The 53998-nt window shown below is 59.5% G+C and carries 64 protein-coding genes and 1 tRNA gene (1 of these 65 cut by a window edge); 64 read left to right on the top strand and 1 reads right to left on the bottom strand.

The window, feature by feature from the left end; all coding sequences use genetic code 11:
* The 56 genes from ACFO3S_RS12710 to ACFO3S_RS12435 all read left to right on the top strand — a co-directional run.
* Nucleotides 1-445 carry the 3' portion of a flagellar brake protein gene (locus ACFO3S_RS12710; protein WP_378096263.1) on the top strand. Its footprint begins 200 nt before the window's first position, so 445 of the gene's 645 nt are visible here — the last part of the coding sequence; its start codon lies off the left edge, out of view; its stop codon occupies nucleotides 443-445.
* A 52-nt stretch (nucleotides 446-497) separates the two neighbouring features.
* Nucleotides 498-701, top strand: a complete 204-nt coding sequence (locus ACFO3S_RS12705; protein WP_378096260.1) for a hypothetical protein — start codon at nucleotides 498-500, stop codon at nucleotides 699-701.
* Between the two features lie 129 nt (nucleotides 702-830).
* Nucleotides 831-1535 carry a (d)CMP kinase gene (cmk, locus tag ACFO3S_RS12700; protein WP_378096257.1) on the top strand — a complete coding sequence of 235 codons (705 nt, stop codon included), beginning with the start codon at nucleotides 831-833 and terminating at the stop codon, nucleotides 1533-1535.
* Nucleotides 1536-1538: 3 nt separating this feature from the next.
* Complete coding sequence (locus tag ACFO3S_RS12695; protein WP_378096254.1) at nucleotides 1539-2126, top strand: lysophospholipid acyltransferase family protein; 588 nt, start codon at nucleotides 1539-1541, stop codon at nucleotides 2124-2126.
* Nucleotides 2127-2286: 160 nt separating this feature from the next.
* A complete protein-coding gene (gene rpsA / locus ACFO3S_RS12690; RefSeq protein ID WP_378096251.1) occupies nucleotides 2287-3510 on the top strand; it encodes a 30S ribosomal protein S1 in 1224 nt (407 codons plus the stop codon).
* 142 nt (nucleotides 3511-3652) lie between these two features.
* Nucleotides 3653-4279 carry a hypothetical protein gene (locus tag ACFO3S_RS12685; RefSeq protein WP_378096249.1) on the top strand — a complete coding sequence of 209 codons (627 nt, stop codon included), beginning with the start codon at nucleotides 3653-3655 and terminating at the stop codon, nucleotides 4277-4279.
* The gene (locus ACFO3S_RS12680; protein ID WP_378096246.1) at nucleotides 4276-5193 is read left to right on the top strand and encodes a YIEGIA family protein; all 918 of its coding nucleotides are present in this window, start codon (nucleotides 4276-4278) and stop codon (nucleotides 5191-5193) included. Before ACFO3S_RS12685 ends, ACFO3S_RS12680 begins: the two co-directional genes overlap by 4 nt.
* Nucleotides 5194-5210: 17 nt before the next feature.
* Nucleotides 5211-5390 carry a capping complex subunit for YIEGIA gene (locus ACFO3S_RS12675; RefSeq protein WP_378096243.1) on the top strand — a complete coding sequence of 60 codons (180 nt, stop codon included), beginning with the start codon at nucleotides 5211-5213 and terminating at the stop codon, nucleotides 5388-5390.
* Nucleotides 5391-5516: 126 nt separating this feature from the next.
* Complete coding sequence (der, locus tag ACFO3S_RS12670; protein WP_378096240.1) at nucleotides 5517-6839, top strand: ribosome biogenesis GTPase Der; 1323 nt, start codon at nucleotides 5517-5519, stop codon at nucleotides 6837-6839.
* 12 nt (nucleotides 6840-6851) lie between these two features.
* Nucleotides 6852-7469, top strand: coding sequence for a glycerol-3-phosphate 1-O-acyltransferase PlsY (plsY, locus tag ACFO3S_RS12665; protein WP_378096237.1), 618 nt, complete (start codon nucleotides 6852-6854; stop codon nucleotides 7467-7469).
* Nucleotides 7459-8508, top strand: a complete 1050-nt coding sequence (locus tag ACFO3S_RS12660; RefSeq protein ID WP_378096234.1) for an NAD(P)H-dependent glycerol-3-phosphate dehydrogenase — start codon at nucleotides 7459-7461, stop codon at nucleotides 8506-8508. Before plsY ends, ACFO3S_RS12660 begins: the two co-directional genes overlap by 11 nt.
* A gap of 91 nt (nucleotides 8509-8599) precedes the next feature.
* Entirely contained in the window at nucleotides 8600-8872 is a 273-nt protein-coding gene (locus tag ACFO3S_RS12655) for a stage VI sporulation protein F (RefSeq protein ID WP_378096231.1), read from the top strand.
* Between the two features lie 150 nt (nucleotides 8873-9022).
* Complete coding sequence (locus ACFO3S_RS12650; RefSeq protein ID WP_378096735.1) at nucleotides 9023-9229, top strand: DUF2768 family protein; 207 nt, start codon at nucleotides 9023-9025, stop codon at nucleotides 9227-9229.
* Between the two features lie 25 nt (nucleotides 9230-9254).
* Complete coding sequence (locus ACFO3S_RS12645; RefSeq protein WP_378096230.1) at nucleotides 9255-9548, top strand: 2Fe-2S iron-sulfur cluster-binding protein; 294 nt, start codon at nucleotides 9255-9257, stop codon at nucleotides 9546-9548.
* Between the two features lie 22 nt (nucleotides 9549-9570).
* Nucleotides 9571-10179, top strand: a complete 609-nt coding sequence (locus ACFO3S_RS12640) for a nucleotidyltransferase family protein (RefSeq protein ID WP_378096227.1) — start codon at nucleotides 9571-9573, stop codon at nucleotides 10177-10179.
* On the top strand, nucleotides 10176-10532 hold the full coding sequence (locus ACFO3S_RS12635) for a 2Fe-2S iron-sulfur cluster-binding protein (RefSeq protein ID WP_378096224.1): 357 nt from the start codon (nucleotides 10176-10178) through the stop codon (nucleotides 10530-10532). The genes ACFO3S_RS12640 and ACFO3S_RS12635 overlap by 4 nt, the downstream gene beginning before the upstream one ends.
* Nucleotides 10533-10555: 23 nt before the next feature.
* Nucleotides 10556-11284 (top strand): hypothetical protein, encoded by a 729-nt coding sequence (locus tag ACFO3S_RS12630; protein WP_378096221.1) that lies wholly within the window; start codon nucleotides 10556-10558, stop codon nucleotides 11282-11284.
* A gap of 240 nt (nucleotides 11285-11524) precedes the next feature.
* A complete protein-coding gene (gene spoIVA / locus ACFO3S_RS12625; protein ID WP_378096218.1) occupies nucleotides 11525-13003 on the top strand; it encodes a stage IV sporulation protein A in 1479 nt (492 codons plus the stop codon).
* A gap of 452 nt (nucleotides 13004-13455) precedes the next feature.
* Nucleotides 13456-14610, top strand: a complete 1155-nt coding sequence (locus ACFO3S_RS12620; protein WP_378096215.1) for a sugar ABC transporter substrate-binding protein — start codon at nucleotides 13456-13458, stop codon at nucleotides 14608-14610.
* 102 nt (nucleotides 14611-14712) lie between these two features.
* On the top strand, nucleotides 14713-16236 hold the full coding sequence (locus ACFO3S_RS12615) for a sugar ABC transporter ATP-binding protein (RefSeq protein WP_378096214.1): 1524 nt from the start codon (nucleotides 14713-14715) through the stop codon (nucleotides 16234-16236).
* Nucleotides 16233-17222 carry an ABC transporter permease gene (locus tag ACFO3S_RS12610; protein WP_378096211.1) on the top strand — a complete coding sequence of 330 codons (990 nt, stop codon included), beginning with the start codon at nucleotides 16233-16235 and terminating at the stop codon, nucleotides 17220-17222. Before ACFO3S_RS12615 ends, ACFO3S_RS12610 begins: the two co-directional genes overlap by 4 nt.
* Nucleotides 17223-17336: 114 nt before the next feature.
* Nucleotides 17337-17609 carry an HU family DNA-binding protein gene (locus ACFO3S_RS12605; RefSeq protein ID WP_378096208.1) on the top strand — a complete coding sequence of 91 codons (273 nt, stop codon included), beginning with the start codon at nucleotides 17337-17339 and terminating at the stop codon, nucleotides 17607-17609.
* 277 nt (nucleotides 17610-17886) lie between these two features.
* Nucleotides 17887-17963 (top strand) — tRNA-Pro (locus tag ACFO3S_RS12600).
* 111 nt (nucleotides 17964-18074) lie between these two features.
* Nucleotides 18075-18293 (top strand): trp RNA-binding attenuation protein MtrB, encoded by a 219-nt coding sequence (gene mtrB, locus ACFO3S_RS12595; RefSeq protein WP_378096205.1) that lies wholly within the window; start codon nucleotides 18075-18077, stop codon nucleotides 18291-18293.
* A gap of 90 nt (nucleotides 18294-18383) precedes the next feature.
* Nucleotides 18384-18929 carry a hypothetical protein gene (locus tag ACFO3S_RS12590; protein ID WP_378096202.1) on the top strand — a complete coding sequence of 182 codons (546 nt, stop codon included), beginning with the start codon at nucleotides 18384-18386 and terminating at the stop codon, nucleotides 18927-18929.
* Nucleotides 18930-19030: 101 nt separating this feature from the next.
* Entirely contained in the window at nucleotides 19031-19909 is an 879-nt protein-coding gene (locus tag ACFO3S_RS12585) for a heptaprenyl diphosphate synthase component 1 (protein WP_378096199.1), read from the top strand.
* A gap of 8 nt (nucleotides 19910-19917) precedes the next feature.
* A complete protein-coding gene (locus ACFO3S_RS12580) occupies nucleotides 19918-20637 on the top strand; it encodes a demethylmenaquinone methyltransferase (RefSeq protein ID WP_378096732.1) in 720 nt (239 codons plus the stop codon).
* On the top strand, nucleotides 20634-21509 hold the full coding sequence (locus tag ACFO3S_RS12575; RefSeq protein ID WP_378096196.1) for a UbiA-like polyprenyltransferase: 876 nt from the start codon (nucleotides 20634-20636) through the stop codon (nucleotides 21507-21509). The genes ACFO3S_RS12580 and ACFO3S_RS12575 overlap by 4 nt, the downstream gene beginning before the upstream one ends.
* A complete protein-coding gene (locus ACFO3S_RS12570) occupies nucleotides 21503-22129 on the top strand; it encodes a UbiX family flavin prenyltransferase (RefSeq protein WP_378096193.1) in 627 nt (208 codons plus the stop codon). Before ACFO3S_RS12575 ends, ACFO3S_RS12570 begins: the two co-directional genes overlap by 7 nt.
* Complete coding sequence (locus ACFO3S_RS12565) at nucleotides 22122-22997, top strand: menaquinone biosynthetic enzyme MqnA/MqnD family protein (protein ID WP_378096190.1); 876 nt, start codon at nucleotides 22122-22124, stop codon at nucleotides 22995-22997. The genes ACFO3S_RS12570 and ACFO3S_RS12565 overlap by 8 nt, the downstream gene beginning before the upstream one ends.
* Nucleotides 22998-23001: 4 nt before the next feature.
* On the top strand, nucleotides 23002-23976 hold the full coding sequence (locus tag ACFO3S_RS12560; protein ID WP_378096187.1) for a polyprenyl synthetase family protein: 975 nt from the start codon (nucleotides 23002-23004) through the stop codon (nucleotides 23974-23976).
* Nucleotides 23977-24046: 70 nt separating this feature from the next.
* A complete protein-coding gene (gene ndk / locus ACFO3S_RS12555; protein WP_378096184.1) occupies nucleotides 24047-24490 on the top strand; it encodes a nucleoside-diphosphate kinase in 444 nt (147 codons plus the stop codon).
* Between the two features lie 18 nt (nucleotides 24491-24508).
* The gene (locus ACFO3S_RS12550; RefSeq protein ID WP_378096181.1) at nucleotides 24509-25330 is read left to right on the top strand and encodes a CheR family methyltransferase; all 822 of its coding nucleotides are present in this window, start codon (nucleotides 24509-24511) and stop codon (nucleotides 25328-25330) included.
* 60 nt (nucleotides 25331-25390) lie between these two features.
* Nucleotides 25391-25552 carry a hypothetical protein gene (locus tag ACFO3S_RS12545; protein ID WP_378096178.1) on the top strand — a complete coding sequence of 54 codons (162 nt, stop codon included), beginning with the start codon at nucleotides 25391-25393 and terminating at the stop codon, nucleotides 25550-25552.
* Nucleotides 25553-25641: 89 nt separating this feature from the next.
* Nucleotides 25642-26811: a chorismate synthase gene (aroC, locus tag ACFO3S_RS12540; protein WP_378096175.1), complete on the top strand. Its 1170-nt coding sequence runs from the start codon at nucleotides 25642-25644 to the stop codon at nucleotides 26809-26811.
* A complete protein-coding gene (gene aroB / locus ACFO3S_RS12535; protein WP_378096172.1) occupies nucleotides 26811-27917 on the top strand; it encodes a 3-dehydroquinate synthase in 1107 nt (368 codons plus the stop codon). Before aroC ends, aroB begins: the two co-directional genes overlap by 1 nt.
* 6 nt (nucleotides 27918-27923) lie before the next feature.
* Nucleotides 27924-28292, top strand: a complete 369-nt coding sequence (gene aroH, locus ACFO3S_RS12530; RefSeq protein WP_378096170.1) for a chorismate mutase — start codon at nucleotides 27924-27926, stop codon at nucleotides 28290-28292.
* Between the two features lie 479 nt (nucleotides 28293-28771).
* On the top strand, nucleotides 28772-30352 hold the full coding sequence (trpE, locus tag ACFO3S_RS12525; protein ID WP_378096167.1) for an anthranilate synthase component I: 1581 nt from the start codon (nucleotides 28772-28774) through the stop codon (nucleotides 30350-30352).
* A gap of 26 nt (nucleotides 30353-30378) precedes the next feature.
* The gene (gene trpD / locus ACFO3S_RS12520) at nucleotides 30379-31425 is read left to right on the top strand and encodes an anthranilate phosphoribosyltransferase (protein ID WP_378096164.1); all 1047 of its coding nucleotides are present in this window, start codon (nucleotides 30379-30381) and stop codon (nucleotides 31423-31425) included.
* Nucleotides 31415-32221: an indole-3-glycerol phosphate synthase TrpC gene (trpC, locus tag ACFO3S_RS12515; protein ID WP_378096162.1), complete on the top strand. Its 807-nt coding sequence runs from the start codon at nucleotides 31415-31417 to the stop codon at nucleotides 32219-32221. Before trpD ends, trpC begins: the two co-directional genes overlap by 11 nt.
* A complete protein-coding gene (locus ACFO3S_RS12510; protein ID WP_378096159.1) occupies nucleotides 32218-32907 on the top strand; it encodes a phosphoribosylanthranilate isomerase in 690 nt (229 codons plus the stop codon). The genes trpC and ACFO3S_RS12510 overlap by 4 nt, the downstream gene beginning before the upstream one ends.
* Complete coding sequence (gene trpB / locus ACFO3S_RS12505) at nucleotides 32904-34109, top strand: tryptophan synthase subunit beta (protein ID WP_378096156.1); 1206 nt, start codon at nucleotides 32904-32906, stop codon at nucleotides 34107-34109. Before ACFO3S_RS12510 ends, trpB begins: the two co-directional genes overlap by 4 nt.
* Complete coding sequence (gene trpA / locus ACFO3S_RS12500; protein ID WP_378096153.1) at nucleotides 34106-34939, top strand: tryptophan synthase subunit alpha; 834 nt, start codon at nucleotides 34106-34108, stop codon at nucleotides 34937-34939. Before trpB ends, trpA begins: the two co-directional genes overlap by 4 nt.
* Nucleotides 34940-35089: 150 nt before the next feature.
* Nucleotides 35090-36187, top strand: coding sequence for a histidinol-phosphate transaminase (hisC, locus tag ACFO3S_RS12495; RefSeq protein WP_378096150.1), 1098 nt, complete (start codon nucleotides 35090-35092; stop codon nucleotides 36185-36187).
* A gap of 4 nt (nucleotides 36188-36191) precedes the next feature.
* The gene (locus tag ACFO3S_RS12490) at nucleotides 36192-37340 is read left to right on the top strand and encodes a prephenate dehydrogenase (protein WP_378096148.1); all 1149 of its coding nucleotides are present in this window, start codon (nucleotides 36192-36194) and stop codon (nucleotides 37338-37340) included.
* Between the two features lie 678 nt (nucleotides 37341-38018).
* Nucleotides 38019-38615, top strand: coding sequence for an RNA polymerase sigma factor (locus tag ACFO3S_RS12485; protein ID WP_378096729.1), 597 nt, complete (start codon nucleotides 38019-38021; stop codon nucleotides 38613-38615).
* Nucleotides 38612-39208, top strand: a complete 597-nt coding sequence (locus ACFO3S_RS12480; RefSeq protein WP_378096145.1) for an anti-sigma factor — start codon at nucleotides 38612-38614, stop codon at nucleotides 39206-39208. The genes ACFO3S_RS12485 and ACFO3S_RS12480 overlap by 4 nt, the downstream gene beginning before the upstream one ends.
* Nucleotides 39205-39816, top strand: a complete 612-nt coding sequence (locus tag ACFO3S_RS12475; protein ID WP_378096142.1) for a histidine phosphatase family protein — start codon at nucleotides 39205-39207, stop codon at nucleotides 39814-39816. The genes ACFO3S_RS12480 and ACFO3S_RS12475 overlap by 4 nt, the downstream gene beginning before the upstream one ends.
* Before the next feature lie 234 nt (nucleotides 39817-40050).
* Complete coding sequence (locus ACFO3S_RS12470) at nucleotides 40051-41268, top strand: hypothetical protein (RefSeq protein WP_378096139.1); 1218 nt, start codon at nucleotides 40051-40053, stop codon at nucleotides 41266-41268.
* A gap of 122 nt (nucleotides 41269-41390) precedes the next feature.
* A complete protein-coding gene (locus ACFO3S_RS12465; protein ID WP_378096726.1) occupies nucleotides 41391-41573 on the top strand; it encodes an IDEAL domain-containing protein in 183 nt (60 codons plus the stop codon).
* A gap of 190 nt (nucleotides 41574-41763) precedes the next feature.
* Nucleotides 41764-42204: a DUF2487 family protein gene (locus tag ACFO3S_RS12460; protein WP_378096136.1), complete on the top strand. Its 441-nt coding sequence runs from the start codon at nucleotides 41764-41766 to the stop codon at nucleotides 42202-42204.
* A gap of 233 nt (nucleotides 42205-42437) precedes the next feature.
* Nucleotides 42438-42971 (top strand): ubiquinol-cytochrome c reductase iron-sulfur subunit, encoded by a 534-nt coding sequence (locus ACFO3S_RS12455; protein WP_378096133.1) that lies wholly within the window; start codon nucleotides 42438-42440, stop codon nucleotides 42969-42971.
* Between the two features lie 19 nt (nucleotides 42972-42990).
* Nucleotides 42991-43662, top strand: coding sequence for a menaquinol-cytochrome c reductase cytochrome b subunit (gene qcrB / locus ACFO3S_RS12450; protein WP_094042727.1), 672 nt, complete (start codon nucleotides 42991-42993; stop codon nucleotides 43660-43662).
* A gap of 20 nt (nucleotides 43663-43682) precedes the next feature.
* Nucleotides 43683-44552: a c-type cytochrome gene (locus ACFO3S_RS12445; RefSeq protein WP_378096129.1), complete on the top strand. Its 870-nt coding sequence runs from the start codon at nucleotides 43683-43685 to the stop codon at nucleotides 44550-44552.
* A 77-nt stretch (nucleotides 44553-44629) separates the two neighbouring features.
* On the top strand, nucleotides 44630-45292 hold the full coding sequence (locus ACFO3S_RS12440) for a DUF1405 domain-containing protein (protein ID WP_378096126.1): 663 nt from the start codon (nucleotides 44630-44632) through the stop codon (nucleotides 45290-45292).
* A gap of 44 nt (nucleotides 45293-45336) precedes the next feature.
* A complete protein-coding gene (locus tag ACFO3S_RS12435) occupies nucleotides 45337-46314 on the top strand; it encodes a sporulation protein YpjB (RefSeq protein ID WP_378096123.1) in 978 nt (325 codons plus the stop codon).
* Nucleotides 46315-46316: 2 nt separating this feature from the next.
* On the opposite strand, the gene ACFO3S_RS12430 is transcribed toward ACFO3S_RS12435, so the two are convergent.
* Nucleotides 46317-47186, bottom strand: a complete 870-nt coding sequence (locus tag ACFO3S_RS12430; RefSeq protein ID WP_378096120.1) for a YitT family protein — start codon at nucleotides 47184-47186, stop codon at nucleotides 46317-46319.
* Nucleotides 47187-47272: 86 nt separating this feature from the next.
* Here ACFO3S_RS12430 and ACFO3S_RS12425 point away from each other — a divergent pair, with 86 nt between their 5' ends.
* The 8 genes from ACFO3S_RS12425 (at nucleotide 47273) to ACFO3S_RS12390 (ending at nucleotide 53852) form a co-directional block, all read left to right on the top strand.
* Nucleotides 47273-47641 carry a nucleotide pyrophosphohydrolase gene (locus tag ACFO3S_RS12425; RefSeq protein WP_378096117.1) on the top strand — a complete coding sequence of 123 codons (369 nt, stop codon included), beginning with the start codon at nucleotides 47273-47275 and terminating at the stop codon, nucleotides 47639-47641.
* 46 nt (nucleotides 47642-47687) lie between these two features.
* On the top strand, nucleotides 47688-48236 hold the full coding sequence (locus tag ACFO3S_RS12420; RefSeq protein ID WP_378096113.1) for a tetratricopeptide repeat protein: 549 nt from the start codon (nucleotides 47688-47690) through the stop codon (nucleotides 48234-48236).
* Nucleotides 48237-48241: 5 nt separating this feature from the next.
* Nucleotides 48242-49045, top strand: coding sequence for a 4-hydroxy-tetrahydrodipicolinate reductase (dapB, locus tag ACFO3S_RS12415; protein WP_378096110.1), 804 nt, complete (start codon nucleotides 48242-48244; stop codon nucleotides 49043-49045).
* Nucleotides 49046-49098: 53 nt separating this feature from the next.
* On the top strand, nucleotides 49099-49521 hold the full coding sequence (locus ACFO3S_RS12410; protein WP_378096107.1) for a methylglyoxal synthase: 423 nt from the start codon (nucleotides 49099-49101) through the stop codon (nucleotides 49519-49521).
* Nucleotides 49522-49527: 6 nt separating this feature from the next.
* Nucleotides 49528-50238: a bacillithiol biosynthesis deacetylase BshB1 gene (gene bshB1 / locus ACFO3S_RS12405; protein ID WP_378096104.1), complete on the top strand. Its 711-nt coding sequence runs from the start codon at nucleotides 49528-49530 to the stop codon at nucleotides 50236-50238.
* Between the two features lie 107 nt (nucleotides 50239-50345).
* Nucleotides 50346-51509, top strand: coding sequence for an N-acetyl-alpha-D-glucosaminyl L-malate synthase BshA (gene bshA / locus ACFO3S_RS12400; protein WP_378096723.1), 1164 nt, complete (start codon nucleotides 50346-50348; stop codon nucleotides 51507-51509).
* Nucleotides 51510-51564: 55 nt separating this feature from the next.
* Nucleotides 51565-52881, top strand: a complete 1317-nt coding sequence (locus tag ACFO3S_RS12395; protein ID WP_378096101.1) for a CCA tRNA nucleotidyltransferase — start codon at nucleotides 51565-51567, stop codon at nucleotides 52879-52881.
* Nucleotides 52878-53852, top strand: a complete 975-nt coding sequence (locus tag ACFO3S_RS12390; RefSeq protein WP_378096098.1) for a biotin--[acetyl-CoA-carboxylase] ligase — start codon at nucleotides 52878-52880, stop codon at nucleotides 53850-53852. Before ACFO3S_RS12395 ends, ACFO3S_RS12390 begins: the two co-directional genes overlap by 4 nt.
* Nucleotides 53853-53998 lie beyond the last annotated feature (146 nt).

Below are 53998 nucleotides of genomic sequence, written 5' to 3'. Positions count from 1 at the left end.
GCATCTGTTCGAGAGCTCCGTGCTCGGGTTTCGCAAGGAATCGGTTTCTCTCGTCGCCATTCGCAAGCCCGAACCCGACAGCATCAAGAAGGATCAGAGGCGCAGCTTTCTTCGGGTCGAGACCCATCTGGAGATCGCCGTCAGAATCGGAGACAAAATGCGTTTCGTAGCCGTCACCGAAGACCTCGGAGGCGGGGGCGCTTCGTTCCTCTGCGACCGGAAATGGCCGATCGAGCCGAATGTCGTGCTCTCCTGTTGGTTATTATTAAGCTATAAGGGCGGTTCGATCGCGCATGCCAAATTCGACGGCGAAGTCGTAAGGGTGCTGGCCATCGAGCCGGACAAGCATCTGGTCATGCTGCGCTTCGTGGAGATTACGGAGTCGGATCAGCAGAAAGTCATTCGCTATTGCTTCGAGCGTCAGCTGGAGCTGCGCAGGGAGTAACCCCTCCCGGCCCGCCGGTTCCCGTCTCGGGGCGAATTCGGGAGGAACAGGCATGGCGGCAGAACGGAAAGGCTTCGAGCCGTCCGACTTTACGGCATGGTCGGATCGGGCGGAGCGGTGGATCGTCAAGGGAATCAAGACGCTGGTCGTCCTGCTGATCGTCTCGCAGGTGGCTTTGCAGTTTCCGGGAATTCGCCAATGGCTGGCGACAGCGGATCATTCGGAGGGCGTTCCCTACCGGAATCCACCGCGCTGACGGCCTTCTTTTTTGCATAGTAGGTGGCCCTGTGGTATAATTTTCTCGATCCTTGCAGGCTCAGCCTGCCTTATTTTTTGAACGCAAGGTTCACTTGTTGTCGGCATGTAGGAGGCTAGTTGTTCGCTCATGAACGCATCTCACACTCATCGGATTAATATTGCGATCGACGGCCCGGCCGGAGCCGGCAAAAGCACCGTCGCCCGCAAGGTGGCAAGCGCCCTTCAATACGTCTACGTTGATACGGGGGCGATGTACCGGGCGGTTACGCTGAAGACGCTCGAATCCGGTCTGTCGACGGATGACGACGCAGCCGTCGGCCGATTGGCGGACGGGCTCGACATCTCGCTGCTTCCGGGACGGGACGCGCAGCAGGTTCACGTGAACGGCGAGGACGTGACGTCCAGGCTGAGATCGCTCGAGATCAACCGGAACGTCTCATATGTCGCCAGGCTGTCCAGCGTTCGCACGCGGATGGCCGAGCTCCAGCGCCGCATGGCCTTGAACAAGGGCGTGGTGATGGACGGCCGCGACATCGGAACGCACGTGCTTCCGGACGCCGAACTGAAGGTGTTTCTGACGGCTTCGCCGAGAGAGCGCGCAAGACGGAGATTTCTCGAGCTGGAACCGGGCGCGGAGATGACGCTTGATCAATTGGAACAGGAAATCGCGGAGCGCGACCGTCTCGACAGAGAGCGGGAAATCGCGCCGCTCCTCCAGGCTTCGGACGCCCGTCTGCTCGATTCCACGGGCAAGACCGTGGACGAGGTCGCCCAAGAAATCGTACAATGGGGACTTGCGGCAGTAAGAACCATTTCAGCGGAGGAGAAGTAGACTATGTTATACCGGATCGCCAGAGTCATTCTCCGAGTCTTGTACATGCTGCTTTACCGCTTGGAAGCGAGGGGCGTCGAGCACATTCCCCGAGAAGGACCGGTGGTGCTGTGCAGCAACCATCGAAGCTTGCAGGATCCCATCACTTTGGGGGTTTGGGTGCCCCGCAAAGTTCATTATATGGCGAAGGAAGAGCTGTTCCGCATTCCGCTCTTCGGGGCGCTGATCCGCGCCGTAGGGGCTTTCCCGGTCAAACGCGGAGGCGTTAGCAAGGAAGCGATTCGCACCGCGATTTCGCTGTTGCAAGACGGCAATGTGATGGGAATTTTTCCGGAAGGCACCCGCAACGAGTCGGTCGGCATGGGCAAGCGGGGAGCCGTTACGATGGCCGTGCGCGCCAAAGCCGCCGTCGTGCCGGTCGCCCTGGTCGGCGAGTACCGCATTTTCCGCAAGATGTACGCGGTGTACGGAGCGCCGATCGATCTGACGCCTTATGTCGAGCAAGGCACGACCGAAAGCATGGAGGAAGCCACCGAGCTGATCATGTCCCGAATCAAAGAAATGATGAGAACGGGGCAGCCGGCATCCTGACGGGTGCATGCATGTTTCTTGTCGAAAACCATCATACTAAAGGCATTATTTGGTTCTCATGTTTTCGGGTAAGCAAGATTTAAGCGCCGCATAGCGCGAATTCCATTGTCGACTGTGCGGGTTTAAATAAAGTTGGGGTAGATCTGAGGAGGTAATTTTCATGTCTGAAGAAATCAACGTCCAGGAAACTGCGACAGAACCGGCGACGGAAAACGTTAGCCAGGATGCACTGGAGAATGTCGTAACCTTGAAGAAGGGGGACACCGTGAAAGGAACGGTGGTCAAAATCGACGACAACCAAGCGTACGTTAGCCTTGGATATAAATACGATGGCGTCATTCCCTTGCGCGAGCTTTCTTCCGTGAACATCGACAACGCAGCCGAAGCGGTTCAGATCGGCCAAGAAGTCGAAGCCAAAATCGTAAGCATCAACGATGCGAAGGAATCGCTCGTGCTGTCCAAGCGCCAAGCGGACGCTCCGCGCGCCTGGGATGAGCTGCAGGTGAAATTCGACAGCGGCGAAGCTTTCGAAGTCGTCGTCACCGACGTGGTGAAGGGCGGACTCGTCGCCGACGTGGGCGTACGCGGATTTATTCCGGCTTCCATGGTGGAGCGTCATTTCGTCGAGGATTTCAGCGGCTACAAGGGCCGTACGATCAAGGTCAAAGTGAAAGAAATCGACCGTGAGAACAACAAGGTCATTCTTTCCGCCAAGGACGTGCTGGAAGCCGAGTACGAAGAGAAAAAGCAGCAAATTATGAGCAGCCTCGAGCCGGGCCAAGTGCTGGAAGGCAAAGTGCAGCGCCTGACTCCGTTCGGCGCGTTCGTCGACATCGGCGGCATCGACGGGCTCGTTCACGTGTCCGAGATGGCTTGGCAGCATGTCGCTCATCCGGCCGACGTCGTCTCCGAAGGTCAGGACGTGAAAGTAAAGGTGCTGAAGGTTGATCCTTCCATCGGCAAAATCTCCCTGAGCATCAAGGCCGCTCAACCGGGCCCGTGGGAGTCTGCGGTTGGCAAGTTCAACGTCGGCGACATCGTCAGCGGCGTCGTCAAGCGTCTTGTCAGCTTCGGCGCATTCGTCGAGATCGCTCCGGGCGTCGAAGGACTCGTTCACATTTCGCAAATCGCGCATCGTCATATCGCGACGCCTTACGAAGTGCTGAAGGAAGGCCAGGAAGTGCAGGCGAAGGTGCTGGACTTCAATCCTGCGGAGAAGCGCGTTTCCCTTTCCATCAAGGAAACGGAAGAAGCTCCCGCCCGTCCGGAACGCGAAGCCCGCGCGCCTCGCGCTCCTCGCGAAGAAACGAATCTGCCTCCGGCGGAAAGCATGAGCTTTAACCTCGGAGAGCGTTTCGGCGACAAGCTGAGCAAATTCAAGTAATCGTTGCATTGATGATCGGAGGGACTTTCCCGTTTCGCGGGAGGGTCCTTTCTTTTTTTGTTCTCCCGCCGCTGCGGATTCCCATGCTCGGAGCATGTTTTCCATCCGGTAAGGCGCATACTAATCCCGTGGAGGTGTGGAGATGTCGCCGCTATACGGAGCCGCATTCCTGTGGCTGGTCGCTACGATTCTATGGTGGAGCGGCTGGAGGGAAGAATCGACGGACGCTTTGCCCCAATGGGCGGTAGGTCTCTTTCTGGCCCTATGGCCGCTGGCCTGGCTCGGCCAACTGCCGGTTACCGAAACCGTATCGGTGAACGGGGCATCGGTATGGACGATGCTGTCCGTCTTGGCGATCGCCTGTCTGATCCCGGCGGCTCGCAGATGGACGGCCGTATCCGGCGGGCTGCTGATTGGTTCGCTCTCCATTCTGGCCGCCAGGCTGACGTTCCTCCCGTCCGGCTATTCGCCGGAAGCGTCTTCGTGGGCGATTGCGGCATGGGTCGGCTGGCTGGTGGCTTTGCTGTTCCGCTCGGTGTCCGAACAAGTGCTGGCGATCTCGGTCGGCTTGGGGTTGAACGCGGCCGCCTTCGCCTTTCTGAGGAGCCAGGACGCGCTTCCGGCGATGAGGGCAGAGGATAGCATGCAAGCGTGGTGGATTGCGCTGTTTAGCGCCAGATTGTGGACGATCGGGCTGAGGGCGGCCGGCGTGCTGGGGAGAAAGTGGGCGCTTAAACTGAACGGCAGGCGAGGAGGACAACGCTCATGATCGAATGGCTGCATGCCCACAAGGAGCTGACGGCCGTCGCCATGGGGACGGTTTTCGGCATGGCGGCCCGCATCCTGATGCTCAGAAGCGATTACCGCCAGTATCCGGCCTATCCACACGGCAAAATCATTCACCTGGCGCTCGGACTGATCGCCGGCGCGCTGGGCGCCGTCGCGGTGCCGGCCCTGTTCAATAAGGACTACACGGCAATTACGTTCCTGTCTCTGGCGGCTCAGCAATTCCGGGAAGTGAGGAATATGGAGCGCAATACGTTAACGGCGATCGACGATCTGGAGCTCGTGCCCCGCGGAGCGGCGTACATCGAAGGCATAGCGGTCGTGTTCGAGGGCCGCAATTACTTGGCGATCGTGACGGCGCTGACCACCAGCCTGTTCGTTCAGTGGATTCACTGGTGGGCCGGACTGGCTGCGGGCGCGATCTCTCTCATCCTGTCCCATCTGCTCATGAGGGGGAAGAAAATCTCTCATATCGCCGACGTCGAGACGGCGCCGATCCGGCTCGACGGCCCGAATCTGTATGTCGGAGACATCTATATGATGAACGTCGGCCTGGACGAGAATCGGGACGTAATTCGCGAGCAGGGGCTCGGGTTCGTCTTGACGCCCAAGAGCGACGACGCCAGAGTGACGATCGCCAACCTCGGGCAGCGGCAGGCGATTCTTCACGACGTGTCAACCCGCCTCGGCGTCTATCGGGACGACGGCGATCCGGGGCTGCTGCCGATCGCCAAGCTGGGGCTTAAAACCGGGCAGCTCGGGCTTCTGGTGCTGCCTCGGGAGAAGGACGCGGACAAAGCCTATCAGGCGGTGTCCGGCGTGCCGCTGCTGGAAGCGGCCGTTCGCAAGCCGACGAAGGCGAACCGCAAAAGCTCGGAGGCGAGATCGAATGGATAAATCGGAGGCGAGATCGAATGGCTAAAATCGTAAGCGTCGTCGCGACGAAGCGCGAGGAGGTCGGAGGAGGGGCTCCGATCTTCTATGCGAAGGATCGGGAGCAGCTGCAGAAGGTCGCGCACTTGCTGGAGAAGGTGCTGGATTGCGCCGCCCATACGATCAGCGAAGATTTGTTCATCATCGTAGAGCGGGAATAGAGCGGATTGGCAATATTCGTTAGCCAAGCCGGGCGATTTTTGGTATGATGAAATTTGTGATTGTTTCAGATGCTGGCCGTAGTGCCCGTTCGGGACGGTTAGAATCGATTGAGGAGTGAGAGCCAAATGGCGAGACCGATTATCGCGATCGTAGGCAGGCCCAATGTCGGCAAATCTACGATTTTTAACCGGATTATCGGCGACAGGCTGGCGATTGTGGAGGATAAGCCGGGCGTAACGCGCGACCGTTTGTACGGAACAGGAGAATGGAACGGACGTTCCTTCAGTATCATTGATACCGGAGGCATCGAGATTGACGGCGAGGACAGCCTGCTTCGTTCCGTGCGGATGCAGGCGGAGCTTGCGATCGAAGAAGCCGACGTCATTATATTTATGGTCGACGCGAAAGCGGGAGTCACCCATGCGGACGAAGAGGTGGCGCAGATGCTGTTCCGCTCGCGCAAGCCGATCGTGCTGGGCGTGAACAAGGTCGACAATCTGCAGCGGATGGACGATATTTACGAGTTTTATTCGCTTGGCTTCGGGGACCCGATCCCGTTGTCCGGCTCGCATGGAACCGGGATCGGCGATCTGCTGGACGAGGCCGTCAACAAGCTTCCGGTTAAGGAAGACCAGGAATACAACGACGACGTCATCAAGGTGGCGCTGATCGGCCGGCCCAATGTCGGCAAGTCGTCGCTCGTGAACGCGATTCTCGGCGAGGAGAGAGTGATCGTGAGCAATATCGCGGGCACGACCCGCGACGCCATCGACACGCCCTTCGAGAAGGACGGCCAGAAGTACGTGCTGATCGATACGGCCGGCATGCGCAAGCGCGGCAAAGTGTATGAGACGACCGAGAAGTACAGCGTCATGAGAGCGATGCAGGCGATCGAACGCGCCGACGTCGTCCTCGTCGTCATTAACGGGGAAGAAGGCATCATCGAACAGGACAAACATATTGCCGGCTATGCGCACGAGAACGGCAAAGCCGCCATCTTCGTCGTGAACAAGTGGGATGTCGTCGAGAAGAACGACAAAACGATGCAGCATTTTACGAACTCGATTCGCGAGCAGTTTCTGTTTATGACCTACGCCCCCGTCGTCTTTCTGTCCGCGCTGACGAAGCATCGGCTGACGAAGCTGTTCCCGGTCATCGACCATGTGGCCGAGCAGCATGCGCTGAGGGTGCCGACGAACGTGCTGAACGATATCGTAGTCGATGCGATCGCGATCAACCCGCCGCCGACGGACAAAGGACGCAGACTCCGGATCAACTATGTGACGCAGATTGCCGTGAAACCGCCGACGATGCTCATTTTCGTCAACGACCCCGAATTGATGCATTTTTCTTATGAGCGCTATCTGGAGAACAAAATCCGGGCGGCCTTTCCGTTCGAAGGTACGCCGCTCAGGCTGTTCACTCGTAAGAAATCCGATCAGGAATAGGGGAGACCGTACGTGGCAAACACGATTATCGCGATTATTGTCAGTTATTTGCTAGGCTCGATTTCATTCAGCATTCTCGCCGCGCGGTGGCTTAAAAAAATCGACATCCGGGAGCACGGAAGCGGCAATGCGGGAGCGACGAATACGCTGCGCGTGCTCGGCACCGGGCCGGCGATCGCCGTATTCCTGCTCGACATCGCCAAGGGGTCGGCAGGCGTGCTGATCGGCCTGTGGCTCGGAGAAGGTCAGGCGGCGGTGGAGGTGGCCTGCGGGCTGGCTGCGATCGCCGGCCACAACTGGCCGATTTTTTTCCGGTTCAAAGGCGGCAAAGGCATCGCGACGACGATCGGGGCGCTGGCGGTATGGGCCTTCTTTCCGACGCTCATCGCCGGGATCGCCGCCATTCTCGTCATCGCTTTCACGCGTTACGTTTCGCTCGGTTCCATGATCTTTGCGGCGCTGCTTCCGGTGCTGTTTTTCCTGTTCGACAAGGAAGCGGCGTTTTTGTGGGGCGCGCTCGTCGTGGCCGCGCTGGCGATCGTCCGTCACCGCAAAAATATCGTGAAGCTGATTAACGGCACGGAGAACAAACTCGGCAGCGGCAAAAAGGGTGAACCTCATGGCGCGTAAGAAGGTGGCCGTTCTCGTCGCAGGAAGCTGGGGGACGGCGTTGTCCCGGGTGCTCGCGGACAACGGGCATCGCGTCCTGCTCTGGACCCGCAATCCGGCGCAGGCCGAAGAAATCAATACGCTGCGGAGCAATGGGAAATTTCTCCCCGGCGCGGAAATACCGGAAGGCATAACGGCAACGACGAGCATCGCCGAAGCGGTCGAGAACGCCGATGCGGTGCTGTTCGTCTCTCCGTCTGCGGCCATGCGGGACGTTGCCCGGCAAGCGGCGGGCAGCATACCCGAAGGCGCGCTCGTCATGCACGCGACCAAGGGCTTCGAATCCGGGAGCCTGAAGCGGATGTCCACCGTCTTGTCGGAGGAGCTTGGGCGCGCGGAGGAAAAGCTGGTCGTCTTGTCGGGGCCAAGCCATGCGGAGGAAGTGATCCAGCGTCATCCGACGACTATCGTCGTGGCCGCCCAGGAGTTGGCCTGTGCGGAAGCGGCCCAGGATTTGTTCATGAACAGCTCGTATTTCCGCGTCTATACGAATCCCGACTTCGTCGGGGTCGAGACGGCCGGAGCGATCAAAAATATCATTGCGCTGGGAGCGGGGCTTTCGGACGGCCTCGGCTACGGGGACAACGCCAAAGCGGCACTCATTACGAGAGGCTTGGCGGAGATCGCTCGCCTGGGCGAAGCGATGGGCGCGAACGTGCTCACGTTCGCCGGGCTGGCCGGCGTCGGAGATTTGATCGTCACCTGCACGAGCCGCCACAGCCGGAATTGGCGGGCCGGTTCGCTGCTTGCCCAGGGAAATCCTCTTAACGAGGTGCTGGAGCAGATGGGCATGGTCGTCGAAGGCGTCAGGACGACGAAATCGGCCTATGAGCTGGCCCGCCGATACGGCGTCGAGATGCCGATTACGAATCAGCTTTACGCGGTGCTGTTCGAAGGCCGCTCTCCCGAGCAGGCGGTGGAAGCGCTGATGGGACGGGTTAGGACGCACGAGATCGAAGAAGTCGCCTGGGAAGCCCGGCGCGGCCGAACGCTGAACTGACGGCCGGCGTTCGCCGGGATGCGCGAGCCGCCCACACCTTCCCGACCCTCTCCTCATAGGATGCAGTGCAAACACCCGGAGGAGGGGAAGCATGGACAAATTTCCGAAGGATCTGCTCAAAGCGGTCAACAAAAAAGCGGGCAAAAATATTTCGGAGAAATCGGTCAAAAAAATCGCCAGCGGCGTGACGCCGACCACGATGCAGAGCGACGCGCAGCTGAGACAGCTGATCAAGCAAGTGTCGGCGATGGCGAACGTCCCGGTATCCGAAGAGACGATCAAGGAAATTATCGGAACGGTGAAAAAAAGCGGCATGAACCTGAACAGCCTGGAGTCGCTCGTCAAAATGATGATCAAGAAGTAAGCGGCCCGCGTGCCGCCGTTCGGCTGAAGCTGACGGCGAGCGCGGGTTTTGCTTGCGGGCGGTCCCTCTCTTTTGTCATCTTGCGTGTCGAATGGTATAATATATTGCATTTGAGCAGTCTCGCAAAGGAGGGCGACAAGGTTGTTTCTGATGCTTCAGACGTTCGCGGCCGCCAAGCTGGACCCGATGAACAAGATGTGGCTGTCGATGATCGGAATCGGACTGATGGTGCTGGCCGCTCTAATCATTACATACGCGCGCAACAAAACGAAGGGCTGGATCCGACTCTTATTGACGATCGTTGCGGTCGTCGTGCTGATCTACGGCATCATCTGCGGTCTCATTTCTATTATATAGTTCTTATGGACGGGGGGCGGACAACATGCTGACGTTAACGGGAAAATCGCTCACGAAAACCGTCGAAGCCCGGCTCGGCCAAACGCTGCTGAAGATCGCGCAGGATGCCGGCGTGGACTGGCAGTTTAATTGTTCCCGAGGAACCTGCGCGAGATGCCGATGCCTGATCCGCGAAGGGGCGGAACTGCTCTCGGAATCGAGCGACGCGGAGTGGGATCGGCTCGGCCCGGACGAGCTGGATGCCGGCTATCGGCTGGGTTGCCAGGCGATCGTCGAGCGGGAGGGCGAGCTTGTCGCAGTCAATAAAACGTATTTCTAAGACCAGATAGGAAGTGGCCGTTATGGAAAGCGATGTTCCGGCAGCCGCCCTGGCCGAGCTTGCTGCCGTGCTGGGAAGCGGAGAGGTTCGTTATGTCATCGGGGGCAGCACGGGCCTGGCTCTTCGCGGTGCGGAGCTGGGGCGTCCTCCGCGGGATGTCGACGTCTACGTCGACGAGGAGGACGTCGGTCCCGTTCACCGGCTGCTGCGTCGCTACGCGACGGACAGCCCGAGGAGCAGCGTTACGGACATCTATCGATCCACGCTGTCGCATTATTCGGTTGCGGGAGCGTGGGTCGAGCTGGTCGGCGGCTTCCGGGTGACGGCCCGGCAATCGGAGTACAGGACGGAAGTGAGAGAAGTCCTTCATCCGGCCTGCGACCGGATGGATCATAACGGAATTTCGCTGCCGGTCGTTCCACTCGGACACGAGCTCGTCTTCAATCTGCTGCGGGATCGGCCGGACCGGGCGGACGTAGCGGGCCGGCTCATCTCGGAGAATCCGGGGAGGCACGTGCCGCAGCTGCGCACGATTATCGCCCGGAACCGTCTGGCGCCGGAAGTAGCGGAGCTGGCGCTGAAGCTGTCGGGGACCGGCGGTTTGCCGGCCGAGCGGGAGGAGCGAGCATGACGCGGCGGTACGAGGTCAGGTTCGAGCCGGACGGCCGAACCGCATCCGTTCGTCCCGGCTCCACACTGCTGGAAGCGTCTCGGCGCGCGGGTGTCTCGATTCGGACGCGCTGCGGGGGTGTGGCGGGCTGCTTGATGTGCAAAGTCCGCGTGTCCGACGGGGAGTCGGCGGCCCTGAATCCCCCGACGCAGGCCGAAATCCGCAAGCTGGGCTCTCAGCTGTCCGAGGGAGTTCGCCTGTCGTGCCAAGCGAGGGCGATGGGAGACGTCACCGTGAACGTGCCGGAAGACCCGCTGAAGGCGGCCATTCGCAAGAAGCTCGCGGAGCAGCAGGAAGACGACGGATGGAGTTAGCGGGAATGCAGGAGGAAGAAAACATGAAGCTTCGTTTATGGCAAAGACTCGGATTGGCGGCGCTCGCGTCGACGCTTGTTTTCCTGGCCGGCTGCCTGTATCCGGAGGACCGGACGCCCCGGACGGAGGCGACGGCCAGGGAAGCGGTGCTGACGGTTCAGGACGCCGTCGACCGGTATCAGGAGCAGAGCGGCGTGCTGCCGATCCAGAATGCGGACGAGACCGTGCCGCGATACGAGAAATATAAGGTCGATTTCGGCAAGCTCAAGCGGATGGGCTATATTTCCCGCGTGCCTTCGGCGGCGTTCGAGAACGGCGGTTCCTATCAGTTTCTGATCATTGACGAGGAGACGAAGCCGCTTGTCAGGCTGCTCGATCTGGTTGTGTTTCAGACGGCGGACAGCGTGCAGAAGAAGATGGATCAATACCGTTCCTCGCAGGGAAACCGGCTTGCGGCCGGAGAACAAATGTATCCGGGGTTTCGCGCGATCGATTTTGCCAAGCTGGGCATGAAAGACCCGGGCGTTCTCAGCATGTTTTCCCGCCAGACGTTGAACTGGATCGTCGACGATCAGGGGAAGGTGTACGCGGACTACGGCATCGATATCGCGAAGGCGGCGGAGAAGGCGGAGACGGTACCGGGCGAGAACGAGGATGCTCGGCGGCTGCTGATCGACTCTTCCTATTACGTTCCCGTTCGTTCGCCAGAGTATCGCTGGGTTGACGGAGAGCCTCGGGCGATCGCTCCGTAGCGGTTTATTTTCATAAAAAAGATAAAGAGAGATGACATACGCATCTCTCTTTTTTCATATGCTCATGAGGGAAACAAAGAGAGCGACCGGCGGGCAGCGGCTTGCCGGCAAACAATTTGTGCGGGCGGCGTCATATTCGTGGCAATCGCACATACAATGTTACCAGTCCAAGTTCGTGTACGAGTTCCGCCCTGACGGCGGGTCACGAAAGTTTCGCGATTACGATGGGAGGGAATCTCAGTGGAAAAAGTGGACATTTTCAAGGATATCGCCGAGCGCACCGGCGGCGATATCTACCTCGGGGTCGTGGGTGCCGTCCGCACGGGAAAATCGACCTTTATCAAACGGTTTATGGAAACCGTTGTTTTGCCTAATATCGCTTCGGAGGCCGACCGGGTCAGAGCGATAGACGAGCTTCCGCAGAGCGCCGCAGGCCGAACGATCATGACGACCGAGCCGAAATTTGTGCCGAATAACGCGGTGCAGCTGAAGGTGGCCGAAGGGCTGGAAGTCAACGTGCGTCTGGTCGACTGCGTCGGCTACACGGTCGACGGGGCGAAAGGCTTCGAGGACGAAGGCGGCCCCCGCATGATCACGACCCCGTGGTTCGAGGATCCGATTCCCTTCCAGGAAGCGGCCGAGATCGGAACCCGCAAGGTGATCCAGGAGCATTCGACGCTTGGCGTCGTCGTCACGACGGACGGCACGATCGCCGAAATTCCGCGCAGCGCCTACGTGGACGCGGAAGAACGGGTCGTCAGCGAGCTGAAGGAAGTCGGCAAGCCGTTCGTGCTGATCGTCAACTCCGCACGGCCCAAGAGCGAGGAAGCCCAGCAGCTTCGCAGCGAACTGGCCGATAAATACGATATTCCGGTCATGACGGTCAGCGCCGCCACGATGGGCGAAGAAGACGTTATGGGCGTGCTCCGCGAAGTGCTGTACGAATTCCCGGTCCACGAGGTCAACGTCAACCTCCCGAGCTGGGTGATGGTGCTTCAGGAGGGTCACTGGCTGCGCGCCGCCTACGAGAATTCCGTTCGCGAGACGGTCAAGGACATTCGCCGTCTGCGCGACGTGGAGCGCGTCGTCTCGCAGTTCATGGAGTACGATTTCGTCGCCCGGGCCGGTCTCAGCGGCATGAACATGGGCCAAGGCGTCGCGGAGATCGACTTGTACGCTCCCGACGAGCTGTACGACCGAATTCTGATGGAGGTCGTCGGCACGGAAATTCGCGGCAAGGATCATCTGCTGCAGCTGATGCAGGAGTTCTCTCACGCCAAAAGGGAATACGACCGCTTCTCGGAGGCGCTGGAGATGGTCAAGACGACCGGCTACGGCATCGCGGCTCCGTCTTTGGCGGAGATGGCGCTCGACGAGCCGGAGCTGATCCGGCAGGGCTCCCGCTTCGGCGTTCGCCTGAAGGCGACGGCGCCTTCGATCCATATGATCCGCGTCGACGTCGAATCCGAATTCGCGCCGATCATCGGCACCGAGAAGCAGAGCGAGGAGCTCGTCCGCTACCTGATGCAGGACTTCGAGAACGATCCGATCAAGATCTGGGAATCCGACATTTTCGGGCGTTCGCTGCACTCCATCGTTCGAGAAGGCATCCAGGGAAAAATCGCGATGATGCCCGACAATGCCCGCTACAAGCTGCAGGAGACGCTCGGGAGGATTATCAACGAAGGCTCGGGCGGCCTGATTGCGATCATCCTATAAGATGCGCCCCCAAGCGCCGAACCGGCATTCCGCTGCCGGTTCGGCGCTTTTTTGAGTGATTCAGAAAGTAAAAATTCGTTATCCTTATCTGAATCACCTCCGACAAAAACGCAATTCTGCGTCTAGAGGACGCCGAAGGCGTTTTTGCTTGGTGACGCAGAAAGGATAAAAAAACTCGAGAGGCGGTCGGATGCGGGCTGATCCAACCCATGCGGAATGCGCGCGGACTTTTATATCATGGGTTCAACCTATATCGATTTAAGAGAATATACGAAATTGGTTATTGCCAACGCGCTGAAATTCTCCTAGAATAATCTGATGGACAAGGGCGGGCAGAATCCATAATTCTCTTTGTTCGTTATTATTATGCAAAAACCGATTGACATACTTGGTTTAAATGTTTATAGTAATTTATTATCATAGCAACAGATGAAATGGGAGGCAAAAGAGAGATGAAACAACAACGTCCATTCAAGCTAAGCTGGATCGCGCTCGCACTCGCGCTCGTCCTGCTGGTCGCGGCTTGCGGCAAGAAAGAAGAGAGCAACGCGGGCAGTTCCTCGCCTGCGTCCCAATCCCCGTCCGCAGCGCCGTCCGAAACGGCTTCGGAGGAGCCGTCCGAAGGCGCGAGCGATATCGAAGCGCTTAAGGGCAAGAGAATCGCGCTCGTGATGCGCTTCAACACGGGAACGTTCTCCGCGCAATACGTAGACGGCGTCAAGAAGCAAGCGGAGAAGTACGGCGGCGAAGTGACCGTCCTTGCTTCCGAGAACGACCTGGCCAAGATGGCGGCCAATCTCGATTCCGCTGTCAATCAGAAGTTCGACGGCATTCTGGTCGATCACGGCGACGCCGGGGCTCTGACGAACGGGCTGAACAAGGCGAAGGAAGCGGGCATTCCGATCGTAGCGTTCGACTCGGGACTGAATGAATTCGAGGGCATTACGAACTTGGCGCAGAACGACGAGCTGCTGGCCGAGTACACGCTGGAGAAGCTGGCCGAAGAGGCGGGCGGCAAAGGCAACATCGTCAAAGTATGGGTTGCGGGATTCCCTCCGATGGAAAGCCGTCAGATCGCGTACAAGGCGTTCACCGAGAAATATCCGGATATTAAGGAAATCGCGGCGTTCGGCGATGCGAGCAATCCGCAGCTCGATACCCAGAACCGGATGGAAGCCGTTCTGAAGCAGTACCCGAACAAAGGCGACATTACGGCGGTATGGGCCGCTTGGGACGAATTCGCCAAAGGCGCTTCCAACGCGATCAAGCAAGCCGGACGCGACGAGATTAAAGTGTACGGCATCGATCTGAGCGACGAGGACTTGAAGATGATCCAAGATCCGACGAGCCCGTGGGTCGCTTCCGCGGCCGTCGATCCGACTTCGATCGGCGCCGTACAGGTGAGATACCTGTACCAGAAGTTTTACGGCGACACGACGGATGCCGTCGTACAGCTGGAGCCGGTATTCGTGCACCGCGATTCGCTTCCGACGGACAAAGTCATTACGACGGCCGAGCTTTCGCAATATGTCGAAGGCTGGGGAAGCAGCGATCTCGGCGACACGGACTATCTGCAGGCGCTGGAGCAATCCGTGGGCGCTCAATAATTAGGTCTACAGCCAGCAAGCCACGGCGCGGGAACATTCCGCGCCGTTTCCTGCTGTACGCGAAACCTTCACATCTCTTGGACAGAAAGGGGCCGGATCCCGATGGCGGCTGTCGAACAAGCTTCCGCGCTGAACATGATCAACATCTCCAAGTCGTTTGCCGGCGTGCAAGCGTTGAAGAAGGTGGACTTCAACGTGCGCGGCGGGGAAATACACGCCTTGCTGGGCGCCAACGGCGCGGGCAAGAGCACTCTGATGAAAATATTGTCGGGAGCCTACGAGACCGACGAAGGCACGATCGAGACCGGGGGTGGCTCGCACGTCTTCCGGACGCCGGCCGAAGCCAAGAAAGCCGGCATCCACTGCGTGTATCAAGAGGTGGACACCTCGCTCGTCGCCCATCTCAGCGTATCCGAGAATATTTTTCTGGACCGGCTGTCGGCGCCGGGAGAACGAGCCTGGCTTCGCTGGGGCCAGCTGCACGAGGAAGCCGGCAAGGTGCTCGAGAGAGTGGGGCTGGCGTTGTCCCCGCGGACGCTCGTTCGCGATTTGACTTTGTCGGAGAAGCAGCTGGTGCTGATCGCCAGGCTGTTCGCCGAGAACGCCAAATTCGTCATCCTGGACGAGCCGACCGCTCCGCTGAGCCTGGAGGAGGCCGAAAGGCTGTTCGGCATAATGGAGGGTCTGAAGGCGGCGGGCATCGGCGTGATTTTCATCTCCCACCGGCTGCCGGAGGTGTTCCGGATATGCGACCGCATTACGGTGATGAGAGACGGTCAGAGAGTGTTGACCGAGGACAGGGCGAACATCGACGTCTCCGGCGTCGTGCGCGCGATGCTCGGCAGAAGCTTCGAGGAGGAGTATCCGAAGCAGGAGGTCGAGATCGGGGAGCCGGTTCTGCAGGTGCAGGGGCTGCAGTCGGGACGACGGGTTCGCGGCGTCGACCTGGAGGTGCGGCGAGGAGAGATCGTAGCGGTCGTCGGTCTCGTCGGCGCCGGTAAAACGGAGCTGTCCCGCGTCCTGTTCGGCGCCGACAAGGCGGACGGCGGCTCGGTGCGGGTCGACGGAAAACCGGCCAATCTGAGTTCTCCGGCGGATGCGGTGCAGTCCGGCATTGCGCTTGTTCCCGAGGAGAGGCGCAAGGAGGGCATTCTCGTCCGGGAGTCCGTGCTGCACAATCTGAGCGTCCCTCTGCTGAAGTCGATCAGCCGGCTCGGATTTCTGTCCGGCTCTGCGGAAAGGGGCTACGCCGATCGGCAGATTGCCGATCTGGGCATTAAGACGCCTACGGTTACGCAGTTGACGGCCTTTTTGAGCGGAGGCAATCAGCAGAAGGTGGCGATCGGCAAGTGGATCGGCACCGAGGCTGACGTTTACTTGTTCGACGAGCCGACGAAGGGCGTCGACGTCGGCGCCAAAAGCGATATTTTCCGGATTATCGGGCGCCTTGCCCAGGAGGGCAAGGGCATTCTGTATCTGACCTGCGAATTCGCCGAGGCGCTCGGCCTGGCGGACCGGATTCTCGTCATGTGCGACGGGACGATCGTAAAATCATTTCACCGCGGCGAAGCAACGCAGGAGGATCTGTTGTACTATGCGAGCGCGGGACGGGAGGAATTAGCGTGAAAAATCGTCTGCTGCCGTTTACGTTCAAGTACGGCGCGCTTATTTTCATCGGACTGGTCATTCTGTTTTTCTCGTTAACGAACGAGTATTTCTTCACGTACAGCAACATCACCGACATTCTGCGCTCGATCTCGATCGTTACGTTCGTCGCGATTGGAGTGACGATCTCGCTCACCGTAGACGGCTTCGACCTGTCGGTCGGGGCGACCGTATCGCTGACGACCGTCGTGACGGCCACGATGATGGTCTGGTACGAAATGCCGCTGGTCGTCGTGCTGATCGTTCCGCTTCTCGTCGGGGCGCTGGTCGGTTTGCTGAACGCGTTGCTCATCGTCAAGATCCGCATTCCCGACCTGCTGGCGACGCTGGCGGTGATGTACATCGTCAACGGCGTACACAAGACGTATACGAAAGGCTATTCGATCTACAGCAACATGCCGCTGCCGGACGGATCGACCGCTCCGGGCGTGATGGACAAGTCCTTCCTGTGGATCGGCCAAGGCAAGCTGCTCGGCATTCCGTTCCCGGTCATTCTGATGCTGCTTGCCGTCGTCGGCGCCCACGTCTTCTTCAAGTACACGCGCTGGGGCCGGCAGATGATCATTACCGGGGGCAATGAAGAGGCGGCTCGGCTGTCCGGCTTGAAGGTCAAACGCGTTCGCGCGCTCGCTTACGTCGCTTCCGGCGTCTTCGCGGCGATCGGGGGCATTCTGTTCGCTTCGCGCATCGGCTCCGGGCAGATCGACGCCGGCGCTCCGATGCTGATGGAGTCGGTGGCCGCCGTATTCGTCGGCTACTCGGTATTCGCGGCGGGCAGGCCGAACATCGTCGGAACCTTTTTCGGCGCCGTGCTGATGGGCGTGCTTGTGAACGGACTGACGATGATGAACGTTCAATATTATACGAACGATATCATTAAAGGGGCGGTGCTCGTCCTGGCGCTTGCCGTCACCTTCATCCATCTCAACCGCAGGAAAGCGGGGTAGCCTGGGCCGAAATGCGCGCCGCGCTTGAAACTTCGCGAAGGCAGAGTGTATAATTTCTGATGAAACGGATAAACAGATAACATGCCATCGTACTCTATCGGGGAGGTGAATGCTATGAATAAAACCGAATTGATTGCCAAAGTGGCCGAATTGGCCGATCTGTCCAAGAAGGATGCGACGCAAGCGGTTGACGCCGTATTCGACGTCATTTCCGAGGCGCTGCAGAACGGAGATAAAGTTCAACTCGTCGGATTTGGCAACTTCGAAGTTCGCGAACGTTCCGCCCGCAAGGGCCGTAACCCGCAAACCGGAGTGGAAATCGAGATTCCGGCCGGGAAGATCCCCGCATTCAAGCCGGGCAAAGCCCTTAAAGAAGGAATCAAGTAGGAGCTTCGCGGCTTGCCGACATCCAATCCGGTTTGTCTATAAAGAAGCCAAGACTGTCTATCGCCGCTCGCCCTCCGGGCCGCGCGGCGGGCAGTCTTTCTTTATTGCGCGGGGCGCGAGAATCTGCAAGGATTCAGCCAATCCAAATCCATAGAAAGGGCTTGCACGGGCGAGTATCCATATGCTATAATTTCGTTTGTGTCGCTCGACTGCTCTAGTTATTGAGCGGATCGTTTCGACAAAAAATCCCCGCAACACCGTTACTTAATCCGATAAACGGGACGTGGCGCAGCCAGGTAGCGCGCACCCTTGGGGTGGGTGAGGTCGAGAGTTCGAATCTCTCCGTTCCGACCATGACACGACGACTGACTGCTTTCTTGCCGAACGAATCGGAAGAAGGCAGTTTTTGTTTGACATTGCGCCACCCTTTCCTTCATCATGATAACCATAAGGAGGCTTGCGACTATGGATACGGAACAGGAATACGTCGTCATTAAAGCGAAGGACAGCGGCGTTCAGGTCATTGGCTTGACGAGAGGCCAGGATACGAAGTTTCACCATACGGAGAAGCTGGACAAGGGCGAAGTGTTGATCGTTCAGTTCACCGATCATACGTCGGCCATGAAGATCAGAGGAAAAGCGACCATTCTGACGAAACACGGAACCGTGGATACCGATGCCTGAATAACCGGCGGCGGGGCGCAGGCATAGCCTGGCCTTTTTGTATGTACAATGGGTATGGAGGAGCCTCTCACAGAGAAAGGGGAATTCGCCATGCTCACCCGCCAGTTTGTCTCCTGGGCCGCGCTCGCCTTGACGGGATTTTTCGTCGTGCTGCTGCTCGGCCGACTGCCGCTTGTCGAACAGAGCTTGAGCCACCGCCATCCGTCTGTTTCCGTCTTCGAGACGGAAGAGGAGCGATGGCTGACGGACGATCGGCTTGTCGACGCGCTGAGCGCGATCCGAATGAGCAACCGGCCGATCCGGGTCGGCTGGGATCATGCGATTCTGGCCGTCGACCTGCGCGCCGACAGAACGGATGAGCTTCGACAAGACATCCGGCTGCTGATCGATTACGCTTTTATGGACGTTCGAAACGTTAAGCAGGTGCTCGTCCGGGTTTTCGAATGGCGGGGAGAACGGAAAACGCTGCTGCTGGCGGCGGAGACGCGAAGATCGGACTGGACCGACGAAGAGCTGGCGATGCTGAAGCTGTCGGCGGAAGGGATCGGGGACGGGGAGATCGAGCCGTCTTCGAATATTCGCTGGACGATGACGCCCGAAGGCCGGCGCCGGCTTATAAATTTTGCAAATTCATGAACAAAGTCCTTGGCTTATGCGAGCTTTTCCGGGATATGTTATAATAGTTGGGATAAACGTCAATAACGGTGTCTTGGCAGCTAGGTTCGGAGGCGGAAGCAATGAGCAGATCTCGAATTGACCAAATGGCCAGCAAGTACATGAGCCACGATATGATTACCCTGCACACGGAGCTGCCCGAATTTCCGAAAGGCAGGATTTCTTTGCTATATACCGTGCTGAGCTATCAGCCGAAGGCGGCTTCGCACAAAGATTTGCTGTCGGTCGCCACCTCGCTCGTGCAGATGGGACTGGACACTCACGACCTGGTCGAGAACGCTACGGGAGCGGCGGCTGTCGGGACGCAGGGGATGCGTACCCAGCAGCTGAGGGTGCTGGCCGGAGATTATTTCAGCAGCCGCTTCTACCACCTGCTGTCGCAGGCCGGGCAGATCGAGACGATCCGCCGTCTCAGCGAGGCGATCTGCGACATTAACCGGTTGAAGATGAGCTTTTACAGCAAAATGAAGCAAAGGAAAATGAACGCGGAGGAATATCTCGACATCGGCGCCGAGCTGAGGTCCGGAATTTTTCTGTCGTTTGCGGAAATGATGAACGGCCTGCACGCCAAACTGTGGCCGGACATCGTGAGCCGGTTCAGCCGATGCGAGGTGCTGCTGCAGGAGATCGGCAGAGTGGAGCGCACTTCGGCCTTGGCCGGCAGCTGGGGCGTGTGGCACATTCTTCAGGAAGGCTCGGAGGAGGATCGCCGGCTTCTCGCCGACGGCAAGGAGGACGCGGGACTTCTCCGGACGCTGCTGCACAAGTACGACGTCGCGGAGAAGCTGGGAGCTCTTCTGCGGCAATCCGTTTCCCAACTGCAAGCACTGATCCAAAGGCTTCAGTCGGACAAGCTTGCCAAGGATCTGCAACCGCTGATCGAGCCTTTTCTGACGGCGACGGGGCAGCGGCGGGCCACCGCATTGAAGGAGCTGGGATAGGAAGAATGATGGACCCGAAATCGAAGGAAACGCACGTGCATGAAGTGTTTGAGCGTATCGCTCCCAAATACGACATGATGAACGACATCATCAGCTTCAGAAGACATAAAGCCTGGCGCCGCTTCACCATGCGCAAGATGGACATTCAGCCGGGGCAGAGCGCCTTGGATCTGTGCTGCGGTACGTGCGACTGGACGATCGCGCTGGCGAAAGCCAGCGGCGGAGGCCGGACGGTGGGCCTCGACTTCAGCCGCAATATGCTGGATATCGGACAGGCCAAGGTGAACAAGTCGGGCTACGGACAGAAGATCACGCTAGTTGAAGGGAATGCGATGGAGCTGCCCTTCGAGGATAACTCCTTCGATTTCGTGACGATCGGCTTTGGGCTGCGCAACGTTCCGGATATCGTCAAGACGCTTAAGGAGATGAAGCGGGTCGTCAAGCCCGGCGGCAAGATCGTGTGCCTGGACATGTCCAAGCCGACTTGGCAGCCGTTCAAGAGCATTTATTATTTTTATTTCGAGAAAGTCATGCCCTTATTCGGAAAATGGTTCGTCAAAAGCTACGAGCAGTACCGGTGGCTGCCGGAATCGCTCGCGACTTTTCCCGATCTTCAGGCGCTCGCCGAGCTGTTCCGCGAAATCGGCATGCGCAACGTGAAGGCTTACCCGTTCTTCGGCGGCGTAGCCGCGCTGCATATGGGGACGAAGGGGAATGAAAACGTATGATCGCCAAGGTGCGCATTTTTCTGGAAATGATCAAGTTTGAACATACGCTGTTTGCGCTTCCGTTCGCTTTTGTCGGAGCGATTCTCGGATCGGTGACGGTTGAGAAGAGACTGCCGGAGTGGAGCGAGGTCGGCTGGATTTTGCTGGCGATGGTCGGGGCCCGCACGGCGGCGATGGGGCTGAACAGACTGATCGACAAGGCGATCGACGCCCGCAATCCGAGAACGGCCAATCGGGCGATTCCGGCCGGACTGCTGCAGTCCAAGGACGTCATTCTATACATCGTCGTTTCGTTCGTTCTGCTCTTTTGGGCGGCCTACCAGTTAAACAGTCTGGCGGTCAAGCTGCTGCCGCTCGCCGTCTTTTTCCTCGTGTTTTATTCGTACACGAAACGCTTTACATGGGCTTGCCATCTCGTTCTCGGGCTGACGATCGGCCTGGCGCCTCTCGGGGGCTGGGTAGCGGTGACAGGCGGGATCACCTGGGAAGCGGTCGTGCTTTATGTATCGGTGGCGCTTTGGACGGCGGGCTTCGACGTCATCTATGCGTGTCAGGACGTCGAATTTGACCGCAAGGAGGGGCTCCATTCGATTCCGGCCAGATTCGGCGTCGGTAGGGCGCTTGGCATCGCGCGCGCCTTTCATGCCCTGACGGCGGCCGGGTTCGCCCTGCTGCTCGTCTTGACGGATTTGAGCTGGTGGTATTTCGCCGGCACGATCGTCGCCGCGGGGCTGCTGCTGTACGAGCATCGGCTCGTCAAGCCTCACGACCTCAGCAAGCTGAATGCGGCTTTCTTTACGATGAACGGCATTCTGAGCATGGTGATTTTTATTTTCACCTTTATCGACCTGGTGGTGATCCGGGGATGGTAAAAGGGAGCGAGAGCGAACCCAAGCGGTGGATTGTCGGGATGACGGGGGCCAGCGGCGCGATATATGGAGTGACCTTGTGCCGGCAGTTGTTAAGTGCCGGTTTTCATCTGCATTTGGTCGTATCGGATGCAGGATGGCGCGTGCTGAAGGAAGAGCTGGGTTGGAACGTGACGAATCGGTTAGACTGTATAAATACCGCTTTCGATTCCGCGCAGGCGGAGGGGCGAATGACGTATCACCCGCTTAACGATATCGGGGCGAGCATCGCCAGCGGTTCGTTCCGCTGCGAAGGGATGGCGATCGTCCCCTGCTCGATGGGCTCGCTGTCCGCCATCGCCAGCGGAGCCTCCACGAATCTGCTGACCCGCGCCGCCGACGTCATGCTGAAGGAGGGGCGTCCGCTGCTGCTCGTGCCGAGGGAGACGCCGCTGAACGCCATTCATCTGGAAAACATGCTCAAGCTTGCCCGTCTCGGCGTGCGGATCATTCCGGCGATGCCCGCTTTCTACAACGGACCGCAGACGCTGGACGACGTCGTGAGCTTTATCGTCGGCAAGACGATGGACGGCATGGGCGTCGCACACAATTTATATCGAAGATGGGGACAACCCGATGAATAATCCGAACTCGCGGCCGATTCGGCTCGGCCGCATTTCTTATACGAACGCCTGGCCCGTGTTTCATCATTTCGACCCGGGACGGCTTTCTTTTCCGACGGAGATCCATTCGGACTTGCCCGCCACGCTAAACCGCAAGCTGAGGACGGGAGACATCGACATGGCGGCGATTTCTTCGTACGCCTACGGAGTGTCCGCAGACGCTTACTATTTACTGCCGAATTTGTCGGTCAGCGCGTTCGGCAGGGTGCAATCGATTTTGCTGTTCCTGAAGTCGCCGCTTGAGCAAGTGCTGCGGGGCAGGATCGCCTTAACGACGGCTTCCGCTACGTCGGTCAATCTGCTGAAAATCATTATGGAGAAGTTCTACGGCGGCAAACCGACGTACGAGGACGCGGAGCCGGCGCTCGAGCAGATGCTCGAGCATGCGGACGCCGCCCTGCTGATCGGGGATCATGCCATACGGGCGTCGTGGACGAATCACGGCTACCGCGTGCTCGATCTAGGAGAAGTTTGGAACGTCTGGACCGGCCATTGGATGACGTTCGCCTTATGGGGCGTGCACAAGGAGACGGCGCTTCGCTGCCCCGAAGCGATCGGGGAAATCTACGAGAGCCTGATCGCCAGCAAGCGCGAATCCAAGCGCAACGTCGAGCCGATCGTAGACAAGGCGCTGCGTCAGATCGGGGGCACGGCAGACTATTGGCGCGGCTACTTCGGCAACCTGTGCCACGACTTCGGACCGGAGCAGAAAGCCGGACTCCGTCTTTATTTTCAGTACGCGAAGGAACTCGGATTGATCGACGGCGAGCCCGACATCGCGGAGCTGCCGCTGCCCGATCTTCTAGATAACCTATCCAACCGCAGGTGAACTTATGAAATTAATGCAGCTCTACGCTTCGATGAAATCCGAATTGCAAGCGATCGAGGATCAGATGGCGCTGACCGTCACCTCGGATCTGCCGATTCTGAGCGAAACCTCGCTTCATCTGCTCAAGGCCGGCGGCAAAAGAATCCGGCCCGTTCTGGTGCTGCTCGCCGGGAAGTTTGGGGATTACTCGCTTGAGACGCTTCAGAAGGTCGCGGTGCCGCTCGAGCTGATCCATATGGCCACGCTCGTGCACGACGACGTCATCGACGACGCCGACACGCGCCGAGGCCAGCTTACGGTGAAGTCGAAGTGGGACAACCGCATCGCCATGTTTACGGGCGACTATATTTACGCGAAGGCGCTGACGGTCATTACCGAGCTGGACCAACCGCGCGTTCACCAGATTCTGTCCGGCACGATCGTGCAGGTGTGCATCGGAGAGATGGAGCAGATCCGCGATTTCTTTAACGTCGATCAGAGCGTGCGCAACTACTTGCGAAGAATCCGGCGGAAAACGGCGCTCCTGATTGCGATCAGCTGTCAGCTGGGAGCGGTCGCTACCGGAGCCTCGGCCCAATTGAGCGGCGCCCTGTACCGGTTCGGCTACAATCTGGGCATGAACTTCCAGATCATGGACGATCTGCTCGACTTGTGCGGGACGGAGAAAGCGATCGGCAAGCCGCCCGGCAGCGATCTAAGGCAGGGCAACATCACGCTTCCGGTTCTGTACGCGCTGCAGGAAGAGGCGATTCGCGGCCCGCTGCTGGAGGAGATCGAGGCGATCAAGCGAAGCGACGGACGGTCGGATTCGTCGGCGGCCGTCAAGCTGGTAAGATCGAGCAAGGGGATCAAGGAAGCCGAGCGATTGGCGGATCGTTACATTGCAAAGGCGCTGCACGCGCTGGAGGCGCTGCCCGATATTCCCGCGAAGCGGAATTTGGCCGATATCGCGCGGTTTGTGGCGAAACGGAGCTACTAAAAGTGATATAGGGCGTTTTTTATGGTAAAATGAAAACAGACAAGAGGAATGTCTTGAAAGGGGGAGGAGCATGGAAAGAACCTACTTGATGGTGAAGCCCGACGGCGTGCAGCGCGGCCTGATCGGGGAGATCGTCGCCCGGTTCGAGCGCAAGGGACTCAAGCTGGTCGGCGCCAAGCTTATGCAGGTGTCCCGGGAGCGCGCCGAGCGCCACTACGCAGAGCATAAAGGAAAAGACTTCTACGAAAAGCTGCTTCAATTCATTACCTCCGGACCGGTGTTCGCGATGGTGTGGGAAGGGGATCAGGCCGTCGCTCTGTGCCGGGCGCTGATCGGCAAAACCAACGCCCTCGAGGCTGCGCCGGGCACCATTCGCAGCGATTATGCGATACATACGAATTTTAATTTGATTCACGGCGCGGACTCTCTGGAAAATGCGGAGCGCGAGATCGCCATATTCTTCTCGGAAGATGAGCTCGTTGCCTACGATAAGGCGATTCAGGTGTGGATATAAGGGAGAGAACAGAGCGTCATGGGAGACATTCGTTCCATACCGGGCGTAAGCCCGAGCTTTTCCGAGGATGAGGATTTTACGCGATTTGTCGTCAATATTAAAAGACTCACTTCCATCGATCTGTCCCAGTATAAAGAAAACCAGATGAGGCGAAGGCTGACGACGCTGCGAATGAAGCACGGCTACAAGTCGTTCGAGGAGTACTTCGCGGCGTTGTCTGCCGATCCGAGAATGCGCAACGAATTTCTGGACCGGATGACGATTAACGTCTCCGAATTCTGGCGCAATCCGAACCGCTGGAAGGTGCTGAAGGAGAAGTTTCTGCCCCAGATGCTGAGTCAGTCGTCCCGGCTGAATATCTGGAGCGCCGCTTGCTCCACCGGGGAAGAGCCCTACACGCTGGCGATGATAGCCGACTCCTTGGGCGCTCTGGACCGCTCGACGGTGCTGGCCACCGATATCGACGAAGGCGTGCTGGCCAAAGCGAGGGAAGGCGTCTATCTGGAGCGATCGCTGCGGGACGTCCCCCCCGACTTCAAGAGCAAGTATTTCACTGCGGAGGACGGCGCCTTCCGGATCGACAGCCGGCTGAGGAAGGCGGTTAAGCTGCAGAAGCAGAATCTGCTGCTCGACGAATTCGGCAGCCATTACGATCTGATCGTATGCCGGAACGTTATGATTTATTTCACCGAGGATGCCAAGCATCTGCTGTACGGCAAGTTTGCGAGGGCGCTCAAGCCCGGCGGTCTGCTGTTCGTCGGCAGCACCGAGCAGATCTTTTCACCCGGCCAGTACGGCCTCGAGACCGCGGACACTTTTTTCTACAGACGCGTGAATTGAGGTATGTTAACGAGACGCCCAACCGATAATAAGGCTAATCGGGCCATGCGGAGGGTGTCTATGGACAAACGTAAAGTGATCGCCGCCTATCGGCGAGGATTAATATCCGTGCAAGAATGCGCGCAAATATTGGGCCTGGATAACGTGGAGCTTCTCGGCCATATGAGGGAACCGGGAAAGCCGATCGCTAAAAACGGCAGGAAGCAGTCCGTCCGTACGTGACGGGCTCTTTTCTTGTCAAACGCTTTAACGCTGTACTATAATGATCAGAGATAGGTACAGCTCGAGTGGAAACAAGGGAGGAACCGGAGTTGAGTTTACGTTATTTGACTGCAGGGGAGACGCACGGTCCGCAGCTCACCGCCATTATTGAAGGATTGCCGAGCAATCTGGAGCTGGATTTCGAAGCGTTGAATTTTCAGCTGCAGCGCCGCCAGAAGGGACACGGGCGCGGCCGCCGCATGCAGATAGAGACCGATACGGCACAGATCGTCGGCGGGGTTCGGCATGGCCGGACGACCGGAGCGCCGGTCGCCGTCGTCGTGGAAAATAAAGACTGGAAGCATTGGACGTCCGTCATGAACGTCGAGCCGGTCGAAGGCAGCGACGAGACGAAGCGCCGCGTTTTTCGTCCTCGTCCGGGACACGCCGATCTGAACGGCGGCTTGAAGTACAATTTGCGCGACTTGCGCAACGTGCTGGAGCGCTCCAGCGCTCGGGAGACGGCGGCCCGCGTCGCCGTCGGCGCAATCGCCCGGCAGCTGCTCGGCCGATTCGGCATCCAGGTGGCCGGTCACGTCGTCTCGATCGGGGGGATTGAAGCCGCCGCTCCGAACCTGCCGATCGACGAGCTGATCGCGGTGACGGAGGAATCTCCGGTGCGCGTGGCGGATAAGGACGCGGAGCAAAAAATGATCGAGCTGATCGACCGCATGAAGAAGGAAGGCGATACGATCGGCGGCGTCGTGGAATGCATCGTCACCGGACTTCCCGTCGGACTCGGCAGCCATGTGCAATGGGACCGGAAGCTGGACGGACGCATCGCGCAAGCCGTCGTCTCCATTAACGCCTTCAAGGGCGTCGAGGTCGGCATCGGCTTCGAGGCGGCCCGCATTCCGGGCTCGCAGGTGCACGACGAAATTTTGTATTCCGAAGAGAAGGGCTTCTATCGAGGCTCCAACCGCGCCGGAGGCTTCGAAGGCGGGATGACGACCGGGGAGCCGATCGTCGTGCGCGGCGTTATGAAGCCGATTCCGACGCTGTACAAGCCGCTGGCCAGCGTCGATATCGACACGAAGGAAGCGTTCACCGCTCAAGTCGAACGCTCCGACGCCTGCGCCGTGCCCGCTGCGAGCGTCGTCCTGGAGCACGTCGTCGCCTGGGAAGTGGCGAGGGCGTTCCTGGAGAAGTTCGGCGGAGACTCCGTCGAAGAAATTCAGGCGAATCTGGACAGCTACCTGAAGCAGGTCGAGGCGTACTAATGGCGGGCGGGACGAGAGAGCTCATCGTAGATCTCGGGGAACGTTCCTATCCGATCCGGATCGGCGCGGGATTGATCGCGGAGCTGGGACGGATGCTGACCGAGCGGAAATTTCCTGTCAAATCCCCGATTTTGCTCGTCACCGACAGCTCCGTCGAGAGACTGTACGCGCCGGGGGCCGAGGAGAGCTTGCGCGCAAGCGGCTTCACGGTCGCTCGCGCCGTCGTGCCGTCCGGAGAAGCCTCCAAATCTCTCGAGATGCTGGACGTTCTCGTAGAAAAGGCGCTTCAGGCGGGATTGGACCGCAAATCGACGGTGATCGCGCTGGGCGGAGGCGTCGTCGGCGACTTGGCCGGCTTCGCGGCCGCGTCCTATATGCGCGGCGTGAAGTTCGTGCAAATTCCGACAACGATTTTGGCGCACGACAGCAGCGTCGGCGGCAAAGTAGCCGTCAATCACCGGCTGGCGAAAAATATTATCGGCGCCTTCCATCAGCCGGAGTTCGTGCTGTTCGATCTCGATACGCTGGCAAGCTTGCCCGACCGCGAGGTGCGGGCCGGGCTGTCCGAGGTGATCAAGCACGGGCTCATCTGGAACGCCGATTTCGTCGCCTGGTGCGAGGAGAACGCCGAGCGGCTGCTGGCGCTGGATGCGGATGCGCTCGGCTACGCCCTGTACGAAGGCTGCAGGGTTAAATCGATCGTCGTGTCGCGAGACGAGCGAGAGAACGACCTGCGCGCCATTCTCAACCTCGGGCATACGATCGGCCACGCGCTGGAAGCGGTCGCAGGATACGGGGAGCTGCTGCACGGAGAGGCGATCGCCATCGGCATGGTCGGCGCAGCCAGACTTGCCGGCCGCTTCGGTTACTCCGCGGAGATCGAGAGGACGACGGAGCGGATCTTCCGCAAGTTCGGCCTGCCCGTCCGCATCCCGGATCATCTGGCCACGGATCGAATTATGAGCGCCATGCTCCATGACAAGAAATTCAGCGAAGGCGACATGGTCTTCGTCGTGCCTACGGCCATCGGAAGCGTGGAAATCCGCCGCGACGTGCCTTCCGCTTGGGTGACGGATATTGTCAACGGATTAAGAGAGGGGAATTAATCGAACATGAGCGTTAGGGGAATCCGCGGGGCCATTACGGTGGAACAGAATGAAGAGCAGCCTATACTGGACGCGACAGTCGAGCTGCTGAACGGGATCGTCGAAGTGAATCAATTCGAGCCGGAGGATATCGCCAGCGTCTTCGTCACCGTTACGCAGGATTTGGACGCGACGTTTCCGGCTCGCGCAATCCGTCAGATGGCCGGCTGGGAGCTGGTGCCGCTCATGTGCTCGGTCGAGGTGCCGGTCAAGGGCAGTCTGGAGAAATGCATCCGTCTGATGGTGCTGGTCAATACCGACGTTGCCCAGAAGGACATTCGCCACGTCTACCTCAATCGGGCTCAAGCGCTTCGCCCGGACTTGGCGGGCAAGTAGAACGAACCGGCACCGTACGGAACGAGAACAACGAGACGAAGTGCCAGCGCGAAGCACGCGCCGTTTCTCTCCTGGAGAGGCGACGTTTTTTTCGCATCGACAGAAGGGGGAGGGTGTCCGTGCATCCCGTCTCCCCGGACTTGGTGTCCGCCGTTCCGTTCCTTCGCTGCGAGAAATTCAGTGTTGACGCCCCGTACCTCGGATGCTATAGTAGGTACCATATTATGCAGAGCGGAACGGCCGGCCACAGGGACGGCAACTTACGCGAACGCAAGCGAAGCAGAGATGAGACGAGATCAATTGAGCGGAGCGATCGGTGCTTTTGCGCGTGCAGGTATGCACGCCGGGCATTCACGATGATTCTGATCTGATCTAATGAACGCATCTCTGCCTAGCAGGGATGCTTTTTTATTTGCGCGAGCGGCCGGCAGCGCGGAAAGGGCGCAGGCCGGTAACGATTGCGGCAGGGGGAGAGAGCGATGGACGAGATGGAGCTTCAAGGGATTAAGAAGATGGCCGGACGATATAACGTCATTCCCGTCGTGCGCAAGCTGCTGGCGGATACGGAGACGCCGATCCGCGTGTTCCAGCACTTAAGCCGGGATAAGAGGGCGTTCCTGCTCGAAAGCGTCGAGGGCGGAGCGAAGTGGGCCAGATATTCCTATATCGGAACAGATCCGTTCCTCGTGCTGAAGCTGAAAAAAAACCGGCTGACGCTGGAGCGGAAAGGGCGGGTCGAAGCGTTCGAGACGAACGAGCCGCTGCAGGTGCTGCGCGAGAAGCTTCGCTCCTATCGCAGCCCGTCGCTTGCGGAGCTTCCTCCGTTCACCGGCGGCGCGATCGGGTTTTTCGGCTACGACCTGCTGCAGTACTACGAGCGCAAGCTTCCGCCTCACAGGACAGACGATCTGAACATGGACGACATGCAGTTCATGTTCTGCGATCAGATTATCGTCTTCGACCATTTCAAGCACCATGTGCTCGTCATCGGCAACGTGCACGTTCGCGACGGGGCCGGCGATTCGGACATCGAGGAAGCCTACCGCGAGACGCTTAACGCGATGGACGATACGATTCGCCGCATCCGGCAGCCGCTTCCGGTTCAGCCTTCGCCGGTCACTCCGCCGCACGATCCGGAGCTGGGAGAGATTCGGTCGAACGTGACGAAGGAGCAGTTTCTGGATAACGTGAACGCGGCGAAGGAATACATCCGGGCCGGAGACATTTTCCAGGTGGTGCTGTCCCAGCGGTTTCATATCGAGACGAACGTCGATCCGCTCCATGTGTACCGGGTGCTGAGAACGATGAATCCGTCGCCGTACATGTACGTGCTGAAGCTGGACGACGAAGTCATCGTCGGAACGTCGCCGGAGCTTCTCGTCAAAGTCGACAACGGCAAGGTGGAGACGCGTCCGATCGCCGGCACGCGTCCGAGAGGCCATACGCCGGAGGAGGACTTGCGGCTCGAGCGCGAGCTGCTGGCGGACGAGAAGGAACGCGCCGAACACGTCATGCTCGTCGATCTGGGACGCAACGACATCGGACGGGTGTCGACGTTCGGCACGGTCAAATGCGACAGCTACATGGAGATCGAACGATATTCCCACGTGATGCACATCGTTTCCAACGTGACCGGCGAGCTGCGGCCTGACAAGGATTTCTACGACGCCTTCCTGTCTTGCCTGCCGGCGGGCACCGTATCCGGCGCTCCGAAGCTGAGAGCGATGGAGATTATCGCCGAGCTGGAGAAGGAGGCGCGAGGCGCCTATGCGGGAGCGATCGGCTATCTGGGCTTCTCCGGCAGCCTGAACACCTGCATCACCATCCGGACGATTATTTTTAAGCACGGCAGAGCTTACGTGCAAGCGGGGGCCGGCATCGTCTGGGATTCGGTTCCGGAGAACGAATATGCGGAGACGCAGAACAAAGCCAAAGGGATGCTGAAGGCGATTCGCGCGGCGGAGGCGGCGTTCCCCCCGGCAGGCGCCGCGAAGCGAAGCCCGGTCGAATTCTCGGCGGTGCTGGCGGGAGATCGGCGGACGAATCTGGATTACGATTAATCTTGTTCAAGGAGGATTCGGAAAAGATGAGCGAAGCGACCGCAATTAGCCTGCCCCTGGCGCTGGCCAAGCTGCTGGCGGGCGAGGATCTGACGAGAGAAGAAGCGTTCGGCGTCATGACGACGATAATGAGAGGAGAAGCGACTCCGGCGCAGATCGGAGGCGCCGTCGTTGCCCTGCGAATGAAGGGCGAGACGGCCGACGAGATTCTCGGCTTCGCCGAAGCGATGAGGGCGCTCTCCAATCGGGTCTCGACGGAGCGCGAAGATTTGCTGGATACGTGCGGCACGGGGGGCTCGGGCGTGCACAAGTTCAACATCTCGACGGCGTCCGCGATTATCGCCTCCGCCGCCGGAGCGAGAGTCGCCAAGCACGGCAACCGGGCCATGTCGGGCAAAGCCGGCAGCGCCGACGTGCTGGAAGCGCTGGGGATCAACATTAATCTGACGGCGGAGCAAGCCGCCGAGTGCCTGGAGCGGACCGGCATCTGCTTCATGTTCGCGCAGCTCTACCATCCGGCACTGAAGCATGCCGCCGGTCCGAGAAGAGAGCTTGGCGTCCGCACGATCTTCAATATGCTCGGACCGCTGGCCAATCCGGCCAGGGCGGATCGCCAGCTGATCGGTCTGTACGACCGCGCTCGCACCTCCACTGTCGCCGAAGTGCTGCAGCGGCTCGGCTTGAAGCGGGCAATGGTCGTCGGCAGCCACGACGGACTGGACGAGATCAGCATTTCGGCGCCGACGCAAGTGTCGGAGCTGAAGAACGGGCAAGTCGTCACCTACGACATCACGCCGGAGGAGCTCGGTCTGTCGACCGTTTCCTTGAAGGCCGTGCAAGGCGGCAACGCGATGGAGAACGCCCGGATTATCCGCCGCGTGCTCGGTGGAGAGAAGAGCGCTTACCGCGATATCGTGCTGGCGAACGCGGGCGCGTGCATCTACGTTGCCGGACGCGCCGACTCGCTTCCAGAAGGAGTGGCCCTGGCCGCGGAAATGATCGCTTCGGGCCTTGCCGCCGACAAACTGCAGCAGTGGATTGCTGCGACAGGAGAGCTGAATCATGTTTCTTGATCGCATCGTCGCCACTAAACGGCAAGAGGTGGAGACGCTTAAACAGACGTTGTCGATGGCCGACGCCGAGAAGCGGATCGCGGAGCTTCCGCCCTGCCGCGGCTTCGAGCGGGCGCTCGTCGAGCGGAACCGGCCCGTAGGTCTGATCGCAGAGGTGAAGAAGGCGAGCCCGTCCAAGGGGCTGATCCGTCCCGATTTTCACCCTGTCGGTCTCGCCGAAGCCTACGAGCGGGCGGGAACGGACTGCATATCCGTCTTGACCGATGTCGATTATTTTCAGGGAAGCAACGAATACTTGGCGGAAATTCGCCAGCGCGTGGCGGTTCCGCTGCTGCGCAAAGACTTTACGATCGACGAGCGCCAGATTTACGAGGCGAGGCTGATCGGCGCGGACGCGATTTTGCTGATCGCGGCCATCTTGACGCCCAGACAGCTGGCGGACTTCCACACGCTTGGCAGGGATGTTGGCTTGGACGTTCTGGTCGAGGTGCATAATCGTCCGGAATTGGAGACGGTGCTGGAGTTCGGGCAAGCGACGCTGATCGGCGTCAACAATCGCGACCTGAAAACTTTCGTCACGGACTTGAGCGTCACCGAGCAGCTGATCGGCCTGATGCCGGCAGGAGTCGTTGCGGTGAGCGAAAGTGCGATCGCCACGACGGAGGATGTCGCCTATGTTCGCGGGGCGGGCGCTCAGGCCGTACTGATCGGAGAGCATTTTATGCGCCAGCCGAGCGTAGAGGACGCGGTGAACGAGCTGCTCGGTCCCGCCAAGAAAGAAGGCGCGGCGCGATGACGAACGGGCAGCGCGCGGCGGAGAAGCCGACGCTCGTGAAAATATGCGGCATTAAAGAGGAAGCGACCTTGCGGGGAATGGCGGGACTGCGGGTGGACTATATCGGCTTCGTATTCGCGAAGAGCCGCAGACAGGTGACGCCGGAGCGGGCCGCCGAGCTTCGGTCGGCGGCCCTCGGCCTGGCGATGGCAAGCGGCAAGCCGCCGCTGACGGTCGGCGTGTTCGTGAATCCGACGATAGAGGAGCTGGAGCGAACGCTGGCCGTCGTTCCTCTCGACGCCGTGCAGCTGCACGGCGATGAGACGCCGGAGTTCGCCCGGCTGGCGCGAGACCGGTTCGCCGTCGACGTGTGGCGGGCTTTGCCGGTGAAGGAAGCGGAGGAGACCGCCGCCGGCGTCTCGCGTCTGAAGGCGTATGCGGGAGCGGTGTCCACCGTGCTGCTCGATACGGCGGGCGGAGGCACGGGGCGGCCCTTTCGCTGGGACGTCATTCCCGTCTACCAGGAGGCGGCCGCCGGAAGCGGGCTGCGGCTGTTCGTCGCCGGAGGGCTGTCGCCGGACAACGCGGACAAGCTCGTGACGGCTTATCGGCCGGAAGGCGTCGACGTCTCCAGCGGCGTAGAGACGGACGGAACGAAGGATATCGGCAAAATCGCCGCATTCGCAGAAAGGGTGAGCAACGCATGAGTCAAGTGCCGGATTCGCACGGACGGTTCGGTCCGTTCGGCGGGAAGTACGTTCCGGAAACGTTAATGAACGCGTTAATCGAGCTGGAGGACGCTTACCGGAAATATAAGGACGATCCGGAGTTTCTGGCGGAGATTCGCTATTTGTTGAAGCAGTATTCCGGCCGGCCGACGCCGCTCTATTACGCGGAGAGGCTGTCCGCCCATCTCGGCGGCGCGAAAATCTATCTCAAGCGCGAGGATCTGAACCATACCGGCGCCCACAAGATTAACAATACGATCGGGCAGGCGGTATTGGCGAAGCGAATGGGGAAGAAAAAGGTTATCGCCGAGACCGGAGCGGGCCAGCACGGCGTCGCCACGGCGACGGTAGCCGCCTTGATGGGGCTGGAGTGCAAGGTGTTCATGGGCGAGGAGGATACGAAGCGCCAGCAGCTGAACGTGTTCCGCATGAAGCTGCTCGGCTCCGAGGTCGTTCCGGTGCTGTCGGGAACCCGCACCTTGAAGGACGCCTGCAACGAAACGCTGCGCTACTGGGTCAGCCACGTCGACGATACGTATTACATTCTCGGCTCGGTGACCGGGCCGCATCCTTATCCGATGATGGTTCGCGACTTTCAGCGCGTGATCGGCCTGGAGTCGCGGGAGCAGATTCTCGAAGCGGAAGGCCGTCTGCCCGACGTCGTCGTCGCAGCGGTCGGGGGCGGCAGCAACGCGATCGGCATGTTCCATCCGTTCATCGCGGACAAGGGCGTCCGTCTTCTCGGAGTAGAAGCGGCCGGGCGAGGCGTCGACACCGGGGAGCATGCCGCCACGATGACCAAGGGCCGCCCGGGCGTGTTCCAAGGCTCGATGAGCTACGTGCTTCAGGACGAGGGCGGCCAGGTGCTGCCGGCGCATTCGATCTCCGCGGGGCTCGACTATCCGGGCATCGGCCCCGAGCATGCGTATCTGAAGGATACCGAACGGGCGGAATATGTGCCGATTACCGACAAGGAAGCACTGGACGCGCTGTCGACGCTTTCCCGCATGGAGGGCATCATCCCGGCGCTGGAATCCGCGCACGCCATCGCCCAGGTGCTGAAAGTCGCGCCGACGATGGGCAAGGACGAGATTATCGTCGTCAGCTTGTCCGGGCGCGGAGACAAGGACGTGGAATCGATCATGACGTATTTGGCGAAAGAGGAGGGACAACCGTCATGAGCGCAAGCAATGCGATCGACGCCGTATTCGCGAAGCTGAAGGCCAGCGGGGAGACGGCGCTCATTCCGTTCATAACGATGGGCGATCCCGATCTGGACACCTCCGTCGCCCTTCTGCAGGCGGCGGAGGAGGCGGGAGCGCATATGGTCGAGCTGGGCGTTCCGTATTCCGACCCGCTTGCGGACGGGCCCGTGATTCAGCGCGCCTCCGAGCGCGCGCTGCGCAACCGGATCGGCCTGCTCGACTGCATGGCCGTCGCTTCCAAAGCCCGCGAGCGCGGCGTCAAGCTGCCTTTTATTTTGTTTTCTTACTACAACCCCGTGCTGCAGCTTGGACTCGAGCGTTATTTCGCCCTGCTTAAGGAGCACGGCTTCAGCGGCATGATCATTCCGGATCTGCCTCTGGAGGAAGATTCCGAAGTTCGCGCCATGGCGGAGGCGAGCGGCATTCACCTGATTCCGCTCGTCGCCCCGACGTCGCAAGCGAGAGTCGAGCGCATCGCCTCGCGCGCCCAAGGGTTCGTCTACTGCGTGTCCTCGCTCGGCGTGACGGGCGTGCGCTCTTCGTTCCACGAAGGCATCGACGAGTTTCTCGCTTCGGTGCGACGGGCGTCCAACGTGCCGATCTGCGTCGGCTTCGGCATCTCCAGCCGGGAACAGGCCGAGCGTTTCGCGGGGCAGTGCGACGGCGTCATCGTCGGAAGCGCCATCGTGCGCCGGATCGAGGAGGCGCTCCCGCAGCTGACTTCCGGTCAGCCCTCGGAACGGGAGCGGGGCATTCAAGAAGTGCGGGAATTTATCGCCGGCTTAAAGCCGAGGGCGACGGCCTGATCCGACTCTTTTTGCGGAAAAATGCGTAAAGACACCTGTACAGCACCGCGTTGGTGTGTCACAATAGAATGACCATAACTTACGGAGCGACTGACGCCCGCCGCAGCGGAGCAGGCAGCGCTCCGTTGCCGTATCTCAGGAGGGACCGCCATGCAACCGAAACCGAATATTGTCCATTTACCGGTCTACCAGCCGGGCAAACCGGTAGAAGACGTCAAGAGAGAGCTCGGCTTGACCGAGGTGATCAAGCTGGCTTCCAACGAGAACCCGTTCGGCTGTTCGCCGAAGGCGAAGGAAGCGATCGCTCGCGAGCTCGACAACATCAGCATATACCCGGACGGCGCCGCCGTCGAGCTGACGAACGCCCTGGCCGAGCATCATGGCGTTAACCCGGACCAGCTTATTTTCGGAGCGGGCTCCGACGAGGTCATCCTGATGATCTGCCGGGCGTTTCTGCAGCCGGCGGACGAGACGATCATGGCCGACCAGACGTTCCCGCAATACAAGCATAACGTCACGGTCGAGAACGCCAAATCGATCGAGGTGCCTCTTAAGGAAGGGACGCACGATCTGTACGCGATGCTGGAGCGAGTGAACGACAGAACAAAAATCGTCTGGGTGTGCAACCCGAACAATCCGACTGGGACGATCAATACGGCGGACGAGGTCGAATGGTTTCTTTCCAAGGTGCCGTCCCATGTGCTGGTCGTGCTCGACGAAGCTTACTGCGAATACATCGACGATCCCACCTTTCCGGACGGGCTCAAGCTGCTGCAGAAATATCCGAACGTCGTGCTGCTCAGAACGTTTTCGAAGATTTACGGGCTCGCCTCGCTTCGCATCGGCTACGGCATCGGACGCGCCGACGTCATTCGCAGCATCAATCAGGTGCGCGAGCCGTTCAACACGTCGCGGATCGGCCAGGCGGCTGCCCTCGCTTCCTTGCAGGACGGAGAGTTTATCGCATTCTGCCGCGAGGAGAACAAGAAGGGGCTCGACGACTTCCAGCGCGCGTTCGCGGATCTGGGCTTGAAGACGTTCCCGGCTTACGGCAACTTCATCATGGTCGACGTCCAGCGCCCGGGTCAGCAGGTGTTCGAGGCTCTGCTGCGCAAAGGGGTCATCGTCAGAGCGGGGCATCAGCGCTACCCGACCAGCATTCGGATTACGGTCGGAAGCCGGGAGCAGAACGAGAAAGTGATCGCCGCGCTGACCGCGGTGCTTCAAGAAATTGCGGTAAAGGTGTGATGGCATGAGCGGGGAGTTTAGCGGCTTTACGGACTTTATAGATTTCGACGAAGCCAATCCGATTCGCATCGCGATCTTCGGCGTCGGTCTGATCGGCGGCTCGCTGGCGCTGTGCTTTAAAGGCAAGCCCGGCGTTCACGTCGTCGGCCACTCGGTGAACCAGACGTCGACGGAGAAATATGTGGCGCTCGGCGTCGTGGATTCGGCGACCACCTCGCTGGAGGAGGCGGCGACCGGCGCGGACTTTATTTTCCTGTGCGTGCCGGTCGGGCGGCTCGAGCGCTATGTGGACGAACTGTCCAGGCTGCCGCTGAAGCGCGGCTGCATCATCTCCGACGTCGGCAGCACGAAGGCGTCCGTCGTCCGCCATGCGGACAAATTGAGCCTGAAGGGCGCCGTCTTTATCGGCGGGCACCCGATGGCCGGCTCGGAGCGTTCCGGCGTCGAAGCGGCCAGCTTCTACTTGTTGGAGAACGCCTACTACGTGCTGACGCCGACGGCGGATACGCCGCCGGAGCAGGTCGGCAAGCTGGAGCGGCTGCTGAAGCATACGCGCGCGCACATCGTGAAGACCGACGCCGTGCAGCACGACGATATCGTCGGCGCGATCAGCCATCTGCCGCATATGATCGCCGTCGCTCTCGTGAACCAGATCGCCGGCTATAACGAGTCGAACGAGCTGTACATGCGGCTTGCGGCGGGCGGCTTCCGCGACATTACGCGCATCGCCTCGAGCGATCCGCTCATCTGGCGGGATATTTTGTTGAGCAACCGCGACGTCATGCTCAAGCTCGTGCGCGACTGGCAGAGCGAGATGGACCGGTTCTCCGCGCTGCTGGAGCGGGAGGACGGCGAAGGGATCGCCGAGCGGTTCCGGGCGGCGGGAGAGTTTCGCGGCCGGCTGCCGGAACGGCGCAAGGGCATGATCACCTCTCTGTTCGAATGCTATGTCGACAACGTGCCGGACCATCCGGGCATCATCGGCAAAATTGCGACCGAGCTCGGTCAGGCCAAGATCAACCTGAGCAATCTGCAGATCATCGAAAGCAGGGAAGACGTGCCCGGTATTTTGCGGCTGTCGTTCAAGCAGGCGGAAGATTTGGACCGGGCGACGGCATTGCTGAGATCGCTGCAATACGAAGTGCATATGTAAATTCTTCTCGGAGAGCACGTTGCCTTGATCGGGGAGCGGAGCGGACGCTTCTCTTCCCGCGGGAGGGGGCGTGCTCTTTTTTACCGCCGTTTCTCCGACTATGCCGTCGCCTTTCCACGGGCCGCCCGGGGAGGCGGAGCACGCCGCAGTCCGCTCCCGGCGACGTGTTCGAACTCGGGGAACTCCAGCCTGAACGATATGGACGATCGAGAAACGAGGGCAAAAAAAAATCCACCCCGAAGGGTGGCTGCACAGAGTGCAAAGGATTGGATAGGAGTGGAGAGAAACCATACTGTACCTTTATTATATGTATTCGTTTTCATTTTGTCAATAAGCGCTTTCATTTTATTTTTGAAGCGTTTCCAAGTCTGCTCGTCCGCTTTCCGTTCTTTCGCTGCCGTACGGCGAAGCTGGTGCATTTGTCACTTCTTAGTGAAGAGGAGCATATATTCATTTCAGAACTCGGAACTCGATTGCGAAGCTTCCCGATTTTTTGAGAAATTTTTAAGCGCATAACCCCGCTACCTGTGTTACAATATCATATAGTATTTGTAAAATACTGGCTTGTTCACATTCTATGCGCTTTCGAGCGCAACTTTTTCGTTTTTGGCCGGTACAATGAAGTAAGGAAACCGGCTGCGAACGTTCACCCTGAACAGGGGGAGGGTCGCGGAAATGATGACCGATTCCCAGTTGATACGGGAAATTAAGGACGGCAACGTCGAATTATACTCGACGCTTATGGGCAGATACCAGAAGAAAATCCTTTCTTTCGTCTACCATATGCTGAAGAGCGCCAAGCTTGAGATCATGGCGGAGGATCTATGCTCCGAAACGTTCTACAAAGCCTATCGAAGCTTACACTCCTTCCGGGAAGTGGATGCGTCCTTTTCGACATGGCTTTATACGATTGCACGCAACACCGTTCTCAGTGAACTGCGCAAGCAGAAGGCGGCGCATCTGTCACTGGACGACTCCACATACATACCAGCCGCTCCTTTGGAAGAGGCGCCCGAGCAGCGATTGCTGCGCAACGAGAAAGTTTCCATGGTGAGAGACGCGATCAACAGCCTGCCCGAGAAGCAGCGTTCGGCGCTCATTCTCAGGGAATACGACGGCATGGATTACCAGGAAATCGCCAACATTCTCGGACAGACGGTCAGTTCCGTCAAATCGCTGCTATTCCGGGCCCGGGCCAGCGTAAAGTCCCAATTGGAATCCTACTTTACGGAACCGGCCATGATGAAGGAGTACGAGGAGATGAAGCTGCGATGAAATGCGAAGAAGCCGCGGAATGGTTCGGAATTTACAGGGACCTGCCCGAAGATTCCGCCGATAAGCTCGCCGTAGATCTGCACGTGCAAAGCTGCGAGGAGTGCCAGGAGGAGTTTCGACTATGGGAAGAGAGCGCTCTTCTCATTCAGGAGCTGCCGCTGGACGACGATCAGTACGCCGTGCCGTTCTCTCCCGTCCAGGTCAACCAGAAAGTGATGGATCGCATCTATATGGAGCAGAGCTGGTACATGCCGGCCACCCGACGCACCTACGCTTTTTCTTTTCTTTTCCGAAAGCGGGTGGCGGGCGTTCTGGCCGCTCTGCTGGCGCTGTTCGTCAGCGGGTTTCTGTACGCCGCCTTCGGCAACGGCATGGTGAAGGACCCTTCAACCGTCCGGGAGTCGGCGAGTGCGTTCGCCGCCAGTCATCCATACGGAGACGATATCCGACTGGATATTCCCGTCGCCAGCCTTAGCGACCCGATCATATTGAACGTCTCTCCGAACGTGCCCGAATACTGGATCGCCTTCTCCATCATCGGGATGATCATGACGCTTCTTATTCTGAATTGGTTTTCGCGGGTGCGCTCATGAGCGGAGCGACTCGAATCGGCTGGGTTCGCCACGGCATTACCGAGTGGAATCAGCGCGGCGTCATTCAGGGCGTCACCGACATTCCGCTCAGCCCGGAAGGTCTGCGGCAGGCGAGACTGCTGGCCGACCGGCTGTCCCGGGAACTGATCGGCTGGCACGGCGTCTGCTGCAGCGATCTCCAGCGCGCCGTCCAGACTGCGGAGATTCTCTCCTCCCGTCTCGGAATTCCGCTCATGCAGGATGCGAGGCTGAGGGAACGGTCGTTCGGAGAGGCGGAAGGAACGACGCCCGCGGAGCGACTGGAGAGATGGGGAGAAAACTGGAGGAGCTGCGTCCCCGGCCAGGAGTCCGACGACTCCGTCAGAGAGCGGGGCTTGGCCTTCGTCCGGGAGTGGACGGAGACACACGCCGGCGAGTCCTGGCTGGTCGTTACGCACGGCAGCTTTCTGGCGAGAATGCTCCAAGCGCTCTGCAAGGGGCTGGACGACTCGCATCTGCTGAACATGTCGTTAACGGTACTCGAACGGCAGCAGGAGGAATGGAAGCCGCTCCTGCACAACTGCACGAAGCATCTGCTCGAGGAAGAGCAACCGACGATCCATCCGTAGAGAGAACGAACAAGGCCGTCCGCAGGGACGGCCTTGTTTGCGATTCAGAAGAATAAAATACGCTATTCTGATCTGAATCGCCTCCGGCAAAAACGCGATTTCGCGTCTATAGGACGCCGGAGGCGTTTTTGCTTGAGTTCTGGGCGCAGGCCGCCGCTTGGACCGTCGCCACGTTTAAGACGGCGCTCCCGCGACTATACTGAACAGTAAATCCTCCCGGAAGGGGGAACCTTCATGAACTTGGCCGATATGCTCTGCTACGCGGACATTGCCGAATTGAAAAAAATCGCCGATACGTACGAGTGCGCCAGCACGAGCCATTCGAAGAACGAGCTGATTCAGAACATTCTTGCCACGGTGCAGAGAAGGGACGTCATCGAATCCCGAATCCGGGAAATCTCGGGCAGCGATATGCGTTTCTTGAACTCTCTCGTGTTCGAGAACAGAAACGCCTACAGCCTCGAGGAATTAAAGGCGAGGGCGCTGGACAAGTCGGCGCCGGCGGGGACCGCCGTCGCCCCGCCCGAGTCCGGGGCCGGGAAGAAGCCGGCGAAGTCGCGCAAAGCGAAGGCCGCCGAGCAGAAGCCGCCTCCGGGACCGGAAGAGCTGGCGCGGCTCTCGATCTCGAGATTCAAGAGCTTCGGATGGCTGTTCAGCGGCTTTTCGCAGCAGACCCGCTCGCTGTTTCAAGTGCCGGAGGACATCAAGTCCCGGCTGTGCGACGTGCTGGAGAGACGGTACAAGGAAAGTCTGGTCTATACCGGCGAGCCGCTGGCCTACCGCGACGAACGCAGCCTTCTCGCCGAGGACGCCGTCCACTTTCTCCGCTTCGTCCGCAGCCATATCGTTCCGCTGACCGCGGAGGGCGTCATGTACAAGCGGCAGCTGACGCAAGCGCTCGATCAGCTGGCCGTCGTCGAACCGCTGCCGACGAGGGGAGGATGGCGCTTCGGATACGGCCGGCACTTTCGGGACTATCCCGACCGTTTCTCTCTATTGTACGACTTCGTCTATTACGAAGGGCTCGTCTCGGAGAGCGGCGCAGGCCACTTGACGCTAACCCCTGCGGGAACGGATGTCGCGAGCGGACTCGTCCGGCCCGATCCGGCCCGCATGTATCGATTCTGGATGAGACTCTATAAAGGGCCGATCCCGAATCTGTCCTCGACGGTGCAGTGGATCGCCAGATTGTCGGCGGAATGGGTGACGGTCGATTCGCTAGCCGAGGTTCTGCAGCCGCTGATCCGCCCGTATTACTACGATACGGCGACGGATATTTTCGAACAGCGGATCCTGAAGATGCTGATGCATCTCGGCGTGCTGCGATGGGGAGAGACAAGTCGCGGCCAGCGGGTCGTCAGAGCGACGCCCCAAGGCAGAGCGCTCGTCTCGGGACATCCGCTAGCTTACGAGGATACGCTTCATCTCGAAGCGAACGGAAACAAGCCTTGACGCGGATAGGCTAAGGTACATTGATTCGCAGGGGGGCTATCGTCTTGAGCGGGGCAGACATCGGTGAATATGCTTTAATGGGAGCCGATGCGCTCGCAGCCGAACAACCGGAGGTGCAACGAATGGACAACATGAAAGTCGCCTACGAGACAATGCTGGGATTGGCGGCAGAAATGGTCCTGGACGAAGCGCTGCGCAATTACCGGACGGAGAGAATCTACAACGAAATTGACGACGCGCTTGCGCAAGGTGACGTAGAATCGTTTCGGCGCTTGACCGACGAACTGAAGACGATCCGAGAGTAGCCCGGCGCCTCGCCGCCAGCGGCAAGAAATCGGAAGAAATCGAGACGACCCGGCCGCTTGCGGCCGGGTTTTTGCTATGCGCGACGGCAAGAGAGAGTGGCGATCGTTTTCGCGGCCGGACTTTCTTTGTCCCGGGTTTTCGAGTACGATGAATAGATGATGAAAGATGGAAAGGAGCGAAACGAACGGAATGAAATTCAGCGAGATCGACCCGCTGAGCTGGCCGGAGCTGCAGCCTTATCTGGATACGTGCCTGCTGCCTCTATCCGGCTTGACCGGAGAGGAATCCCCTTCGGAGGCGACGGAGAAGGTGGCGAGGACGGGCGAGTGGCTGGCGCCTCTCGAGGAAGCGTTCCGGGGACGCACAGTGACGATGCCGGCCTACCATTACGGGGCGGGCGGCCCGGAGCAAGTCCTTCAACTGAACAAGCTGATCGCGTCCTGGAGGAACGGAGGGTTTCGCTACGTCGTTCTGGTGAGCGGACAGCCCCTGAAGCTGCCTGGCGTCGCCGCAGACGTTTACTTGCATCCCGCCTCGGACAGCGAGCCGCCCGACGACCGGTCGATTACAAAGTCGGTCGCCGACCTGTGGCGCAGCCGGACGAATGCGAACGCCGAGTTCTCGGAATAGTACGCCGAACGAATAGATTGGCAGCATAGGGTAAACAATAGTCAGGCGCAAGCCGTCAGGGAAATGTGACAAAATGAGAACATTTTGGCTGCGCAGCTCCCGCTAGCCCGGAGAAACGCCCGACCGTATTCTTGACGCTCCATAGCGCGTGGGCTATTATAGTTATGTCCTTGTGAACAAAATGGAGAGTCCGTATCGGACGCGAGATTGGTGTGGCAAAGGGGGTAGAACGAATGGACCACAATAAGCAGCAAGAAACCGCGCACAAACCAGTCAAGCGGAAAGAAATGTCAAGACGTCAGTTTCTGTCGTACACGCTTGGCGGAGCGGGAGCCTTCATGGCTGGCGGAGCCGTTTTGCCGATGATCCGCTTTGCCGTAGATCCTATATTGCAAAAGAAAGAATCCGGCGGGTTCGTGAAGGTTATCGAAGAAAGCCAAGTGACGAGCGAGCCTACCGAAGTGAAGTTCAAAATTCACCAAGTGGACGGCTGGTACGAGAGCGATCCGAAGCTGGCCGCATGGATTACCAAAGGCGACGACGGTAAGATTTATGCGCTATCCCCGGTGTGCAAGCACTTGGGCTGCATGGTGAGCTGGGGCGGGGATGCGGCGCCCAACAAATACCACTGCCCGTGCCACGGAGCGCTGTATTCGAAGGACGGCCAAGCTCTGAAAGTAGCGCCTAAGCCGCTCGACGAATACGAAGTCAGAACGGAGAACGGCTGGGTATATCTCGGGCCGATTATACCGAATAGTCGCGTTTAGAAGGAGGGCGTTTCGTCCCATGTTCAAAAACATGTACAACTGGATCGACGAACGTCTCGATATTACGCCGATGTGGAGAGACATCGCCGATCACGAGGTGCCTGAGCACGTCAACCCGGCGCATCACTTCTCCGCGTTCGTTTATTGCTTCGGCGGATTGACGTTCTTCATCACCGTCATCCAGATCCTTTCGGGGATGTTCTTGACGATGTATTACGTCCCAGACATCATTAACGCGTATTACAGCGTTGACTACCTGCAGCATCAAGTCGCTTTCGGCGCGATCGTGCGGGGGATGCATCACTGGGGAGCAAGTCTGGTTATCGTTATGATGTTCCTACATACTCTGCGCGTTTTCTTCACAGGCTCTTACAAGGCGCCTCGCGAGATGAACTGGGTTGTCGGAATGTTGATTTTCTTCGTTATGCTGGGCCTCGGTTTCACGGGCTATCTGCTTCCGTGGGACAACAAAGCCTATTATGCGACGAAGGTAGGTCTGGAAATTGCCGGATCGGTGCCTTTCTTAGGGGAGTACATCAAGGAGCTTATGAACGGTGGAACGATCGTCGGCGCTCAGACGCTGACCCGATTCTTCGCGATCCACGTGTTCTTCCTTCCTGGCGCGCTGCTCGCATTGCTTGCCGGACACTTCTTTATGATTCGAAAACAGGGCATTTCCGGGCCGCTGTAAGAGAGGGGGAGTGACTAGCGATGGCACATAAACATGATCCAAACGAGAAAGTCGTATACGTCGGCGACTCGCGCATTAAGAAGCGGGACTACTCCGGCGTTACGCCGCCCGATTATTCGGCGTATCCGGGCAAATCCGAGGCCTTCATCCCGAACTTCCTGCTGAAAGAATGGATGGTCGGCGTTGTCGTGCTCGTCGGGTTTCTGACGCTTGTCATTGCTCACCCGGCTCCGCTCGGATATCCCGCGGATCCGTTGAACAGCGCGTTCATCCCGATGCCGGACTGGTACTTCCTGTTCCTGTATCAATTGCTGAAATATCCGTACGCATCCGGCGACTACATCGTGCTCGGCATTCTCGGCTTGTCCGGAATTCCGTTCGTCGCCCTGCTGCTTGCGCCTTTCCTGGATACCGGCAAGGAGCGTCGCTTCTACCGCCGTCCGATCGCGTCTTCCTTGATGCTTGTGTCGCTGGTCGCAGTCGCCTACTTGACGTGGGTGTCCTGGGATCACTACCAGCACGAGCTGGAAGCGAACGGACAAATTCCGGAGCATATCGAGCGCAAAATCAAGGCGGAGGAGTCCGTCAACGCCGGCAAGGAACGTTGGGTACCGGGCAAGGAGAAAATTCCGGCCATGGTCGCCGCGGACGATCCGGCATTCACCGAAGTGATGACGCAGGCGCAATGTATCGCTTGTCACGGCGCGGAGCTTGAAGGCGGAGGCGCGCCAGCGCTTCGCGGCATTGGCGACGTGCTGAGCAAGGAAGAACTGGTCGACATTATCGCTAACGGCGCGGCCGACGGCGCGATGCCGGCTTTCCAAGGCCAGCTCACCGACGAAGAGATCGATCAGGTTGCAACGTGGCTTGCTCAACAAAAAGCGGAGTAATCCGCATTCGGTTATAAACCTGACCTTAACCGGTCAGGTTTTTTTATAAGTGGTGATCCGGAAAGGACGTGCGCCCGATGCACTGGGTGAAATGGCTGTTGTCCAGAAGCGTGCTGCTTCATCCCGCGACTTTATGGCTGGCGATGATCGTCTACGTACCGGGGACGATCTACGGGTACTATTGGTACAAAGGCCAGCTGATCGAAACCTGGAACGACCATCCTCGCTGGCAGCTTCCGTTCGTTCCGGACAGTCCTACGGCTTCGTTGTTTTTCGCCGTCGCTCTGCTGTGGCTCTGGATCGCGCCGAGACGGTCGCCTCGTCCCTGGGTGAACGGCGCGCGCGGCGTCGTTGAGGCGCTCGGCGTCGTCACCTCCTTTAAGTACGGAATCTGGGCGACCGCGGTCATATTCGCCGGTCAGGCGCAGGGGGACGTGCTTTACTGGGACCATTGGATGCTCATCGTCGGGCATACGGCAATGGCGGTGATGGCGCTGCTCTATGCCCGGTTTTTCACGTTCGGGGGAATGGCGCTGCTGGCCGCTGCCGCCTGGACGTTCCTTAACGACACGGTGGATTATACGTTCGGCGTCTATCCGTACTTGCCTTCGCAGCTCGACGACGACGTCGCTTACGTCGCCGTGTTCACGTTCGCATTAACGGCGGTCAGCGCGGTTGCGGCTGCACTGGCGAAGTTTCCGTACGCGAGACGGAAGGCGTCCGGGGACGAGACGTTCTAATCGGGGACATCCCTTCATATCCATGGGGGTAGGAGGGGATGTCCGTGTTGTTATTTCGAGCGTTAAGGATGCGAATGAGGATAGAAGCTCTAACGCTGACAGGCTTAGGGCTAGCGCTCGTCTTCGGGCTGCTGGCCGCCTTTCCCGGCGCGGCGAAGGCAGAGGGCGCCCCGCAGGGCGATCCGCCGACGGACGCCTCCGTCTCCGGACAAGCCTACGAGCGGTTTCTGGCCGCGGCGGAGCGGCTCTACGAGTCGGTTAACGGGGGCCGGCAAGCCGCCGCGCAGGAGCAGCTGAACGAGATCGAGCAGCAATTGCGAAGCCTGCCTATGAAGGCGATCGCTACGGCGGAGGGCATTCGAGCTCTGGCGCACGATGTGGCGGAGCTGAAGCGGACGCTGGCCGCCGTCCGGCCGGATGAAGCCAAATGGAGGAACGGCGCGGCTTCGTTAAGATTGGCCGCGGACGAGCTCGCACATCCGGACCGACCGCTCTGGCATCGCTATGATACGGTAGTGCAAGAGGATATCAACAAGCTGGCTGCGAGTCTGGGAGACGACGCCGGACGGCTGGGGCGACTGGAGCCTGCCGTTCATCAAGCCTTCGGGCAGCTGTCGGAGCATTACGGGCTCGTTCGCACGGCGGCGCTGCTTCGCGCCGACCCCTGGGTCATCGAACGGATCGACACCGTTCTTCGCTATGCCGGCCGCATTTATGAAGCGCAATCGCCGAAGCCGGAGCTCGTGCAAGGCACGCTCGCTCCGATCCGCGAAGCGTTCGGAGAGCTGTTCCCGGACCGGGGAGCCGCGTCGGAGACGGTCGTTCCCCCGCTTGGCGCAGCGCCGCCGTCCTGGGGATGGTCGGCGATGATGGGGACCTTCATCGTGACGATTTTGACGTGGGCGGGATGGAGGCGGTACAAGTACGAGGAGGCGATGGGAGGTCATGCGGGAGGCGCCCGCCCGGACGAGAGGGAGGATGCGGCCGAAAGGTGGCTTGGCAGCTGGCGCAGGAGGAAATGAGATCACTCGTCCCGGAACCCTTCGCCAAGCACGTCGTGCACATCGCTGATGACGATAAAAGCCCTCCGGTCATGCTGACGGACGAGGCTTTTTAATTTGCCGATTTCGAACCGTCCGACGACACAGAATACGACCGTCCTGTTCTCCCCGGAGAAGGCGCCGACCGCGGGCATCAAGGTGACGCCCCGATCGAGGACATCCGTCACCCGGCGCGCGAGCCGTTCCGGGTCGCGGCACATAATCGTGAACGCTTTGGCGGCGTAGGCGCCTTCTTGAATGTAGTCGATGATTCTGGAGGCGATGAACACGCTGACGATCGTGTAAAGCACCTTCTCCTTGGGGATGAGCAGAAGGGAGATGCCGAGAATGGCGGCGTCCAGCGACAAAATGATTCTCCCCATGCTCCAGCTTCGCGTGCGGTGAACGATTCTGGCGATAATATCGGCCCCGCCGGTCGTTCCCCCTGCCCGAAAAACGAGCCCGAGCCCCGTTCCCAGCGTCACTCCGGCGTACAGCACGGCCAGCATGAAATCCTGCTCGGCCCGGAACGGCACAAGCCAACCCCGCTCGACCAGACTTTCGGCCACCCACAAAAACAGAGACAGCAGCACCGTTCCGGCGAACGTATAGACCATCGCCTCTTTGCCGAGCAGCCGCCAGCCGAGAACGAACAGCGGCAGGTTGATCGCCAAGGAAGTGATCGACACGGGCAGATCGAGCGCATAGTTCAGCAGCACGGCGATCCCCGTAACCCCGCCTTCCATCAGCTGGTTCGGAAGAATGAAGTACTGCAGGCCGAAGGCGTAGAGCGCCGTTCCGGAGATCAGCAGCCCCCAGGTGTTCGCCGCTCGCCACACATCGTATCGGTTCATCGGGCGATTCCTCCAAAATTGCATTTGTTTTCGAATTCGTCTTACGATAACATAGGATAGAAACCATCAAGAAAGGGAAGTCGGAAATGGGAGAATCCCGTATTGTCGACTTAACGCTGCAGGAACGAACATTGGCCGACATGCAGCGCGAGGTGGACGCCTATATTTCGCAATTCAAGGAAGGCTACTTTTCGCCGCTTGCGATGATGGCCCGAATGACCGAGGAAGTCGGCGAGCTGGCACGAGAAGTGAACCATCGCTACGGTGAAAAGCCGAAGAAGCGAGACGAGGCCGACAATTCCGTCGAGCTGGAGCTGGGCGACATTTTATTTCTTGTCCTCTGCTTCGCCAACGCGCTCGGCATCGATATGACGGAAGCTCACCGCAAGGTGATGGAAAAATTCAATACCCGGGATGCGGACCGTTGGACGAAGAAGAACACGGATAACGGCTGACCCTCATATGCTGTACTATCCCCGATTCGAAGGGAGGATGGTCGGCATGAACGGGGATACGTGCATCCGTCGGGCCTATGACGCCATCTTTCAGGGCGATTTCGAATCGGCCGTCCGCTGGTTCGAGCAAGCGATCGAGCAGGAGCCGGACAATGCCGAATATTATTTTCGCGCCTCGATCACCTGTGCGAGAAGCGGAAAATCCGCACAGGCGCTGGACTACGCGTATAAAGCGGTGGAGCTCAGCCCGGACGACACCTCTTACCAGCTGCATCTGCGAATGCTGCAGGCCAGAGGGCGATTCGTCGAGGCGAGGCTGCTCATCTCGCAGCCGGAGCCGGACATCGCCCGAAGCGTGGCCCTTCTGCAGGAGGCGGTGCGGCTCGATCCGTTATCCGCTCAGGCGAAGCTGCTGCTTGGAATCGCCTATCGCGCCCAAGGCCATTACGGTCAAGCGCTCGACTCTATCCGCGATGCGCTGCAGCTGGACCCGGGTCTCGAAGAAGCGAGGAAATTGCTCGGAGAGATTCGCGTCGAGCGGCGTCGCCTTCTTAAACAACAATATTCCCATTATCACTCGAAAAGGAACAGGTGATTCTTATGCCGCAGAAAATTACAGTGGCCGTGGCGGGAGCCGGCGGCCGCATGGGCCGCGAAGTCGTCAGAATGGTGCTCGAAGATCCCGAGCTGGCACTGGTCGCCGCGATCGACAGATCGGCGGGCGCCGTTGACGCCGGAACGCTCGTCGGCAAGCCCGATACCGGCGTCATCGTGTCCCCGTCGCTGGCGGACGCGCTGGCGGCCAGCCGTCCTGACGTGCTCGTGGATTTCACCAATCCGAAATCCGCGATGCCGAACGCCGAGACGGCTCTGGCTCACGGAGTGCGTCCGGTAATCGGCACGACGGGATTTACCCCGGAGCAGATCGCCGAATTGGACAAGCAGTGCCGGGATCTCGGAATCGGCGGCCTGATTGCGCCGAACTTCTCGATCGGGGCGATTCTGATGATGAAGTTTTCGGCGATGGCCGCCAAATATTTTCCTCATGTGGAGATTATCGAGTACCACGGAGATCAGAAGCTGGACGCTCCTTCAGGCACTTCGATCAAGACGGCCGAATGGATTTCCGAGGCCCGCCAGGAGCTGCGTCAAGGCAATCCCGACGAGGAGGAAGTGATCGAGGGGGCCCGAGGCGGCTACTATAACGGGTTCCGCATACATAGCGTCCGATTGCCGGGCGTATTCGCCCAGCAGGAAGTCGTTTTCGGCGCGTTCGGCCAGACGCTCAAAATCCGCCACGATTCCTACGATCGCGCCGGTTATATGCCCGGCGTGAACACGGCGATCAAGAAGATTATGAGCGTCACCGGTATGGTCTACGGCTTCGAGCATTTCCTGGATTAGCCGTACCCGGATCCACCTAAATCGATTCCCCTCAGGAGAGGAGCCTGAAGTCAATGATCGATATCGCGCTCATCGCCCATGACCGCAAAAAAGAGGAAATGGTCAATTTCGCGATCGCCTACGAACATGTGCTTAAGCATCACAGATTGTATGCGACCGGGACGACGGGAACCCGGATTATGGAAAATACGTCGCTCAACGTTCATCGTTTTATGTCCGGTCCCCTCGGCGGAGATCAGCAGATCGGGGCGCTCGTCGCCGAGAACACAATGGACCTCATTTTATTTTTCCGGGACCCGCTGATGGCGCAGCCCCACGAGCCGGACATCATCGCGCTGCTGCGTCTGTGTGACGTGCAGGGCATTCCGGTGGCGACCAACGTCGCAACGGGCGAGCTGCTGATCAAGGCGCTCGAACGCGGGGACTTCGCCTGGCGCGAGCTTGTGCACAAGTACAAGCCCGGATTGGAAAAGTAACGAGCCATGAAGATTCAACCTTCAGATTCGCTGGATTTGTTGATCTTCGCCGCTCACCCCGACGATGCGGAAATCGGCATGGGAGGGACGATCGTCAAGCACGCGCGGGCAGGGCTCGCCGTCGGCATCGTCGATCTGACCTATGCCGAGATGTCCTCCAACGGCAGCGTGGAGACGCGTCAGCGGGAAGCCGCAAAAGCCGGCGAGATTCTGGGGCTGGCCGTGCGCGTGAATCTGGGCTTGCCGGATCGCGGCCTCGCATCCCTGCCGGACCAGATCGCCGCCATGGTCGGGGCGATTCGGAAATACCGGCCGCGAGTCGTGTTCGCGCCCTATTTCATCGATCGCCATCCCGATCATATTGCCTGCAGCCGAATGGCGGAGGAAGCGGTGTTTAACGCCAAGCTGAGAAAGTATGCGCCCGAGCTTCCGGCTTGGACGGTCGAGCAGCTCTATTTCTATTTCATTAACGACGCGCATACGCCGCAGCTGCTGATCGATATCGGCGACGTTCAGGAGACCAAGATGGAAGCTTTGCGCGCTTACCGATCGCAGTTCGCTCCCGAGGGGAGCGAGGCCGATTGGGTCGAGACGCCGCTGACGGGCGCTTATTTGGACCATATCGTCGCGCGGGACCGGCTGCTGGGCCAGCCGCGCAAGCTGCGGTACGCGGAAGGCTTTATCGCCAAAGGACCGATCGAGCTCGAGCGCTTCTAATGGCGAAGCCTAGGAGAATACAATAAGAAATGACGACCGGTAGCGGTCATGCGGCCGCATACGCTATCGGCCGATTGGCGTTCGGACGGGGAGGCATAAGGATCGACATGAATCGACCGCTCAAAATCGGAATTACGTGCTACCCTTCTCTCGGCGGCTCCGGAGTCGTCGCGACAGAGCTCGGAAAGCTTCTGGCGGAGAAAGGGCATGAAATTCACTTTATTACGCACAGCATGCCGTTTCGTCTCGGCAAGTTTCACCGCAACGTTTTTTATCATGAGGTAGAGGTGTCGGATTATTACGTATTCCGCTACCCGCCTTACGATCTGTCGCTCGCAAGCAAGATGAACCAGGTCGCCCGACTGCAAAATCTCGATCTGCTTCACGTCCATTATGCGGTGCCGCACGCCGTCTGCGCCATTCTGGCGAAGCAGATGGCCGGGGACGAGCTGAAGGTCGTCACGACGCTGCACGGAACGGATATTACCGTTCTGGCCCAGGACGAGTCGCTGAAGGACATTATCCGGTTTGGCATCCGCAAGAGCGACGCCGTCACGGCGGTCAGCCGCGATCTCATTCGGGAGACCCGGGAGCTGCTGGACATTCGCGAGCCGATCGACTTGACCTACAACTTCGTCGACAAGAGAATCTACTACCCGCGAGAATGCCGGGATTTGCGCCGGGATTACGCGGAGCCGCACGAGAAAGTGCTGATGCATATTTCCAATTTCCGTCCCGTGAAGCGCACGTCCGACGTCGTCGACATTTTCGCCAAGGTGCAGGCCGAGATTCCGGCCAGACTCGTTCTTGTCGGAGAGGGACCGGATTTGCCGCGCATTCAGTCGAAAATTCAAGCGATGGGGCTGTCGCACCGCGTTCATTTCTTGGGCAAGCAGGACGACGTCGCGCAGGTGATCTCCATCGCGGATCTGATGCTGCTTCCGTCGGAGAAGGAAAGCTTCGGCCTCGTGGCGCTGGAGGCGATGGCCTGCGGCGTGCCGACGATCGGATCGCTGGCCGGCGGCATTCCGGAGCTGGTGGAGCACGGACGCACCGGGTTCCTCTCTCCGGTCGGGGACACGGACGATATGGCGGCCAACGCCCTGAAGCTGCTTAGGGACGAAAAATTGTACGCGGATTTCAGGGAAAGATGTCTGTATCGGGCGCACCGCGTATTCTGCAACGAGCTGATCACGGCGCAGTACGAGGCCATCTACTACAGGGTGCTGGGAATGCCCGTGGAGGTTCCCGTTCCCGAGTGCAAAGTATAAGGCCTGAAGAGCCGACTTTTTGAATCCGCACTTTCCAAGAAGGAAGAGAAACGAAATGCGCAGTTCAGACGAAGACAGCAGATTGTGGGAGGACGGGCTGGCCGTCGTCCGAACGCTGGAAAACGCCGGCCACCAGGCGTATTTGGTCGGCGGGTGCGTTCGGGACAGATGGCTGGGCCGGCCTCTGAACGATATCGACATCGCGACGTCCGCAGAGCCGGCGGCGGTGATGGCGCTGTTCTCCAAGACGCTGCCGACCGGGCTGAAGCACGGTACGGTGACCGTGATGGAGGGGGGACGGCCGTTCGAGGTGACGACGTTCCGCCGGGAAGCGGGCTATTCGGACGGGAGAAGGCCCGATGAGGTCGCGTTCGTGCGGGAGGTGGAGGAGGATCTCGCGCGCCGCGACTTTACGTTTAATGCGATGGCGTTCTCCTCCGGCGGCGAGCTGATCGACCCCTTCGGCGGTCAGGATGCGCTTCGGGCGGGCGTCGTCGACTGCGTAGGAAACGCCTCCGAGCGCTTCGGAGAAGACGCGCTGCGCATGCTCCGGGCGATCCGGTTCGCGGCGGAGCTCGGCTTCGAGCTGCTGCCGGACGTCTGGGACGGCATCGTCAAGCAGCGCTCTCGGCTGAAGCAGGTCGCGCTCGAGCGCATCGGGGCGGAGTGGGACAAGATGATTGCCGGCAGCGGACCGGAGCAGGCGATGCACTATTTGTTCAAAAGCGGACTGCTCGCCTACGCGAAGGAGCCGCTGCCGGAAGCGATCGTCCAGGCGGCGGAGAGATATCGGCTCAACGGCTCGCCTTGGGAATGGGACCCTTGGGGCGCCGCGGTCTCCGACGAAGCCTCGCTCGGCCATCTGCTGTGCCTCCCGTCGCTGCCGGAGACCGACCTGCGCTGGGCCGCGCTGCTGACCGGCATGAACGTCGGCGAGACGGACGCGTCCGCGCTGCTTCGCACGCTGCGGATCGGCGGGCAGCGGACCGCGCGGATTGCCTCGGTCGCCGGCTTCTTCGAACGGCTGAGCGGCTGTCGTCCGGACGAATGGCGGCAAGGCTGGATTGAAGCGGTGCTGGACTTCGGCCGGCCGGTCGCCGAAGACGCGCTTGCCGTGCAGGAGGCGTGCGGGGAGCCGTGGGACGCCGCAAGAAGCTGGCTGGAAGACATGCCGATCGCCGCTGTGGCGGAGTTGAACGTGAAGGGCGACGAGCTGTCGGGTTATTTGCAGCAGCCGCCCGGACCGTGGATCGCCCGGACGCTTCGGCAACTTCTGGCGGAGGCGGCTTCCGGCCGTCTGCCCAACGAGAAATTCGCTCTCTTGTCCGCAGCCAAAGAGATGAGAGCGTCCAAGCGGGAGGGAAGCGAATGAACAAGGCGAATTTATTGCGTTTGCTGGAAGAGAGCGAAGGGGAATACGTCTCCGGCGAAGAGATCAGCAGACTGCTGAACGTCAGCCGAACGGCGATCTGGAAGCAGGTTCGCAAGCTGGAGGCCGACGGCTTCCGGATCGAGGCCGTTCCGCGTCTCGGCTACCGACTGATGGCCAAGCCCGCGAAGCTGACGATGCAGGAGCTGCTCCCGAAGCTGCGGACGGACACGTTCGGTCGCCGTCTGATTGTGCTGGACGTGACCGACTCGACGCAGAACGATCTGCGCCGACTGGCCGAGGAGGGGGCTGCCGAGGGCACGCTCGTTATCGCGGAGAAACAGACGCAAGGGAGAGGGCGGATGGGAAGAAGCTGGCTGTCGCCTTCGGGCAAAGGCATCTGGATGAGTCTGCTGCTCAGACCCCCGGTGCCGCTCCCGCTGACTCCGCAGCTGACTCTTCTGGCGGCCGTCGCCTTGAGCAGAGCGATCTCGCTGCATCTTCCCCAGCTGGACATCGGGATCAAGTGGCCGAACGACCTGCTCGTCGGCGGGAAAAAAATTAGCGGAATACTGCTGGAGTCCGCCGCAGAGGACGAGCGCTTGAATTACGTCGTAGCCGGCCTGGCCATCTCCGCGAATCTCGACGCGGAGGACTACCCGGAGGAACTGCTGGAGAAGGCGATTTCCTTGAAGATGGCGTCGGGAACGGCTGTCGACCGAGCCGGTCTGATCGCCGACGTGCTCGAGCAGTTCGAGCAGTTGTACAAGCTCTATCTGGACAAGGGCTTCGCGCCGATTCGAACGCTGTGGGAATCCCGATCGGTCACGCTGGGCAAGCCGACGGAGCTGCACACGCCGCAAGGAAAGGTGGCGGGAACCCCGCGCGGACTGGACGATATGGGAGGACTGCGCGTCGAGCTGCCGGACGGCTCCTGGCGAACCGTCTACTCGGGTGAAGTCGGAGCGCGCTAGCGGCTGGCGATTTGTGGCATCAGGCTCCACGCACCTGAATCAAAAATGAATCGTTAAAGCCATGTGTGAGTAAGGTTGCGAGGGTATTGTCGAAAATAAAGAAAATCCAAATTTTACTGGCAATTTTGGAGGAGGAAACGGCTTAA

Origin of the sequence: Cohnella hongkongensis (assembly GCF_042654645.1) — a bacterium.
Classification (GTDB): domain Bacteria; phylum Bacillota; class Bacilli; order Paenibacillales; family Paenibacillaceae; genus Cohnella; species Cohnella hongkongensis.
This window is presented reverse-complemented; position numbering and strand designations above follow the sequence as displayed.

What these genes read in the sequence shown, in the direction of transcription:
- ACFO3S_RS12705 (WP_378096260.1), top strand. Translation starts at nt 498, where the DNA reads ATGGCGGCAGAACGGAAAGGCTTCGAGCCGTCCGACTTTACGGCATGG.
- cmk (WP_378096257.1), top strand. Translation starts at nt 831, where the DNA reads ATGAACGCATCTCACACTCATCGGATTAATATTGCGATCGACGGCCCG.
- ACFO3S_RS12695 (WP_378096254.1), top strand. Translation starts at nt 1,539, where the DNA reads ATGTTATACCGGATCGCCAGAGTCATTCTCCGAGTCTTGTACATGCTG.
- rpsA (WP_378096251.1), top strand. Translation starts at nt 2,287, where the DNA reads ATGTCTGAAGAAATCAACGTCCAGGAAACTGCGACAGAACCGGCGACG.
- ACFO3S_RS12685 (WP_378096249.1), top strand. Translation starts at nt 3,653, where the DNA reads ATGTCGCCGCTATACGGAGCCGCATTCCTGTGGCTGGTCGCTACGATT.
- ACFO3S_RS12680 (WP_378096246.1), top strand. Translation starts at nt 4,276, where the DNA reads ATGATCGAATGGCTGCATGCCCACAAGGAGCTGACGGCCGTCGCCATG.
- ACFO3S_RS12675 (WP_378096243.1), top strand. Translation starts at nt 5,211, where the DNA reads ATGGCTAAAATCGTAAGCGTCGTCGCGACGAAGCGCGAGGAGGTCGGA.
- der (WP_378096240.1), top strand. Translation starts at nt 5,517, where the DNA reads ATGGCGAGACCGATTATCGCGATCGTAGGCAGGCCCAATGTCGGCAAA.
- ACFO3S_RS12660 (WP_378096234.1), top strand. Translation starts at nt 7,459, where the DNA reads ATGGCGCGTAAGAAGGTGGCCGTTCTCGTCGCAGGAAGCTGGGGGACG.
- ACFO3S_RS12655 (WP_378096231.1), top strand. Translation starts at nt 8,600, where the DNA reads ATGGACAAATTTCCGAAGGATCTGCTCAAAGCGGTCAACAAAAAAGCG.
- ACFO3S_RS12650 (WP_378096735.1), top strand. Translation starts at nt 9,023, where the DNA reads ATGCTTCAGACGTTCGCGGCCGCCAAGCTGGACCCGATGAACAAGATG.
- ACFO3S_RS12645 (WP_378096230.1), top strand. Translation starts at nt 9,255, where the DNA reads ATGCTGACGTTAACGGGAAAATCGCTCACGAAAACCGTCGAAGCCCGG.
- ACFO3S_RS12640 (WP_378096227.1), top strand. Translation starts at nt 9,571, where the DNA reads ATGGAAAGCGATGTTCCGGCAGCCGCCCTGGCCGAGCTTGCTGCCGTG.
- ACFO3S_RS12635 (WP_378096224.1), top strand. Translation starts at nt 10,176, where the DNA reads ATGACGCGGCGGTACGAGGTCAGGTTCGAGCCGGACGGCCGAACCGCA.
- ACFO3S_RS12630 (WP_378096221.1), top strand. Translation starts at nt 10,556, where the DNA reads ATGAAGCTTCGTTTATGGCAAAGACTCGGATTGGCGGCGCTCGCGTCG.
- ACFO3S_RS12620 (WP_378096215.1), top strand. Translation starts at nt 13,456, where the DNA reads ATGAAACAACAACGTCCATTCAAGCTAAGCTGGATCGCGCTCGCACTC.
- ACFO3S_RS12615 (WP_378096214.1), top strand. Translation starts at nt 14,713, where the DNA reads ATGGCGGCTGTCGAACAAGCTTCCGCGCTGAACATGATCAACATCTCC.
- ACFO3S_RS12605 (WP_378096208.1), top strand. Translation starts at nt 17,337, where the DNA reads ATGAATAAAACCGAATTGATTGCCAAAGTGGCCGAATTGGCCGATCTG.
- mtrB (WP_378096205.1), top strand. Translation starts at nt 18,075, where the DNA reads ATGGATACGGAACAGGAATACGTCGTCATTAAAGCGAAGGACAGCGGC.
- ACFO3S_RS12590 (WP_378096202.1), top strand. Translation starts at nt 18,384, where the DNA reads ATGCTCACCCGCCAGTTTGTCTCCTGGGCCGCGCTCGCCTTGACGGGA.
- ACFO3S_RS12585 (WP_378096199.1), top strand. Translation starts at nt 19,031, where the DNA reads ATGAGCAGATCTCGAATTGACCAAATGGCCAGCAAGTACATGAGCCAC.
- ACFO3S_RS12580 (WP_378096732.1), top strand. Translation starts at nt 19,918, where the DNA reads ATGGACCCGAAATCGAAGGAAACGCACGTGCATGAAGTGTTTGAGCGT.
- ACFO3S_RS12575 (WP_378096196.1), top strand. Translation starts at nt 20,634, where the DNA reads ATGATCGCCAAGGTGCGCATTTTTCTGGAAATGATCAAGTTTGAACAT.
- ACFO3S_RS12570 (WP_378096193.1), top strand. Translation starts at nt 21,503, where the DNA reads ATGGTAAAAGGGAGCGAGAGCGAACCCAAGCGGTGGATTGTCGGGATG.
- ACFO3S_RS12565 (WP_378096190.1), top strand. Translation starts at nt 22,122, where the DNA reads ATGAATAATCCGAACTCGCGGCCGATTCGGCTCGGCCGCATTTCTTAT.
- ACFO3S_RS12560 (WP_378096187.1), top strand. Translation starts at nt 23,002, where the DNA reads ATGAAATTAATGCAGCTCTACGCTTCGATGAAATCCGAATTGCAAGCG.
- ndk (WP_378096184.1), top strand. Translation starts at nt 24,047, where the DNA reads ATGGAAAGAACCTACTTGATGGTGAAGCCCGACGGCGTGCAGCGCGGC.
- ACFO3S_RS12550 (WP_378096181.1), top strand. Translation starts at nt 24,509, where the DNA reads ATGGGAGACATTCGTTCCATACCGGGCGTAAGCCCGAGCTTTTCCGAG.
- ACFO3S_RS12545 (WP_378096178.1), top strand. Translation starts at nt 25,391, where the DNA reads ATGGACAAACGTAAAGTGATCGCCGCCTATCGGCGAGGATTAATATCC.
- aroB (WP_378096172.1), top strand. Translation starts at nt 26,811, where the DNA reads ATGGCGGGCGGGACGAGAGAGCTCATCGTAGATCTCGGGGAACGTTCC.
- aroH (WP_378096170.1), top strand. Translation starts at nt 27,924, where the DNA reads ATGAGCGTTAGGGGAATCCGCGGGGCCATTACGGTGGAACAGAATGAA.
- trpE (WP_378096167.1), top strand. Translation starts at nt 28,772, where the DNA reads ATGGACGAGATGGAGCTTCAAGGGATTAAGAAGATGGCCGGACGATAT.
- trpD (WP_378096164.1), top strand. Translation starts at nt 30,379, where the DNA reads ATGAGCGAAGCGACCGCAATTAGCCTGCCCCTGGCGCTGGCCAAGCTG.
- trpC (WP_378096162.1), top strand. Translation starts at nt 31,415, where the DNA reads ATGTTTCTTGATCGCATCGTCGCCACTAAACGGCAAGAGGTGGAGACG.
- ACFO3S_RS12510 (WP_378096159.1), top strand. Translation starts at nt 32,218, where the DNA reads ATGACGAACGGGCAGCGCGCGGCGGAGAAGCCGACGCTCGTGAAAATA.
- trpB (WP_378096156.1), top strand. Translation starts at nt 32,904, where the DNA reads ATGAGTCAAGTGCCGGATTCGCACGGACGGTTCGGTCCGTTCGGCGGG.
- trpA (WP_378096153.1), top strand. Translation starts at nt 34,106, where the DNA reads ATGAGCGCAAGCAATGCGATCGACGCCGTATTCGCGAAGCTGAAGGCC.
- hisC (WP_378096150.1), top strand. Translation starts at nt 35,090, where the DNA reads ATGCAACCGAAACCGAATATTGTCCATTTACCGGTCTACCAGCCGGGC.
- ACFO3S_RS12490 (WP_378096148.1), top strand. Translation starts at nt 36,192, where the DNA reads ATGAGCGGGGAGTTTAGCGGCTTTACGGACTTTATAGATTTCGACGAA.
- ACFO3S_RS12485 (WP_378096729.1), top strand. Translation starts at nt 38,019, where the DNA reads ATGACCGATTCCCAGTTGATACGGGAAATTAAGGACGGCAACGTCGAA.
- ACFO3S_RS12480 (WP_378096145.1), top strand. Translation starts at nt 38,612, where the DNA reads ATGAAATGCGAAGAAGCCGCGGAATGGTTCGGAATTTACAGGGACCTG.
- ACFO3S_RS12475 (WP_378096142.1), top strand. Translation starts at nt 39,205, where the DNA reads ATGAGCGGAGCGACTCGAATCGGCTGGGTTCGCCACGGCATTACCGAG.
- ACFO3S_RS12470 (WP_378096139.1), top strand. Translation starts at nt 40,051, where the DNA reads ATGAACTTGGCCGATATGCTCTGCTACGCGGACATTGCCGAATTGAAA.
- ACFO3S_RS12465 (WP_378096726.1), top strand. Translation starts at nt 41,391, where the DNA reads ATGGACAACATGAAAGTCGCCTACGAGACAATGCTGGGATTGGCGGCA.
- ACFO3S_RS12460 (WP_378096136.1), top strand. Translation starts at nt 41,764, where the DNA reads ATGAAATTCAGCGAGATCGACCCGCTGAGCTGGCCGGAGCTGCAGCCT.
- ACFO3S_RS12455 (WP_378096133.1), top strand. Translation starts at nt 42,438, where the DNA reads ATGGACCACAATAAGCAGCAAGAAACCGCGCACAAACCAGTCAAGCGG.
- qcrB (WP_094042727.1), top strand. Translation starts at nt 42,991, where the DNA reads ATGTTCAAAAACATGTACAACTGGATCGACGAACGTCTCGATATTACG.
- ACFO3S_RS12445 (WP_378096129.1), top strand. Translation starts at nt 43,683, where the DNA reads ATGGCACATAAACATGATCCAAACGAGAAAGTCGTATACGTCGGCGAC.
- ACFO3S_RS12440 (WP_378096126.1), top strand. Translation starts at nt 44,630, where the DNA reads ATGCACTGGGTGAAATGGCTGTTGTCCAGAAGCGTGCTGCTTCATCCC.
- ACFO3S_RS12430 (WP_378096120.1), bottom strand. Translation starts at nt 47,186, where the DNA reads ATGAACCGATACGATGTGTGGCGAGCGGCGAACACCTGGGGGCTGCTG.
- ACFO3S_RS12425 (WP_378096117.1), top strand. Translation starts at nt 47,273, where the DNA reads ATGGGAGAATCCCGTATTGTCGACTTAACGCTGCAGGAACGAACATTG.
- ACFO3S_RS12420 (WP_378096113.1), top strand. Translation starts at nt 47,688, where the DNA reads ATGAACGGGGATACGTGCATCCGTCGGGCCTATGACGCCATCTTTCAG.
- dapB (WP_378096110.1), top strand. Translation starts at nt 48,242, where the DNA reads ATGCCGCAGAAAATTACAGTGGCCGTGGCGGGAGCCGGCGGCCGCATG.
- ACFO3S_RS12410 (WP_378096107.1), top strand. Translation starts at nt 49,099, where the DNA reads ATGATCGATATCGCGCTCATCGCCCATGACCGCAAAAAAGAGGAAATG.
- bshB1 (WP_378096104.1), top strand. Translation starts at nt 49,528, where the DNA reads ATGAAGATTCAACCTTCAGATTCGCTGGATTTGTTGATCTTCGCCGCT.
- bshA (WP_378096723.1), top strand. Translation starts at nt 50,346, where the DNA reads ATGAATCGACCGCTCAAAATCGGAATTACGTGCTACCCTTCTCTCGGC.
- ACFO3S_RS12395 (WP_378096101.1), top strand. Translation starts at nt 51,565, where the DNA reads ATGCGCAGTTCAGACGAAGACAGCAGATTGTGGGAGGACGGGCTGGCC.
- ACFO3S_RS12390 (WP_378096098.1), top strand. Translation starts at nt 52,878, where the DNA reads ATGAACAAGGCGAATTTATTGCGTTTGCTGGAAGAGAGCGAAGGGGAA.